The sequence below is a fragment of the Streptomyces sp. NEAU-174 genome (assembly GCF_052665095.1).
Map to the genome: position 1 here is coordinate 1 of NZ_JBQTCE010000036.1, position 57671 is coordinate 57671.

Annotated in this window: 57 protein-coding genes and 3 pseudogenes (1 of these 60 running past the window's edge); 37 read left to right on the plus strand and 23 right to left on the minus strand. The window is 66.7% G+C overall.

All coding sequences use genetic code 11. The features are described 5' to 3' along the window. Positions 1-786: ISAs1 family transposase (locus ACT2CW_RS49075; protein ID WP_445521294.1), on the plus strand; the 786-nt coding region annotated here is incomplete at its 5' end. A 180-nt stretch (positions 787-966) separates the two neighbouring features. Here ACT2CW_RS49075 and ACT2CW_RS49080 read toward each other — a convergent pair. Continuing rightward, complete coding sequence (locus tag ACT2CW_RS49080) at positions 967-1722, minus strand: helix-turn-helix transcriptional regulator (protein WP_182470154.1); 756 nt, start codon at positions 1720-1722, stop codon at positions 967-969. Between the two features lie 213 nt (positions 1723-1935). Between ACT2CW_RS49080 and ACT2CW_RS49085 the strand changes: the two genes are divergently transcribed. The 6 genes from ACT2CW_RS49085 to ACT2CW_RS49110 all read left to right on the plus strand — a co-directional run bounded on the left by ACT2CW_RS49085 (position 1936) and on the right by ACT2CW_RS49110 (position 7749). Continuing rightward, complete coding sequence (locus tag ACT2CW_RS49085; RefSeq protein WP_445518578.1) at positions 1936-2733, plus strand: siderophore-interacting protein; 798 nt, start codon at positions 1936-1938, stop codon at positions 2731-2733. A 217-nt stretch (positions 2734-2950) separates the two neighbouring features. Continuing rightward, positions 2951-4108, plus strand: coding sequence for an FAD-dependent oxidoreductase (locus ACT2CW_RS49090; protein ID WP_445518577.1), 1158 nt, complete (start codon positions 2951-2953; stop codon positions 4106-4108). A 715-nt stretch (positions 4109-4823) separates the two neighbouring features. Then, positions 4824-5195: a hypothetical protein gene (locus tag ACT2CW_RS49095; protein WP_138911615.1), complete on the plus strand. Its 372-nt coding sequence runs from the start codon at positions 4824-4826 to the stop codon at positions 5193-5195. 691 nt (positions 5196-5886) lie between these two features. Continuing rightward, a complete protein-coding gene (locus ACT2CW_RS49100) occupies positions 5887-6048 on the plus strand; it encodes a hypothetical protein (RefSeq protein ID WP_171072377.1) in 162 nt (53 codons plus the stop codon). A gap of 207 nt (positions 6049-6255) precedes the next feature. Further along, complete coding sequence (locus ACT2CW_RS49105; RefSeq protein WP_138911616.1) at positions 6256-6744, plus strand: hypothetical protein; 489 nt, start codon at positions 6256-6258, stop codon at positions 6742-6744. Between the two features lie 216 nt (positions 6745-6960). After that, on the plus strand, positions 6961-7749 hold the full coding sequence (locus ACT2CW_RS49110; protein ID WP_276616832.1) for an SAM-dependent methyltransferase: 789 nt from the start codon (positions 6961-6963) through the stop codon (positions 7747-7749). A 6-nt stretch (positions 7750-7755) separates the two neighbouring features. Here the strand turns inward: ACT2CW_RS49110 and ACT2CW_RS49115 are convergent, their stop codons facing one another. The 7 genes and pseudogenes from ACT2CW_RS49115 to ACT2CW_RS49145 form a co-directional block, all read right to left on the minus strand. Continuing rightward, positions 7756-8706, minus strand: coding sequence for a helix-turn-helix domain-containing protein (locus ACT2CW_RS49115; protein WP_138911618.1), 951 nt, complete (start codon positions 8704-8706; stop codon positions 7756-7758). 88 nt (positions 8707-8794) lie between these two features. Next, on the minus strand, positions 8795-9031 hold the full coding sequence (locus ACT2CW_RS49120) for a DUF397 domain-containing protein (RefSeq protein WP_138911619.1): 237 nt from the start codon (positions 9029-9031) through the stop codon (positions 8795-8797). Between the two features lie 452 nt (positions 9032-9483). Then, entirely contained in the window at positions 9484-9765 is a 282-nt protein-coding gene (locus ACT2CW_RS49125) for a DUF317 domain-containing protein (protein ID WP_240812856.1), read from the minus strand. 146 nt (positions 9766-9911) lie between these two features. Continuing rightward, a pseudogene (locus ACT2CW_RS49130) lies at positions 9912-10124 on the minus strand (hypothetical protein); the annotation flags it as partial. A gap of 27 nt (positions 10125-10151) precedes the next feature. Beyond that, positions 10152-11288 (minus strand): hypothetical protein, encoded by a 1137-nt coding sequence (locus tag ACT2CW_RS49135; RefSeq protein ID WP_445521295.1) that lies wholly within the window; start codon positions 11286-11288, stop codon positions 10152-10154. Next, the gene (locus tag ACT2CW_RS49140) at positions 11285-12061 is read right to left on the minus strand and encodes a lactate/malate family dehydrogenase (RefSeq protein ID WP_445521296.1); all 777 of its coding nucleotides are present in this window, start codon (positions 12059-12061) and stop codon (positions 11285-11287) included. Before ACT2CW_RS49140 ends, ACT2CW_RS49135 begins: the two co-directional genes overlap by 4 nt. Before the next feature lie 160 nt (positions 12062-12221). Next, positions 12222-13430 (minus strand): phosphotransferase, encoded by a 1209-nt coding sequence (locus tag ACT2CW_RS49145; RefSeq protein ID WP_445521297.1) that lies wholly within the window; start codon positions 13428-13430, stop codon positions 12222-12224. 216 nt (positions 13431-13646) lie between these two features. Between ACT2CW_RS49145 and ACT2CW_RS49150 the strand changes: the two genes are divergently transcribed. Beyond that, entirely contained in the window at positions 13647-14918 is a 1272-nt protein-coding gene (locus ACT2CW_RS49150) for a hypothetical protein (protein WP_445521298.1), read from the plus strand. A gap of 172 nt (positions 14919-15090) precedes the next feature. On the opposite strand, the gene ACT2CW_RS49155 is transcribed toward ACT2CW_RS49150, so the two are convergent. From ACT2CW_RS49155 to ACT2CW_RS49165, 3 genes are read right to left on the minus strand one after another with little or no spacing between them, the layout of a single operon-like run. Next, a complete protein-coding gene (locus ACT2CW_RS49155) occupies positions 15091-15279 on the minus strand; it encodes a hypothetical protein (protein ID WP_164426399.1) in 189 nt (62 codons plus the stop codon). 52 nt (positions 15280-15331) lie between these two features. Further along, on the minus strand, positions 15332-15892 hold the full coding sequence (locus ACT2CW_RS49160) for a GNAT family N-acetyltransferase (protein WP_445521299.1): 561 nt from the start codon (positions 15890-15892) through the stop codon (positions 15332-15334). Beyond that, positions 15892-17193, minus strand: coding sequence for a hypothetical protein (locus ACT2CW_RS49165; RefSeq protein ID WP_445521300.1), 1302 nt, complete (start codon positions 17191-17193; stop codon positions 15892-15894). Before ACT2CW_RS49165 ends, ACT2CW_RS49160 begins: the two co-directional genes overlap by 1 nt. A gap of 898 nt (positions 17194-18091) precedes the next feature. Here ACT2CW_RS49165 and ACT2CW_RS49170 point away from each other — a divergent pair. Continuing rightward, positions 18092-18664, plus strand: coding sequence for an integrase core domain-containing protein (locus ACT2CW_RS49170; RefSeq protein WP_445521301.1), 573 nt, complete (start codon positions 18092-18094; stop codon positions 18662-18664). Between the two features lie 222 nt (positions 18665-18886). Here ACT2CW_RS49170 and ACT2CW_RS49175 read toward each other — a convergent pair. Together ACT2CW_RS49175 and ACT2CW_RS49180 are read right to left on the minus strand one after the other, a co-directional pair. Next, positions 18887-19701, minus strand: a protein-coding gene (locus ACT2CW_RS49175) for an IS5 family transposase (protein ID WP_445521335.1) whose coding sequence is annotated in 2 segments (ribosomal slippage) — positions 18887-19359 and positions 19359-19701 — 816 coding nt in all. Because the reading frame shifts where the segments join, the coding sequence is not laid out codon by codon here. Positions 19702-20166: 465 nt separating this feature from the next. After that, a complete protein-coding gene (locus ACT2CW_RS49180; protein WP_445521302.1) occupies positions 20167-23226 on the minus strand; it encodes a tetratricopeptide repeat protein in 3060 nt (1019 codons plus the stop codon). A 349-nt stretch (positions 23227-23575) separates the two neighbouring features. Between ACT2CW_RS49180 and ACT2CW_RS49185 the strand changes: the two genes are divergently transcribed. Then, positions 23576-24829, plus strand: a complete 1254-nt coding sequence (locus ACT2CW_RS49185) for a hypothetical protein (RefSeq protein ID WP_445521303.1) — start codon at positions 23576-23578, stop codon at positions 24827-24829. Between the two features lie 418 nt (positions 24830-25247). Here ACT2CW_RS49185 and ACT2CW_RS49190 read toward each other — a convergent pair whose 3' ends face one another. Then, positions 25248-27386, minus strand: a complete 2139-nt coding sequence (locus tag ACT2CW_RS49190; RefSeq protein ID WP_445521304.1) for an ATP-binding protein — start codon at positions 27384-27386, stop codon at positions 25248-25250. A gap of 694 nt (positions 27387-28080) precedes the next feature. Then, a pseudogene (locus ACT2CW_RS49195) lies at positions 28081-29081 on the minus strand (integrase core domain-containing protein); the annotation flags it as partial. Positions 29082-29288: 207 nt separating this feature from the next. Here ACT2CW_RS49195 and ACT2CW_RS49200 point away from each other — a divergent pair. Both ACT2CW_RS49200 and ACT2CW_RS49205 read left to right on the plus strand, forming a co-directional pair. Then, positions 29289-29567, plus strand: coding sequence for a hypothetical protein (locus ACT2CW_RS49200; protein ID WP_445521305.1), 279 nt, complete (start codon positions 29289-29291; stop codon positions 29565-29567). 34 nt (positions 29568-29601) lie between these two features. Continuing rightward, positions 29602-29778 carry a hypothetical protein gene (locus ACT2CW_RS49205; protein WP_445521306.1) on the plus strand — a complete coding sequence of 59 codons (177 nt, stop codon included), beginning with the start codon at positions 29602-29604 and terminating at the stop codon, positions 29776-29778. Positions 29779-29904: 126 nt separating this feature from the next. On the opposite strand, the gene ACT2CW_RS49210 is transcribed toward ACT2CW_RS49205, so the two are convergent. From ACT2CW_RS49210 to ACT2CW_RS49225, 4 genes are read right to left on the minus strand one after another with little or no spacing between them, the layout of a single operon-like run. Further along, entirely contained in the window at positions 29905-30366 is a 462-nt protein-coding gene (locus ACT2CW_RS49210; RefSeq protein ID WP_445521307.1) for a hypothetical protein, read from the minus strand. A 44-nt stretch (positions 30367-30410) separates the two neighbouring features. Continuing rightward, positions 30411-30671, minus strand: coding sequence for a hypothetical protein (locus ACT2CW_RS49215; RefSeq protein ID WP_445521308.1), 261 nt, complete (start codon positions 30669-30671; stop codon positions 30411-30413). Further along, complete coding sequence (locus tag ACT2CW_RS49220) at positions 30664-30837, minus strand: hypothetical protein (protein ID WP_445521309.1); 174 nt, start codon at positions 30835-30837, stop codon at positions 30664-30666. Before ACT2CW_RS49220 ends, ACT2CW_RS49215 begins: the two co-directional genes overlap by 8 nt. Beyond that, positions 30834-31115, minus strand: coding sequence for a hypothetical protein (locus tag ACT2CW_RS49225; RefSeq protein WP_445521310.1), 282 nt, complete (start codon positions 31113-31115; stop codon positions 30834-30836). The genes ACT2CW_RS49220 and ACT2CW_RS49225 overlap by 4 nt, the downstream gene beginning before the upstream one ends. Positions 31116-31350: 235 nt before the next feature. Between ACT2CW_RS49225 and ACT2CW_RS49230 the strand changes: the two genes are divergently transcribed. Then, the gene (locus ACT2CW_RS49230; protein ID WP_445521336.1) at positions 31351-32436 is read left to right on the plus strand and encodes an integrase core domain-containing protein; all 1086 of its coding nucleotides are present in this window, start codon (positions 31351-31353) and stop codon (positions 32434-32436) included. 169 nt (positions 32437-32605) lie between these two features. Here ACT2CW_RS49230 and ACT2CW_RS49235 read toward each other — a convergent pair whose 3' ends face one another. From ACT2CW_RS49235 to ACT2CW_RS49245, 3 genes are all read right to left on the minus strand, one after another. Further along, positions 32606-32947 carry a transposase gene (locus ACT2CW_RS49235; RefSeq protein ID WP_445521311.1) on the minus strand — a complete coding sequence of 114 codons (342 nt, stop codon included), beginning with the start codon at positions 32945-32947 and terminating at the stop codon, positions 32606-32608. A 55-nt stretch (positions 32948-33002) separates the two neighbouring features. Further along, positions 33003-33869, minus strand: coding sequence for a transposase family protein (locus tag ACT2CW_RS49240; RefSeq protein WP_445521312.1), 867 nt, complete (start codon positions 33867-33869; stop codon positions 33003-33005). Positions 33870-34156: 287 nt separating this feature from the next. Beyond that, positions 34157-35122, minus strand: coding sequence for a trypsin-like serine protease (locus tag ACT2CW_RS49245; protein WP_445521313.1), 966 nt, complete (start codon positions 35120-35122; stop codon positions 34157-34159). A gap of 512 nt (positions 35123-35634) precedes the next feature. On the opposite strand from ACT2CW_RS49245, the gene ACT2CW_RS49250 reads away from it, so the two are divergent. From ACT2CW_RS49250 to ACT2CW_RS49305, 12 genes and pseudogenes are all read left to right on the plus strand, one after another. After that, positions 35635-36870: a helix-turn-helix domain-containing protein gene (locus ACT2CW_RS49250; protein ID WP_445521314.1), complete on the plus strand. Its 1236-nt coding sequence runs from the start codon at positions 35635-35637 to the stop codon at positions 36868-36870. A gap of 72 nt (positions 36871-36942) precedes the next feature. Further along, positions 36943-37530, plus strand: a complete 588-nt coding sequence (locus tag ACT2CW_RS49255; protein ID WP_445521315.1) for an ATP-binding protein — start codon at positions 36943-36945, stop codon at positions 37528-37530. A gap of 89 nt (positions 37531-37619) precedes the next feature. Next, complete coding sequence (locus ACT2CW_RS49260) at positions 37620-38393, plus strand: helix-turn-helix domain-containing protein (protein WP_445521316.1); 774 nt, start codon at positions 37620-37622, stop codon at positions 38391-38393. Beyond that, positions 38390-39265 (plus strand): Scr1 family TA system antitoxin-like transcriptional regulator, encoded by an 876-nt coding sequence (locus tag ACT2CW_RS49265; protein ID WP_445521317.1) that lies wholly within the window; start codon positions 38390-38392, stop codon positions 39263-39265. Before ACT2CW_RS49260 ends, ACT2CW_RS49265 begins: the two co-directional genes overlap by 4 nt. A gap of 50 nt (positions 39266-39315) precedes the next feature. After that, on the plus strand, positions 39316-39909 hold the full coding sequence (locus ACT2CW_RS49270) for a hypothetical protein (RefSeq protein ID WP_445521318.1): 594 nt from the start codon (positions 39316-39318) through the stop codon (positions 39907-39909). A gap of 564 nt (positions 39910-40473) precedes the next feature. Beyond that, the gene (locus ACT2CW_RS49275; protein ID WP_445521319.1) at positions 40474-41046 is read left to right on the plus strand and encodes a hypothetical protein; all 573 of its coding nucleotides are present in this window, start codon (positions 40474-40476) and stop codon (positions 41044-41046) included. Between the two features lie 206 nt (positions 41047-41252). Continuing rightward, positions 41253-41624, plus strand: a complete 372-nt coding sequence (locus ACT2CW_RS49280; protein ID WP_445521320.1) for a hypothetical protein — start codon at positions 41253-41255, stop codon at positions 41622-41624. A gap of 137 nt (positions 41625-41761) precedes the next feature. Continuing rightward, the gene (locus ACT2CW_RS49285; protein WP_445521321.1) at positions 41762-42805 is read left to right on the plus strand and encodes a radical SAM/SPASM domain-containing protein; all 1044 of its coding nucleotides are present in this window, start codon (positions 41762-41764) and stop codon (positions 42803-42805) included. Then, the gene (gene tmk, locus ACT2CW_RS49290; RefSeq protein ID WP_445521322.1) at positions 42802-43302 is read left to right on the plus strand and encodes a dTMP kinase; all 501 of its coding nucleotides are present in this window, start codon (positions 42802-42804) and stop codon (positions 43300-43302) included. Before ACT2CW_RS49285 ends, tmk begins: the two co-directional genes overlap by 4 nt. 109 nt (positions 43303-43411) lie before the next feature. Beyond that, entirely contained in the window at positions 43412-44185 is a 774-nt protein-coding gene (locus tag ACT2CW_RS49295; RefSeq protein WP_445521323.1) for an endonuclease/exonuclease/phosphatase, read from the plus strand. A gap of 74 nt (positions 44186-44259) precedes the next feature. Further along, the gene (locus tag ACT2CW_RS49300) at positions 44260-44577 is read left to right on the plus strand and encodes a MazG-like family protein (RefSeq protein ID WP_445521324.1); all 318 of its coding nucleotides are present in this window, start codon (positions 44260-44262) and stop codon (positions 44575-44577) included. 277 nt (positions 44578-44854) lie between these two features. Further along, positions 44855-45869 (plus strand): annotated as a pseudogene (locus ACT2CW_RS49305) (IS30 family transposase); the annotation flags it as partial. A 356-nt stretch (positions 45870-46225) separates the two neighbouring features. Here ACT2CW_RS49305 and ACT2CW_RS49310 read toward each other — a convergent pair. Further along, a complete protein-coding gene (locus ACT2CW_RS49310) occupies positions 46226-46558 on the minus strand; it encodes an IPT/TIG domain-containing protein (protein WP_445521325.1) in 333 nt (110 codons plus the stop codon). 257 nt (positions 46559-46815) lie between these two features. Between ACT2CW_RS49310 and ACT2CW_RS49315 the strand changes: the two genes are divergently transcribed. The 12 genes from ACT2CW_RS49315 to ACT2CW_RS49370 form a co-directional block, all read left to right on the plus strand. Continuing rightward, entirely contained in the window at positions 46816-47292 is a 477-nt protein-coding gene (locus tag ACT2CW_RS49315; RefSeq protein ID WP_445521337.1) for an ATP-binding protein, read from the plus strand. A 598-nt stretch (positions 47293-47890) separates the two neighbouring features. Then, on the plus strand, positions 47891-48274 hold the full coding sequence (locus tag ACT2CW_RS49320) for a hypothetical protein (protein WP_445521326.1): 384 nt from the start codon (positions 47891-47893) through the stop codon (positions 48272-48274). A gap of 1063 nt (positions 48275-49337) precedes the next feature. Continuing rightward, positions 49338-49892, plus strand: coding sequence for an SAF domain-containing protein (locus tag ACT2CW_RS49325; RefSeq protein ID WP_445521338.1), 555 nt, complete (start codon positions 49338-49340; stop codon positions 49890-49892). After that, complete coding sequence (locus ACT2CW_RS49330) at positions 49889-50734, plus strand: MinD/ParA family ATP-binding protein (RefSeq protein ID WP_445521327.1); 846 nt, start codon at positions 49889-49891, stop codon at positions 50732-50734. Before ACT2CW_RS49325 ends, ACT2CW_RS49330 begins: the two co-directional genes overlap by 4 nt. Further along, positions 50731-52077, plus strand: coding sequence for a CpaF family protein (locus ACT2CW_RS49335; protein ID WP_445521328.1), 1347 nt, complete (start codon positions 50731-50733; stop codon positions 52075-52077). Before ACT2CW_RS49330 ends, ACT2CW_RS49335 begins: the two co-directional genes overlap by 4 nt. Positions 52078-52313: 236 nt before the next feature. Then, entirely contained in the window at positions 52314-52988 is a 675-nt protein-coding gene (locus ACT2CW_RS49340) for a type II secretion system F family protein (RefSeq protein WP_445521329.1), read from the plus strand. Then, a complete protein-coding gene (locus tag ACT2CW_RS49345) occupies positions 52985-53881 on the plus strand; it encodes a type II secretion system F family protein (protein WP_445521330.1) in 897 nt (298 codons plus the stop codon). The genes ACT2CW_RS49340 and ACT2CW_RS49345 overlap by 4 nt, the downstream gene beginning before the upstream one ends. 46 nt (positions 53882-53927) lie before the next feature. Then, positions 53928-54128: a hypothetical protein gene (locus tag ACT2CW_RS49350; protein WP_445521331.1), complete on the plus strand. Its 201-nt coding sequence runs from the start codon at positions 53928-53930 to the stop codon at positions 54126-54128. 13 nt (positions 54129-54141) lie between these two features. Then, a complete protein-coding gene (locus ACT2CW_RS49355; protein ID WP_445521339.1) occupies positions 54142-54549 on the plus strand; it encodes a TadE/TadG family type IV pilus assembly protein in 408 nt (135 codons plus the stop codon). A 50-nt stretch (positions 54550-54599) separates the two neighbouring features. Further along, complete coding sequence (locus tag ACT2CW_RS49360) at positions 54600-54980, plus strand: TadE/TadG family type IV pilus assembly protein (RefSeq protein WP_445521332.1); 381 nt, start codon at positions 54600-54602, stop codon at positions 54978-54980. Further along, a complete protein-coding gene (locus ACT2CW_RS49365; RefSeq protein ID WP_445521333.1) occupies positions 54977-55396 on the plus strand; it encodes a pilus assembly protein TadG-related protein in 420 nt (139 codons plus the stop codon). The genes ACT2CW_RS49360 and ACT2CW_RS49365 overlap by 4 nt, the downstream gene beginning before the upstream one ends. A gap of 158 nt (positions 55397-55554) precedes the next feature. Further along, positions 55555-57671, plus strand: partial view of a BTAD domain-containing putative transcriptional regulator gene (locus ACT2CW_RS49370; protein WP_445521334.1) — the 5' portion only. Its footprint extends 574 nt past the window's final position; the window shows 2117 of its 2691 coding nt (coding positions 1-2117); it begins with the start codon at positions 55555-55557; its stop codon lies off the right edge, out of view.

Consider the following 57671-nt stretch of genomic DNA (forward strand, 5'->3'; position numbering starts at 1 on the left):
CTGTGCGCGATCGCCGTCGACGGCAAGAGCCTGCGCGGATCGCGCACTGCGGCGACGAAGGCGGTGCATTTACTGGCAGCCGTCACCCACGGCGAACGCGCGACGCTGAACCAGCGGCAGGTCGCCGGGAAGAAGGGCGAGAACAGCGAGTTCAAGCCTCTTCTCGCTCCGCTCGACCTGGTCGGCCGCACCGTCACGTTCGACGCCCTGCACACCCAGCACGCTCACGCGCAGTTCCTCGTCGAGGAGAAGAAGGCCGACTACATCGCGATCGTGAAGGACAACCATCCCAAGCTGCACGACTTCCTCAAGTCGCTGCCCTGGAACCAGGTCCCCCTCGGCCACGCCACCCGGGAGAAGGGGCACGGCCGTGATGAGATCCGCCGCCTCAAAGCCGTCCGGGTCTCGCGCCGGCTGCGGCTCCCGCACGCCGCCCAGGCGATCAAGGTAACCCGCCGCCGACGCGACCTGCACAGCGGGAAGATCCAGATCGAGCACGTCTATGCCGTCACCAGCCACGACGCGTTCTCCGCGACCGACGCTCAGCTCGCCCGAGCGGTGCGCGAGCACTGGCACGTCGAAGCCCATCACCACGTCCGGGACACCACCCTCGCCGAGGACGCCTCCAAGATCCGGACCGGGAACACGCCCCGCGCAATGCCCACTTTCCGTAACATCGCGATCGCCCTGGCCCGCCTCACCGGCTGGACCAACACCGCCCACGCCACCGACTACTACACGTCACACCCCGACCATGCACTCGACCTCATCCAACCCGGCAGGTGAGCACGCAGGCGCCTTGGGCCCACACCTGGACTTGATCCCGTTTGGCGGACATCGAAGATCAGTGGCTGCCGCTCCAGAAGGATGATGTCCGTCAAAGGGGACCAAGCCCAGCACAGCTGACAACCCGCTCAACCCGAGCGTCACATCATGTGACACCAAACCGCACTCGCTGCATGGCTCCTACTCGCCCCCGTAGGTACCGGGCGTCTGCCCAGTCACGCGCTGAAAGGCGGCGATGAAGGCGCTGGGCTTTCGGTATCCCACGGCCCGCGCGGTGGCCTTGACGGACGCGCCGGTCGCCAGATGGCCTACTGCGGCGCGGACACGGACCCGAGTCCTCCACTGCGAGAAGGTCAGCCCCGTCTCGGCGAGGAAGAGCCGTGACAGAGTACGCACCCCGCTGTGCACCTCCGCCGCCCACATCGCCAGTTCTCGCTGATCTCCGGGCGAGTCAATGAGTCGCTCGGTGATCGTACGCAAGCGCGGTTCGGCGGGAATGGGCACCTGGATCGAGTGGGTCGGCAGCGGCATGAGGACCTCGAAGAGGAGAGCTTCGGCATGCCGGCGGCTCGCCGCGTCCGGCTCGGCCCGCAGGTATCGGATGAGCTCACGAAGCAGCGGCCCGACGGCGACGCCGGTGGGCTGCGTCCAGTCGATGGGGCAGTGCGTGGCCATGAACCGGATGACGCACAGTTCACCGGCGTGCCGTGTCGTCCCCGTGTGCTCGACACGGCCGGGAATCCACAGGCCGTGCCCCGGAGGCACCAGCCAGTCGTGCGAGAGCGTGCGCAGGGTGACGGAAGTGGTCGACGCCCACAGCAGCATCGGCTCCGAATGGGTATGGGGTGCCACCTGGAGGGGCGGATGCGCATGCTGGTGATCGATGCTCAGGATCGGAGAGGCGGCTCCCTCGTCCAGAGCTGTCGCCTGGGCCATGACGCTCATCTCTCCATCCGCCGATCCGTCCCGTCCCAGCCCAGCAGTCCCGTTCGCCCCGTGCTCCGATCACGGTCTGGCCGTTCCGGGGTATCGCATGGCCACCATGCGCACAAGCGTCATTCTACGGTTAGGCATGCCTGACTTGATGCCCGGGCGTGGTGCGTACCCATCTCCCGTTGCGGCGTCGATGCATGGGAAGAGGACGTCACCATGAACCGGATTAAGCCCGTCAGCCGTCGGATGCTGTCGGTCGAAGTCGTGCGCAAGGAGTGGAGGCCGGGAAACTTCCTGCTGGTGACCGTGGGCGGAGAGGACCTCAAGGACTTCCGGCCGATCGGAGTCGACCAGGCCTTCAGGCTCCTGTTCCGGCGGCCCGGCCAGGGCCGGCTCTGGCTGCCCTCCCGGTCCGACGCCACATGGATGGCGCAATACATGATGACGGGCAAGGCGGTACGCCCCTACGTCCGTTTCTACACGGCCCGGCACTTCTGGCCCGACCGCACCGAACTGGACATCGAGTTCGTGCTCCACGAAGGGGACAGTCCGGCCTCCACCTGGGCGCGGGGCGCCCGCTCCGGCGAACCGGTCGGCATCCTCGACGAGGGAGCCACCTACAGTCCGCCCCATGGCGTGGAATGGCAACTGCTCGTAGGGGACGAGACCGCGGTGCCGGCCATCCTGTCCATCCTGGACTCCGACGAGGGCGCGTTGCCCAGCGAAGTGTTCCTCGAGGTACCCAGCAGCGCGGACATCCAGCAGTTGAACACGCCACAGAACGTCAGCGTGCACTGGCTTCCGCGCGACGGCCGCCCCGGACTTCCGGGGCGCTACGCTCTCGACACCGTGATGAAGGCCGCCCTGCCGGCCGGGCGCTTCGCCACCTTCGTGGCGGGTGAGAATCACCTGCCCACGACACTGCGGCGGCACCTCGTCCATGAGCGTGGCGTCGACAAGTCCGACATCACTTTCGTCGGTTACTGGCGGCACGGCAGGGCGACTCCGGGATGACGGCCGGTGCGTTCGGTCGAGGCCGCCCGCGTGGACCGCCCTTTTCACCCCACTCCGGTGGCAGATCTCGCTCTGTCGCCCATCGTCGCCCAGCGACGTGCCCTCCGCGGGTTGGTTTTGTTCACGAGGCACCTCCATGACCGAGGCGACCTCTGAGTGCCGCCGCCCCGCCCTGTTCGCCCGGTGACTCCATCTTCTCCGACAGAAAGGAACTTCCATGAAGTCCCCAGAACCCGCTAACGCCAGGATCAGCATCATCGGCGCCGGACCCGGCGGACTGACCTGCGCACGCATCCTCCAGCAGCGCGGCATCGCGGCCACCGTCTACGACCGCGACCCGGGCCGCGACTCCCGCAACCAAGGCGGCACCCTCGACCTGCATGCTGACAACGCCCAGGTCGCCCTGCGCGAAGCCGGCCTGCTCGACGAGTTCTTCGCTCTCGCCCGTCCCGAAGGGCAGGAAATGCGACAGATGGACCCGACCGGCGCGATCACGTCCCACCAAGTCCCGGCGGCCGACGAACTCTTAAAGCCGGAAATCGACCGCGGTGAGCTGCGCAACCTGCTGCTCGACTCCCTGGAGACGGGAACTGTGCGCTGGGGCCGCTCCCTCGACACGATCAGCGGACCCACCGATGGGCCGCGGCAATTGCACTTCGCCGACGGCACGAGCGTCGAGACCGATCTGGTCATCGGCGCCGACGGCGCCTTCTCCCGGGTACGTCCGGCCGTGTCCACCGCCATCCCCGAGTACACCGGGATCAGCTTCCTGGAAGCATGGTTCTCCGACGTCGACGACCGACACCCCGAGATCGCCGAGCTGGTCGGCTTGGGCATCGCCCACGCAGCCGATGGCGAACGTAGCCTGGTCGCCCAGCGCAACAGCGGAAACCAGATCCGCGTCTACATCATCCAACGCCTTCCGGTCGACTGGATCAGCGCCAAGGGGCTGACCGCCGAGGACACCGATGGCATCCGCGCCGTGCTGCGCGACGAGTACGCGCACTGGTCGCCCCGCATGCGCCAGATGATCAGCGAAAACGACGGCCTCTACATCCACCGCCCGATCTTCGTGCTCCCTGTCCCGCACACCTGGGACCACAACCCGACGGTGACCCTGCTCGGCGACGCCGCCCACCTCATGCCCCCGCTCGGCACCGGCGTCAACCTCGCCATGCTTGACGCCGGCGAACTCGCCCTCGCCCTCGCGAACGCGGCCACTGTCGACGACGCCATCCGCGTCTACGAGAAGACCATGCTCCCCCGCTCCATCGAGACGGCCCAGGCCATCGAACATGGCACCGAACAGCTGCTGTCCGCCGATTCCTCCGCACGGAAACTGGCCACCATTGTGGCCAACTCACTCGCCAAGTAAAACGCTAAGAGGGCGGTGTGAGAGGGCGTTTGGTCGCTGGGGTGGGCGGTGTTGGTCCAGCCGGTGAGGCGGGCCACAGCGCTGGGCGGCCGAGCCGGTAACGGCGGCCCTGTCGACGGCGCGGATCGGGCAGCATGTCGAGGACGTCGGCAAGGTCTAGCAGGCGGTCGGGGTCGTCGGGGAGCCCGCATCGTGGTCGAGGTGGCGGGACACAGCGGTAATCAGCGAGGATGGCATCCGGAAGCGGTTCGTTGTGATGAGGCGTCAGACACCTCCGTCATCACACGAACCGCTTCCTTCAGTTGATCACCTACCCCCACCCCGACAACCCGCCCTCACCGGGCAGCGGCATCTCACCGCTCGAGAACGCACGAGCCCTGCGGAGGCAGGGACGACCTGCACGGGGTCAGCGGTCTACGCGTACTCAAAGCCCGCCATGGCAGGCTCGACCTTGGACTCCATGGAACAACTGCGAGGCTGCGACTGGCCGGTGTGCCTGACCGTGCCTGGGCAAGGGCGGAGGAAATGCGGCTCTGGAGCGCGGCTGAGCATGGAGAGTCGTCGCCGTGTAGGTACCGCGGCCTGACGCCTGGTGAGCAGGCCTTCGCGCGTGAGCACAGCTGGTTCGAAGAAGCCTGGCGGGAGGCGGCGGCCTTCGGAAGCGCTCTGCTGCGCCGACTGCTGAATCTTTCGTTCTGGAGCCGACTGGCTGGACATGGCGGGCTTCACCAAATACACCGACACTTTTGGGTTTCGACTGACCTTCGCCGAATCCTGCTGGACGGACCACGATCTGCTCATCGAGCACCTGACGCATCCACGCTGCGGCATCGCGCTCAAGGAGCGCATGAGCACCTGTACTTGCTCGATGGGTGAACGAGGGTGCCGGCTTTGGTTCGACGGTCCCGAGCAGATACCCGGACGACTCGACCTGCAGATGCACGAGGATGACGCGGACTGCGAGATCGCCGAGTACAACCAGGCGCTCACCTTCACGGGGCAGCCCGAGCGAAAGGATCACACAAGTAACCGGCAACCCGCCGGGCATGACCGCCGAGTGTGCCCCGAAATACCACGGTCACCATGACACCGTCGCCTATCTTCGCCGGGCAGCCGAGGCTCGCCGGAAGGAGTACGACCGTCTCCGGCGAAAGGCTCTTTGAGATCTACGGAAGCTCCGCATGCGGGGTGGGCAACCCGGAGCGGTGATGCGGAGCCCTCGGGCTTCAGCCAGGCGCGTGAGCGGGAATTGCGGCGAGTGTGGCCCTCAAGAGGGCTGCCCGTGGAGGGAACACGATTTCCGGTGGTGGATCTGCTGTTTGCAGGGCTCGAAGTGGCTGAGGTCGTCACTTCACCCGAAAGGGTGGTGCGGCTCGGGCGATGCACGAGGGATTTTCATAACCGCCTGACCATTTTCGATCGCAATCGTCAGATGTGGTGCGCTTATTGTTCGCTTGAGCGGGTTGTTGGGTCGAAAAGTGGTCAACGTCAGCTGTGTGCTACCACTCTATGGGGAGTGCCCGGTTCCGTTTTCATGTGGATCACAGGACCACCGCAAGCGGGTAATGCGACTAGCGTCCGACTGGGCACGGAAAAGGGTCCCGAGGCGACGTCAACCAACTCGGGACCCCCTCCCTCGTGCCATCTCAACTACGCACCGAGGAGCGCGAACATTGATTCAGCACGTCCGCCGGAAGCTCGCAAGCGTCCTCCCGGCAGCGCCAGAGATTAGCATTCCGCTGTCGGTCCTCCGGCAAACCGCTGGTTTGAGCGTCTTGATGCTCACGCTGCGCCTCAGCTCTCTGCTCTTGATCGGCGTCCTCGCGGCAGCGGCTGTCCGCAAGGAGCCCTTCCCGGTGGAAGTGCTGGCGGGCATGACGGCTGCCTCCGTGTCCGACCGCAGTTGTGTCAGCTACCTGAAGGTCCGCCGTACCGTCTGACGATGCGGCCCTGCGTGAAGGAGCCCTCGCCCCCTAGCGGGCGAGGGCGGCACCGCCGCCACGATGGCGAAGCGGCCGAGCGAGCAGGCCTTGAACCCCTCCGCGTGTCCTGGCAGCCGAGATGCCCTCTTAGCCCACTGCGGCTTCTCACTTGCGAGCCGGGTTCCGCTCCGTCCTGCCCTGCACCCTCTTGTGAGGTGAAACGTCATGCTGATGCGCTCCAGCCCGTCGGGGCTGCGCGCTGATTCCGAATTCGACGACCGGCACCTCGCCGCGTGGATGGACCCATTGGCCATCCAGCGATTCCCGGTCTCCTACGCCGTTTTCTGCTGCGACCGCTGGATGGTCTATCAGCGCTTCGGCACGGCTGTCGCGGGCTCCATCCACAGCGGTACGCGTATAGCCCGGGCCGCCCTGCGTGATCTCGGCGAGCAGTGGGAGAGGGCGCTTCGTAGCTCCTCGCCAGCTGCACATGCCTGGGGCTTGCTCTCCCGCAGAGCTTCGGAGCGCCGGACCGCGTCGTTGCGGGGGCTTCATCATCTGCTCGGCCGTAATGAGGCGGACGCGCTGGTCCTGCGTTACAAGCTCGGCCTGTCGCCCTGCCAGGCCGGCTATGCGATGGGCCTGTCCGAGGCCGACTTCGAGCTGCTGCGTCACCGGGCTCTGCGGGATCTGCTTCCTGCCCGAGCGTTTTGAAATATGCCTGTGTCGTATTCCTGATGAGACGGCTGGTGTGCGCCGGAGTGTGATGGTCAAGTCGGCGGCTGAAATGCCATCAAAATAGGTGCTGTATTGAGGGGTGCGGGTAGCCCTGTCCCGGCGTGTCCTCCTAGCATGGGACCTCTGCCTTCGGGTACCGGCAACGTCTCAGGGGGGACGTATGCCTTCCGAGAGTGTGGGGAGCGGGTCATCATTGATGTCAGCAGGCCAAGTGTTGCCAGAATGTACGACCACCTCCTGGGCGGCACGGACAATTATCAGGTTGATCGGGAAGCGTGCGAAAAATTACTCCGCCTGGCTCCTAGTAGCCGTGAATTAGCGCTGGTCAACCGGGCTTTCCTTGGCAGGGCTGTGCGTTACCTCGCCCGGGAGCAGGGTGTCCGCAGATTTCTCGACCACGGGTCCGGACTTCCGACACGGCCCAACGTGCATCAGGTCGCCCAGGAAGTCGATCCGGCGAGTGAAGTCGTCTACATCGACAATGATCCCGTAGTCCTCGCGCATGGGGAGATCATGCTGGCCGAGGACCCGAGGACTACCGCCGTCCTCAACGCCGACATCCGCGACACCATGAAGATCTTCGAGAGCGGCGCGGTACGACGGCTGCTGCGCGACGACCAGCCGGTCGCCGCGCTGTTCGTCTCCGTTCTTCACTGCATTCCCGACGATGACGACCCCTGGGAGTTGGTCCGCCGGGTCTGTCAACAGTTGCCGCGCGGCAGCTGTCTGGTGATCTCGCAGCTGGCCAGTGGTGATCCGGAACTCCGTCGGAGCATCACCGATTTCATGCAGGAGATCACCGACAACTCCTGGGGAAGGGTTCGCTCCTACAGCGAGGTCGACCGGTTCTTCGAGGGCCACGAGGTGCTGGTGACCCCTGAGCCGGTCGAGGTCTCGCGTTGGCTGCCGGACAGTGAACTCGTTCCGCGGCAGCGGAGTAAGGAGTGGATCGAGTACGGCGGGGTCGCGCGCATCGTGTGACGGGGGCTACTGGAGGGTGTCGTCGGTGAGCCGGTTGATGTAGTACTGGAGGCGATCCATGGTCTCCGTCTTCGACAGGGCGTGTCGCCACCAGTCGTCCATCGACGCCATGAAGGTCTCGATCTGCGCGCTGTCGGTGAGGAGCTGACCGCCGACGTTCTTGTCCTCCAGGTAGACGGCTCGGCCGGCGGTCCCTTCGTGGGGCTTGCACAGGGTTATGGCGGGGTGCAGCGGGGAGCCCTGTCGCATGGCCGACCCGGGCAGGATCCGCAGGTGTACGTTGGGTTTGTTCTCCGCGATGGTGAACAAGTGGCGCAGTTGCTCCCGCATGACCGGTACTCCGCCCAGTTCCTTGTCCAGCACGGATTCCGCGATGACGGCCCTGAACATGGGAGCGTTGGGCTGGTCGAGCAGATGCTGTCGCCGGAGCCGCATCTCCAGGCGGCGTTCGATGGCCGCGAGGTACTTGCGCCGTGTCTCGGGGTCGTACTGGGCCCGGGCGAAGTCCGCCATCAAGGCGCGGGCGTAGCCGGCGGTCTGGAGCATCCCGGGGACGTTGTTCTCCTGGTATACCTGGACCACCTTCGAGGTGGACTCCAGGGCGTACAGCGACATGAGCGTGGAGTTCGCGACATCCTCGAAGGAGGACCACCAGGTCCGCTCATGCGGCCACTGCAGGAGCATCTCCGCTTCCCTGACGCAGTCCTCCGGCGCCCGGTAGAAGCGCAGCAGCGCGAAGACGTGTTCCGCCTTGAGTTTGACGACGGCGTTCTCGTAGCGGCTGAGTGTGGGTCCGGACCCGACCTCGGGGACGGCCTGCACGACCTCGCTCTGGATCATCCCGCGCTCTTGGCGCAGATACTGCAGCAGAGCGCCGATGAGCTTCTCCGCTGCTTTCGGTGTGGCCGGCGGTGGCTCTCCCTGCCGCCCGACCAAGGCCAGAATCCGACCCGACATGTGCACTCCTTGGCGCGGGCGGGACTTTCCCGCCCGCGCCAAGAATGAACAGCTCTCTGCCTCACGGGCAACCTATGGCCGACGCGTTTTAGACAGTCATGGAGGTGAACTCCCCGTGACTCGCGCCGTCGAGGAAGGCGATGATCTCCGCTCGGGTGAATACCAGCGCGGGGCCGTCAGGGAATCGTGAGTTACGAACCGCGACTTCGGTTTCATTCACGCGTGCAAGCTCGACACAGTCGCCGATTCCATCGCTCGCCGACGCCTTCTTCCACCGTGCGCCGGTGATCTCGCTGGCCGGTGTGCCGTTGATGATCGTGATCATTTTCGCACCTGTCCTTTGTGTCTGACCAGCACCGCACCCTCACCGGTACCGGCCGCTTCCCACTTCCCCGCAGCCCCGCTTGCAGCCGCCTCTGAAATTTTCACGGGGCGGTGAAACATGACGGAAGTTTAGCGCTGTCGATCTCCTCGTGGTGTCACTCGAATGGGCGCTCCCGTCGAGCTGGAAAACTGCTTATACGACGAACGGTGGGGGTTTGAGGTCTTGATTTAAGGCGGAGAATGGCTGGAGATGAACCGGTGGCGGAGGGGGTGTGTGGGGTGGCGATTCCCTGGACGTTGCATTCAGGAAGAATTCGCCGAAGCAGTGCAGCTCCAACGCTGAGTCGCCGCCAGCCTCCGCTGCTCGACGCGGGTGCTGGCGTTGCGGGTCAGAGTGCTCGCGCTGGGCCCGACCGCAGAACGACAACGGAGCCACGGTGCTGTCCGCGATGGTCACAGGCTCCGGCCGGACGACTGTGCGAGGGCAGTGGGCATGGGGGTGGTAATCCGCCGCGCGGTGCGCTGAGCTGCTCTCCGATGGTTGCTGATGCTGTTGTGGGCGAGTTCGTGGGCCAGGTCGTTGATCACCGGGGCAGGGATGCTGGGCGAGGCGTGGAGGGTCCAGGTGACCCGGTCGATGCTGGGACCGGCCCAGATGGTCCAGGTGGCGAAGGCATCGAGTTGAACCCTCGCGTCTTCGGACGGGTTCGTCCAGCGGGTCCAGCGTCCGTCGATTCGGTGTGCTTCCGACCGGCCTCTGAGAGGGGCTTGGTGTTGGCGGTGACGTTCTTTTCGTCGGTGGGGCTACCGATGGGGATGTCCCAGCCGTCGCCGTCGGGGAGAAGAGCCAGCAGGGCCTGGAGCACAGGGGGCGGGGTGGAACCGGTCGCGGTGAGATGCCACAGGCGGTCGGAGACGGGTGTCTCGTACGCGGCCACGGTCCAGGCCGGTCGTGGGGGTGGGCCGGTGCAGCAGCGCCACCAGGAATGCCCGATCGCTGGGCGTGAACCAGCTCGCCCGGACAGGCTGTCAGTGACGGAGACCTTCAGACCTGTGGCTGGGGAGTAAACGCGAGGCCCCCGCGCCTGGCTCACGGTAAAGGCGCGGGGGCGTCGCAGTCTTCAGGCGTTCTCCAAGAGAGTGGAGAGGAATGCCGTGTTGGCGGTTGTGCAGTGGCCGAGGACGAGTGCGTGATGCGGGAGCTTGGCCAGGCGCTCGGCGACCGCGCGGCGAGCAGACTCGCTGCCGCCGCCGTCGATCCCCTCGGCCAGGCCGAAGACGTCGGGGTAGCGGTCTTCGGTGCTCCCGCTCATGAAGTCGGACTCAGTCACCTGACGCACCTCGTGCGTGAGAGCGGGGTCCGCACCGGGGGTGATGCGGGGGAACAGCAGCGCGACAGCGCTGCCTTCGGTCGCCAGGCGCATACGGAACCAGGCCACGAACTGGTCGGGGAAGAGCTGGGCCTTCCGCTCCCGCTTGCCGTCACCGGGCGCCCACAGCGGCTCTCGCTGCCCGGCCAGGAGCGCGTCGGTCACCACCTGGTGCTGGGTGGGGTGGAGCTCCTCCCCGCCCTGGAGCCGTTGGCGCACCACGTCGTACAGACCGAGGGCGTCGAGAAGGCCCAGGCCGAGAGCGGCGGCGGACGGCCACGGCAGCACCCGCAGCCGCTCACCTTCGGGGCGTACGAGCACCCGGTCATTTGCGAGCAGGTCGTGCCCCCAAGAGGCCAGCAGCATGGCCACGGTGGTCTTCCCGGCACCCTTGGAACCGAAGGTCAGAACGGTGCGGCCGTCACGATCGGCGGCTGAAGCGTGCAGCACCGTCCAGCCGTCGTGCAGCAGCTGCGCGCGAACCATCTCCCGGGCCAGGCGCGCGGCCGCGACGGCGACCGGCTGCTCCGCGCGGCCAGCGATCGTCAGGCGCTGGCGTTCCGGCTGGAACCGGTAGGCCAGTTGCTCGTCGGGGGAGAACGCCACGACAGCGTCGTCCCGGTCGTGGGCGACCAGCATTTTGGCCTTCGCGTAGGTGATTTCATCGTGCTGCAAGGTGTCGACCAGCAACGACATGTCGTCCACGAGTTCCGGGTCGACGTCGGCGAAGACCGCCGGAAACCCGCCGCTGGCCTCAGCGGGAGAAATGGTGGAGGCGTTCCACCAGGCGCCGAAGTAGCGGTCGGCCCAGCTGGTGATGGCGGGGGTGTGGCTGATGATGGTCACGCCCGCGTCGGCGGCGGTGATGCGGGTAGCGGTAGCGGTCACGGGAGATTCCTTTCAGGAGTGGACGGGATGGGCTGGAGCGCCGGGGCGAGGGCCTCGTATGCGGTGCGGAGCTTGGCGTCGGCGGCCTGGAAGCGAGTGGCCTCGCTGGGAGTCGGCTGTGGGAGGCACGGTATGGGCTGGCCTGTGGTGAATCGCAACGGAATTCCCAGCCAGCCGCCTTGGTAGGCCGTGGAGAGCTGCGTGGTGCCGTCGGCCAGGCCGAGGGCCAGGTGCACGGTTTCGAGCACGGCACCGGCAGGTCCGTAGCGGGTGCGGCCGATACCGGCGCTGATCCGGCCGGGCCTCGAGCACAGTTCGTTGAAGATCACCGGAACGGGCACGTCCGCTGGCTCATCGTTGACGGTGGTCGATGATGCGCACACCACCAGGTGGTCACCGTGCTCGCCGATCACCTGCCCGTTCACTGCCGCCAGCGGTGCCCCGAGGTGGGTGGCGAGCGCGGTTCGGTAGCGTGCGGTGTCCAGGGCCGAGCCGATCCCATAGACCCGGCGGCAGCCGGAGGCTTCGGCGAACAGCCGCGACATCAGGTCGACCGGATTGGTCACCATCAGCACGGTGCCGCCATAGCCGCGCAGCTTCCCCGCGAGCGCGGCGACCAGCACGCCGTTCGCCGAGGCACCGGCCATACGGACGTCAGCGGCGCTGGTGTTGGTGAACGAGGCCCGCAATGCGACCACCACGGCCTCACAGTCCATCAGGTCGGCAGGGTGGCAGGTCAGCGGGCGGGTTGCCCCGCGCAGCGCGGTACGCATGTCGTCCAGGTCCGCTACCAGTGCGCCGCGCGTGAGGATGTGCGCGAGGTGACCAGCAGGCGGGCAGCCAGACCGGAGGTGACAAGCGCCGCGGCCGTGGCTTGTCCGACCGCGCCCGCGCCGACCACGCCGACCGCCCCGATCGGAGCCGCATCCTTGCTCATGATGCCGCTGCCCTGATCAGGGTCAGCGCGTGTTCCAACACGGCATCGGTCTCAAGGCCGCAGGCGAGGCCGCCGGTGAGCTGGTCGAGAAGAGTACAGACCACGGCCGCGCGCTGGAGGACCGCTTCACCTTGGGCGGGGAGGGGAAGGGCGGCGGGGGCGGAGAGATAGCTGGTGACGATGTTGACGGTGTCCATCAGCCACAGCACCAGCAACTCCCGCAGGCCGGCCTCCCTCACCCGGCTGGAGAGGCGGGCCAGCTGAGCGTGGAGGACCGCGTCGATGCCGCCGGTGATCTGCCGACCGGCCTGGTCTCCGGGCCGGGCAGCGACCAGCAGCAAAGCGGTGCGGCTGATCAGCTTGGCCGTGTCCACACAGGCTCTGCCGGGCTGAAGGCCGGGGTCGATGAACACCGGCTGCTCGCCCGGTCCGGGGAAGTAGACGTGTTCAGGCTTGAGGTCGCCGAACGTCACCACGTGGTTGGAGGGCAGAGTGGGGGACCGGAAGCGGCGCAGCCGGGCGACGGTCTGCCGCAGCAGTTCGACCAGGCGGTCTCGCTCTTCGGGAGCGCAACGCTGTTCGCCGAGCTGGTCGAGGAACGCCTGTCCGCTGGGGCCGTGGAACTTCCGCTTGAAGGTGCCGGCGATGCTGCGCTCTCGGATCGGGGCCGGGGCGCCAGGGCCGTACTGGGCAGCCGGAAGGTGGAGCCGGTGCAGCTCGCGCAAGGGCGCGGCCAGCAGCTCGGCCGAGTCCTGGGGTCGTTGCAGCAGCAGCTCTGCCAGGCTCGGGCCCGGTACAGCCTCGGTGAACAGAACACCCCTCGATGAGCCGAGGGCGCGGCATGCCTTGGGCCGGCCGAGCGTTGCCAGGAATCGCAGCTGCGCGGTCTCCCGCTTCGTCAGCGAGTCCTGTCGCCGGACGTACACTGCCTGGTCTCGGCGGATCTGGTCCCAGTCACCGCAGGCACCGCGCAGCAGGGACACCAGCGACACACCCAGCAGCGAGTACTTCGGGTACCGCTCTACGCCATCGACCCTCATGCGGAGGACGTAGGCCGTGACGCTGGGCACGTGAACGCCTGCCTCGATGACCGCATGCGGCCACAGCTCGGTAGCGGCCTGCTTTATCTCCTCGTCCGCGAAGGCGAAGACGTCACCGCGATCAGGAACGCTGGGTGCTGCCGCAGGCAGTGCAGAGGTGTTCACGTACGCCTCCAAGAGGGGAATGTGGGGCCGCCGTGGCCCGCCTGGTACGCGTGAACGCCCGCTCAATGAAGCCATCTACGCAACGGGCCATAACCCCACGAAGGGACCCCCACGGTGGGTACTGTCCTCCCTGACAGGTCGTCACCACATCCGGGGGTCGCCGTGTCCTTCCCGCCGTCACCTGCCGAGGTCCCTCGCAGGCTACTGTCCGACCCGGTGTTCATCCGGGCGCTGAAAGGCCGGGACCTCAGCGTGGTTTTCGCCATGGCCCGTGACTCGGGAATCAGCTTCAACCGGATGGCTGAAGCCTGCGGCATAAAGGCGGAGCGGGTCAGCAAGGTCGCCAGAGGGGAAGCGAAAGTCTCCAGCCTCGACGCGATCGAGCGCATCACGGACGGACTTCGCATTCCCGGTGCGCTCCTCGGCCTCGCTGCGCGACTCTGGGAGCAAGACCAGACGCACGGTACCGAGCCCCACCATGGAGATGACCCGATGAAGCGCCGCCAGATGCTGCGCAGCGCGGTCGCCGCCGGTCTCACCGGCACCGCGCTCGCCGCCCTGACCGACACCCGCCAGTCGTTCGATCGCGCCTTGGCGGCCGATACCCCTGCCGAGCTGTCCGACTTGGAGGCTGCTGCGGAGAGCTACGGATACGGCTACCACGGCCAGGACCCCGCCAAGGTCCTGGCTGACCTCGTTGTCGACTTCGACGGGCTCCGCCCGCTCCTCAACACGCCGCAGCCTGTCGCCGTTCGAGCGCGGCTTTGCCGGACAGGCGCCCAATTGGCGGGCATGACGGCCATCGTGCTGCACGACCTGGGGGCCCGCCGAGAATCCCGGTCGTGGTTCGGCACCGCCGCGCGGCCGGCTGAGGAATCCGGCGACCGGCAACTGCACGCGTGGACGGCCGCGCGGGAGGCGATGGTGCCGCTGAACTACGGCGCCCCCAAGGCGGCAGCCGCCCAGGCCGAGCACGCCCGCCGCATCGCCGGCACAGCGCCGTCGGCAGCCGCTGCTCTGGCGGCAGCGGTCGCCGCCCGCGCACACGCCCTGTGTGGTCAGGCTGAGCAGGCCCGACTTGCCCTCGCGGACTCCGAGCGGCTGATGGGACAGCTCGACGGCGGGCAGAGAGCGGATACCTGGTTCGGATATCCGGAGCAGAAGCACCACGTCCACATGAGCCACGCCCTGACTGTGCTGGGCGAAACCAGGCGCGCCCGCGAGAGCCAGCAGCGCGCATTGGAGCTATCCGCGCCGACCAGCACCATGACCCGCACCCTGCTGTCGTTGGACGCGGCCACCTGCGCCCACCGAGACGGCGATACCGAGCTGGGGTGCCGCCAGGCGACCGCCGCATTCACGGCCCTGCCGCCTGCGTACCGGACGGGATTGACGCGGACCCGCGCGATGGATCTTTACCACAGCATCCCGGCGGCCAGCCACCGCGAACCCGCCGTGCTGGCTTTCAAGGAGGCCCTCGCAGCCTGAAGCCGAGCCGCTGATGCTCACTGCCCGACCTTGGGCCAGCCCCATGTCGGTGGTGCGGCTACGGTTACGGCGTCCTATCAACCGTGCTGGTGGCTGCTTGCACGGATAGCGCCCCGCTGTGGAATCCAGGCGGGGCGCTGTTGCGTCAACCGGCCACCACTAGCACGCGGGGTCAGGCTGCCTTGCCCCAGTCGGAGCCGTTCGCAGCAGCGGCCGACGCCCACAGCACCAGCAGCCGCTTGTACTCCTCGGCCCGCTGCTTGGTGGCAGGCTCGTCCATGAGGAGCCGGATACGGGCGTTGATCTCGTCCCGAGCAGCGGTCATCGCACGGCCGTGCGGCCGGAAGACGGGGATGGGCATGTGCCCCACCGTACGGTGGGGCACCGACACCCCAGCGTCCATGGGGGTGCAGTTACCCGGGAGTTCGGGGAAGTTCGAGGAGCATGGCATCGTAGAACGGCGCCTCGTCCCACGGGTGGGAGACGCCGATCTTGCGGTATCCCCACGATGCGTATGCGCACTGTGCTGGGGCGGCTTCCGGCTCGGGTCGCATCGTGAGCGTGACTCGTTCGACGCTCAGCCCCTCGAGGAGCCGGGCATGGAGGCGAGTAGCGATGCCTTGCCGTCGCCACGGCTTACGGACTGCGAGTTCGATGATCGCATAGGTGCGAGTCCCGTCTTCGCGCGTGAAGTCGGCCGGTAGGGGCTCCTGGAGGCCCTGCCACCATCCTGTATCGGCAGGGAGGAGGAATCCGAAGGCGAACCCCACGATCCCGTCGTCTCCGCTGCGGGCGAGCACTAGGCGCATGCCGGGACGCTGGGCCTGCACCTGGTAGCGGTCGATGAACTCTGCCACATCGCGGGGGCCCTCGCTGTACGGCGGCTCGGCGTACACCTCCTCGTAGGCGGCGAGGAAAGCGTCGAGTTGGGCTGCGGCTTCCTCATCTTGGAATAGCTCGAACGTCACATCCATCACGCCGCCCCCTTTGCGTGGGCGTACTCCGTGAGCTGTTCAACGGCCTGCCGGGTGCTGGTGGCGTCCACCTTGCTGAGGAGGTCTTTCACTTCGATCAGCCGTTTCATCACGCGCCCTGACTCGACCTCTTCCAGGTGCTCCAGGCTTTCCACGGCATGCGCCGCGGCCTCATCTGCCTCACCGGCTTTCACCAGTGCGCTGGTAAGCGTGAGTCTGTAGAGCGCCCTGTTGCGGCCATACGCACTGTCCTGTCGCGCGAGTGCGGTCCGCATGAAGGCCACCGCCGCCGGGTAGTGGCCGATCTCCATGTAGTGAAGCCCCTGGCAATAGTCCAGTTCGGCGGGCCCGTGGAACGCCGCCCACTCCGGTCGTGGACGGCCGTCCCGCTCGACAAGGCGCATCGACTCCGAGAGCGCTCTGGTCGCTGCCTTCCGGTCACGCATGAGTGAGAGGGCACGGACCTCACGGACGCCGATGAGGGACTGAAGCGTGGGCGAGCCGTAGCGGGTTGCGCGGTCTTGGGCGGCGCGCGCGAGGTTGTACCCGTCTCGCGGGCGCCCCTCGTAGGAGGCTTGCAGGGACAGGCCCGCCAGGACAAGGATTTCGAGGCTGTCATCCCGAAGCATTGTGGCGGTGGTCAGTGCCTCTCCCCAGTACTGGCGGGCGGAGTCCTGCTCGTCGGCGTCGTAAGCCAGCCAGGCGCAGTGCTCGGCGGTCTCGCCTTCGAGGAGCTGAAGCTGACGTCCGAGTGCTTCCGGGTAGCGGGCGGTGTTGATGACTCGGCGGACTCGGCGCAGGTGCCTGATAGCGAGGGACAGCACGTCGCCTCCGCCGTAGCTGTCGTCGAGTTGGTACAGCGAGCGGAGACCCTCGCGGAGTTCGAGGAGATGGGCAGTGCCAATCGCGCCATCGCGCCCTGCTGGCGTCAGCCTCTTCACCGGCCTGGGCAGCCCCGCAGCGGCTGCCACGCCGATCGAGTCGTTGAGGAACTCCCGTCGGTCCACGTTCGTGCCTTCCTCTCCGGGGAGATGTGCATTCCCCACGGTGGCACCCGGTGGTGGTCCGGGGAAACCCAGCTCTGTGGGGTGCACGCCGAACATGACCTGCAACACACGCCAGGCACGGAGGCGCGGAGCAGGGGGTAACGGCTGTCGCCAGCGCCGGAACTGGCGATCCGTCACCGTAGCGGTTTCGCCCAGCAGACTGGCCGTCGCCTCGAAGGCCCGCAGAAAGTCCGCTGGCTTCTGCCATCCATGCTCGATACACGCGCACTCGAAGGGCGTCAGGTCATCGGCCACTTCGTACCTCCGGTGATCCGGTCGTGCACCGAGAGTAGCGACTAGGAAGGCCGTGGAAAGTCCGTCGTGGTGAAAAGTCCGTAGAAAAGTCCGCCCGTACGTCCGGCCGCAGCCGTTCTCTCGGAGTTGGCTCATATGTGGGGGAGCCACCGAGGGGAGCCCGAACAGTGAATGTTACGCAGACCAAGACTGTCACGACGAGCACCAGGCAGCCGCGCCCGTTGGAGCGCGCGGTTCTCGACTTCATAATGCGCCACCCTGCCCTCCACCGCTGGGGCGCAGAGGAGTGGAAGATCTACCTAGGATTGGGTGGAGCGTCGTGACCGCCACCGCTCGGCCCTCCGCCGTCGGACGTCCGGCCTACAGCCAGTCTCTCCCCCGTGAGCCGCAGTCCGCCGCTCTCGCCCGGCGGATGGTGCGGACCGTGCTGGAGACCTGGCAACGCCGAGATCCTTGCCCTTCGTCATGAGGTCGCTGTGCTTCGCCGCCAGGTCCAGCGGCCGCGGCTCTCATGGGCTGATCGTGCCGTGCTCACCGCTCTCGCCAAGCACCTGCCACCCGTCTTACGTCGCCATCGGCTGGTCACCCCGGGCACGCTGCTGATCTGGCACCGCCGTCTCGTGCGCTGGAAGTGGCGCCAGACGGCGGTCAGATCCGGTCGGCCACCGTTACCGGAAGAGACAGTCGCGCTCATCCAGCGCCTGGCGAGAGAGAACCCCACCTGGGGATACGTCAGAATCCAAGGCGAACTGCGACGGCTTGGCCATCGGGTCGCCGCCGTGACGATCCGGCGCGTTCTGCGCCGCCCCGGCCTGCCGCCCGCACCGCAACGCGCATCCCAGCAGACCTGGCGCTCCTTCCTTCACTCCAGGCCCACACGCTGCTGGCCTGCGACTTCATGCACGTGGAGACCGTCTTCCTCAAGCGCCTCTATGTCTTCTTCGTCATGGAGATCGCCACCCGGCGCGTCCATGTCCTAGGCGTCACCGCCCACCCGACCGGCACATGGGTCACTCAACTCGCCCGCAACCTGCTCGTGGACCTCGGCGACAGGGCTGGGTGCTTCCGGTTCCTCATCCGTGACCGGGACAGCAAGTTCACCGCCGCATTCAACGCCGTCTTCGCCGGCAACTGCATAACCGTCATCCCGACTCCGCCACAAAGCCCACGGTCCAACGCGTTCGCCGAACGTTGGATACGCACAGCCCGCGCCGAATGCACCGACCGACTCCTCATCACGGGTGAACGACACCTGCGGACCGTCCTCGACCAGTACGCCGAGCACTACAACGCCGGACGAGCCCACCGCGGCCTGGACCTACGTGCCCCAGACGACGACCCGAACGTCATCCCCCTGCCCGCAGCCACGGTCAGGCGTCGCCAAGTGCTCGGCGGACTGCTCAACGAGTACCACCCGACGCTACCCCGACCGCCTTACCGTCCGCAGGAAACGCCCAGCTCAGCGGCCTGATAGGAATATTGACACCCTTCAGGTTCGAGCAGGCAAGATGGCACCGCGGCCACCGGTCCTTTGCGTGATCACTGAGCGTAGAGAACTCCACGATCACGCTAGCCCGTGGCTGTTTCATGTCCTGCACCTTCCGTCGACAAGCGGCCCCAACCATTTGCCGGTTGGTCTTAGGCTGGCGCTGCAGCACCGGTGGTCGCGGTTTTCTTCGTGTAACACCGTGTCCTACATGGTCAGTTTGAGGAGGCGTTTGTAGCAGCATAGGGCTGCGGCCAGACCGAGAAGTGCCAGGTAGTTGCGAGGATCGTGCTCGTAGCGCGGTGACAGGCGGCGGTAGCCGGTCAACCAGGAAATCGTGCGCTCGATGACCCACCTTCGGCGGCCCAGTCGTTCGCTTGAGTCGATTCCCTTGCGGGCGATGCGGACGCCGATGTGCTGACTGTGCAACCATTTCCGCAGGTCAGGGAGGTCGTAGGCTTTGTCGGCGTGCAGCCGCTGGGGTTTGGAATGGCCGCTGTGGGATTCGTGTCCTATGTGGAAATGGGCGACCATTGGCTTCAGTCCGAGGCTGTCGTGGGTGTTCGCCGCGGAGAGGCCGACGCGTAACGGCAGTCCGTTCGCATCCGACAGGACGTGCATCTTCGAACCCGGCTTGCCCCGGTCCACGGGCGACGGACCTGTGTGTTCGCCCCCTTTTTGGCGCGGACGTGAGCGGAGTCGAGTACCGCCCGGGACAGGTCGACCAGGCCCTGGCCGGCGAGCATCTCAAGCACCCTCTGGTGCAGCCGTCCCCAGACACCCGCCCGCGACCAGATCAGAAACCGGCGGTGCACCGTCGACTTCGACGCGCCGAAGCAGGGCGGCATAGCCCGCCAAGCACAGCCGCTGACCAGCACGTAGACGATAGCCGCGAACACCGCCTCGTCGTCGATGTTGGCCACCCCGCCGCCCTGCGGCCGCACTCGCGCCGGCGGCAGCAAAGGCCTGGCGATCTCCCACAGCCCCTCCGGCACGATCCATCCCCACCGCCCACTCCCCATGACCCAGCCAACGACCAACTGACCATGTAGGACACGGTGTAAGTGAGCCTGCTGCGCGGAGCGCGCTGTTCCCCGGGCTTGGCAGCACGGTGCTGGCTTGTGCTACCGGAGTGCGGTCAGGCGCTATATATCACCTTGATCGGCGAACGACAAGTGTACCCGAACATCGTTGCGCAGGGTGTACTGTTGATCACCCCTGGGCTGCATATATGCTCTGGTTCTCAACCTATTACCGGATTCGAGGTCTTGGTGCGTCGCACGTTGAACAAAATCGCCGCTGCCGCTGCCGTTGCTGCGTTTGCCGTATGTGTCATCGCGTCGAGCGTGGACGGCGTGAGCTCGTCCAGTCAGTCGACGACGGTGCAGGCTAGCGCGGCGCAGTGGATGTGGTGACGCTGGTAGCACCGTAATCGCGTGATTGGCTGACCCGGTCTCTCGGCATAGGCATACCGGCTCCTGCGAGGCTCAGGAGCCGGTCAATCCCTGGCCTGCAAGGAGAGATTGAACCCCCTCTGCCTCCGCGTCCGCTTCAAGGTTTCTATAGACAGTGATTGCCTGCTCGCCGTAGTGACGTGCCATTTCGAGATTGTTAGAAGATAGGGCGGTTTGTGCGAGTCCCGCGAGTGCCTGCGCGGAGCCGAGAGGGAAGCCAGCGTCCTGGGCCACATGCAATGCTTGCCTGAAAACTGTCAGCGCGCTGCCAAGCTGTCCCGATTCGCGCTGAATATTAGCTATACCTATCAGCGCCCGCTGTCTCTCGTAGGAGTTGTCGATGCTGCGGGCGACTTCTTCCGCCATGCTGAAGTGCAGTAGGGCCTCGCGCTTTCGTCCAGTTTCCGCGTAAGCCGTGCCCATGCTAATTAGTACATTTGCTTCTCCCAGAGAGTCACTGCCAGCCCGGTGGCTGTCGAGAGCTCGTTGCAAGCAGGCAAGTGCTCGAACCGTCTGACCAGTTGCTTGATAGACAGCGCCCAAATTTGTGTCCAAGATGGCGAGTTCCTGGCGGCCGCCACAGCGCTGAGCGAGTGAAAGGGACCGTTCGTAGTAGTCACGGGCGTCCTCGTAGCGTCCTTGGCGATAGTAGAGCTCGCCCATATTATTTAGGGCCCGTACCTGGCCGGACTCATCCTGGAGTTCCTCATGAATGCTAAGCATGGCCCGGACCTTATGGGCTGCTTCCTTATAGCGGCCAGCGTAATGCAGTGCTGCTCCTTGAACATTAAGGCATTCTCCTTCTCCTAACCGATCACCAACCGTCTGGTACAGATCCAGTGCCTGGTCGAGTGCGCTCAAGGCCATATCGCCATAGCCCCCCGCCAGGTGGGCGCGGCCTGACTGCAGGAGAGCGTCGGCGCAGCCGCTTGGATCGTTGAGCGCCTGAAAGAGAGCTAGGGCCTCGGTCGTGCAGCTCCGGGCCTCCTGGTGCTTTCTTTGGGCCAGAACCTCCGCGCGTTCCACCAGGGTTCGGGCCAGAGCTGCCTTGTCGCCCTCTACGCGGAGGGCGGGCATTGCTGCGTCATAGAGTTCGGCCGCGATGCTCCAGGTGCCCCACAACTTGAGTGACATGGCAAGTACGTGGGGGAAGAGTGCTGCGAATCTCGGAGCCTCAGCAGCTGATGTGCGGGCGGCGGCTAGGAGATTGGCGCGTTCCAAGGCGAGCCATACTGTCGCTTCGTCTGCGTTGCCGAATTGGGGCGCGTATGAGGATTCCCGCTCCGACCCTAAGGGCAGGGTGCGACGGTGTGGGTGAGCGAGCTGATCGGCACGGTGTGCGGCGGTGAGATAGTAGCGGAGGAGCCGGTCGACCGCTTGCCGGCGAGTGGACTCTGGTTCCGCCTGGGAACAGATCTGGAAGGCAAAGGCGCGGGTGAGGTCATGGAACCTGTAGCGGTCTCGTATGGGCTCGTCGAGCATGTGGCTGTCCAATAGCTCCTCCAAGTTCTTACGCAACTGCACACCCTTCAGTCCTGTGAGTGCGATTGCTGCATGAAGGGTGATATCAGGGCCTGAGTGCAGCGCAAGGAAGCGGAACAGTTGTTGCGCTGGACCGCTCAGCTCTGTGTAGGAGAACCGGAAAGCCGATGCGACGGCATCGTCGAACTCGTCCAGCGGGTCGGCCGCCTGGGTGAGTCGATCGAGGAGATGGTTAAGGTCCCAGGAGTCGCGATGCCGGAAGCGGCTAGCGAGCAGCTGGATGGCGAGGGGATGACAAGCGCATGCAGCTACGACACGTCCCAAGGCTGCGGCGTCGACGGACAACCGAGCGCGACCTGCGATCCGGGTGAAGAGCGCGGCTGCCTCTGCCTCGGACAGCACGTCCAGGAAGAGGGATGAGGCACCGTCCAGTCCTGCGAGTCGGTTCCGGGAGGTTACGATCACACGGCAGGTGGGGGCACCGGGCAGTAGAGGGATGATTTGAGCAGCATCACGGGCGTTGTCCAGGATCACCAGCACACGACGCCGAGCCGTCCACTGCCGCCATTTGGTCGCGCGCTCGTCGAGCGAATTGGGCAGGTCCCCTGATAATCCGGTTGCCTGGAGTAGGACCCCGAGTGCTTCTGCGGGGTCGTAGGAAGTCTGGCTACTGTAGGCGTGTAAGTTCACGTAGAACTGGCCGTCAGGATAGGACGTAAGTAGCCCGTGCGCTGCACGAATAGCCAGGGCGGTCTTGCCAATGCCTGGCATACCGTGGACGACGGTGAGCGGCAGGGGCGTTATCGTGCTGTCCCCTGAAGCCGGCTCTGCAAGCAAGATGCGGAGTTCGCTGGTACGTCCAGTGAAGTCTCGGGTTGCGCGAGGAAGGCTGTTAGGGGGCAGCGCGGTATCGGATTGGATATCCACCAGTGTATGGTCTTGTGCGAGGATGCGCTGATGGAGTTCTCGAAGATCGGGTCCGGGCTCGATCCCTTGTCTGTCCCGGAGGTGTTGGCGTGTGGTCCGGTAGAAGGCAAGTGCCTCGTCGGGCCGTCCGGAGCGATGGAGCGCTAACATAAGGAAATAAATCAGCTTCTGAGCAAGCGGATTCTGCGAGGCGAGCTCATGCAGCTCACCTATGAGATCTGCGTGATGTCCTAACTCGAGCTCTACCCGGATCCGTTCTTCCCGAACACGACGGTATTCCTCGATCAGCCGGGTGCGCGTCGACATGGCCCAAGCACTGGAAAACTCTGCTAATGGTTCGCCTCGCCAGAGAGATTCAGCAGTACGCAGCAGATCAACGGCCAGATCCGTCTGACCGCACGCAGTTGCTGCGCCCGCGTCCGTGCGGAGCCGTTGAAAGCGCAGCAGGTCGATATCCTCCGGGTCAACCCGGAGCTGATACAGCCCGGGGGAGGGCCGTTCCACCTGAACCAGGTCTCCGGCTGCCCTCCGTAGCCGTCTGCGTAGCCGGGACAGGTAGCTGTGCAGAGTGTCCAAGGCTGTCCGGGGCGGCTCGCCGTCCCAGAGGCGGTCCATCAGGGTCTCAACGCTGACCGGCTCGCCCCGGGCGTGGACCAGAACGGCTAGCACGCAGCGTTCTTTCACCGATCCGAGCTTGCATCGCTGATCGTGATGCCATAGTTCAAGGGATCCAAGAGCAAGAAGTTCCACCATCGCCCCCGATGGGTGTTCTACTTCCTGCCGCCTCCGGCAGCGTCCGCACATACGCGCGGCATCAATTTACTGTCGCTGCCTATCTGGGGTAGCGGGCAGAGGCGCATGGGAGCGCGACGGGCGCACATCTCGCCATGGTCATTTCCATCAGGTGGAGTGCAGGATTCCTGCAAGTCATCCATCCACCCCTGGGGGCACCTCTGTGTCAGTGACAGCAAACCGGCGCTGTCGACTGGACCGAGTGACCGGTCCGGAGGAAGGAACCGGGGGATTGACTTTGATGAGCGTGGTAACGCAAGAAGCACACGGGCCTCATGTGCCGGTGCGTCTGGATGTCGAGCGCTGGGCCACATGCCGGATCCGTAGAAGGGTCTTGGCTGTGGTGCACACTGTGACCGCCGGGCAGCGGCTGCTCGAGGCGGTTCGTCTCCTGGAGGGCGACTGCCGCGTACAACTGTTCTTCACGTCGGCGCCTGACGTGTTCAGTAACGGTGTAGCTGCCTTCCTGGAGGAGCTCAATGGGCTGGTGCTGCCGTGGAGCCAGGCCATACGGACACAGTTCGACCTTGCGCTGGCGGCGGGCCACGGAAGCCTCCACGAACTGCACGCTCCCGTGATCGTGCTCCCGCACGGCGCTGGGCATAACAAGATCGTGCGTGGTGCGCGCCGGGGACACCAAGTGGCGGATCGAGGCGTGTATGGCCTCAGTAGGCAGCGGCTCATTCGGGACGGTGTACTGGTACCCGAGACGATCGTTCTGGCGCATCAGGAGGAGCTCACCCGGCTCGGTCGCGAATGCCCCGAGGCTCTGCGTGCCGCGGAGGTGGTGGGCGACCCCTGCTTCGACCGCATCACCGCCAGTCTGCCCTCGCGGGCGCTGTACCGGGAGGCTCTGCACACCAGGACCCACCAGCGACTGGTACTGGCCTGCTCCACCTGGGGACCTCAATCTCTGCTGGGACAGAGGTGGGAGCTACTGGAGCGGCTGGTCAGCGAACTGCCTCAGGAAGAGTATCGCGTTGCTGTGCTCCTGCATCCGCACGTATGGAACGCCCACGGCGAATGGCAGATTCGTAGTTGGCTGGCTGAGCTTGCCCGCTGGGGGCTCGCGGTGGTCAGCCAGTACACCGACTGGGTCGGGGCGCTTGTCGCTGCAGACTACATAGTGGGTGACCATGGCTCCGTCACGCTCTATGGGGCAATGACCGGTGCTCCTGTGTTGATGGCAAGTCTCCCCGACGCTGATGTGGATTCGGCTTCGCCAATGGCTGAGTTGAGCTCCTTCGCGCCTCGACTGCTGGACGACCGCCCGCTTCGTCGGCAGCTCAACCGCAGCTCCGCAGCATACCCGTCGCATCGCTATGAGCGAGTCGCCGCTCGGATCAGCTCGGAGCCGGGCCAGTTTGCTCGCAAGATGCGTGCGCTGATGTACCGGAAGCTGCGGCTGCGGGCACCCGCCGTCCGGCCGACCACGGAGCCTGCGCGATTGCCGTCTATGGTGCGTTACGACGAGCCTGGCAGCGTTGTGTCATGACGGCGCTGACCGTTCTCCTGTCCGAGGAAGTCGTTGGGCAAGGGCCAGCGCGCCGTATTCGGGTCGTGCTGGAGCACCCGACCTCAGGTGCCATGGTCGTGGACGAGCATCTGCGTGTTGAGCTTCCCGCCCCGGACACATGGTCACTGCTCGCCGATGTGCTGTTGGCCAGTGACGAGGGGCAACAGGACATCGCCAAGCTGCGTGCACGCAATCCGGGAGCGTTGGTGATTGCGGTACATCGCGGCCCCAGGTGTTGGATGCGGCTTGGATCTGACGGCCTCACACTAACCCTCCGAGCACGATCGTTATCGTCGGTTCCGTCATGGGGTATCTGGGCCTCGTTGGCCCACACCTGGCTGGTGGCCGGGCTACCGGCCAAAGCTATGGAATTGGCGGTGGTACGGCTACTGCGGCTTCAATCCACAGCATGGCCCTCCAACCGTGTGAGCTGGGCCCGCACCGCCTCGGCATCCGCCGATCCGGAACGGCTTACCGAGGAATGCAGCTCAAGCGCTTCCCGGTAGTAGTCCCGGGCAAGGTCCTGCTGTCCGCGCCGCTCGGCGAGTACGGCCAGGCTCTCCAGGGTGCGGGCTGTTTCATAGTCGGCGGCCATGCCGCGCAACGTGCTCAGCGCCGTGGAGAGCAGGTCCTCCACCGGATCGAGGAGGTCCCGCGCGAGGTACGCGCGGCCAAGCAAAGTGGCCGCGCGCGCGGCGTTGTACATGTCACCCGCTTCCCGGAGCGTGGTGTAGGCGGCATCGGCGTCCGTGGTCGCCTGCTCGAGGAGGCCCCTCGCGAGTGCGACATCGGCGAGATTCAGCCGAGCCAGTCCGCCGGCCCGTCGGTCGCCGCATGTGGGTAACTCTGTGGCGGCACGAGTGAAGAGCTCGGCCGCCTTATCCAGCTGGCCGAGTCTTTGGTGTGCCAGTCCCTGATAGTTGAGCGTGCGGGCGTAGCCGAGGGCGTTTCCGCTGGTGTGAAACGTGCGTGCCGCGCGCTCGAACATCTCAAGGGCGCGCTCGTGGCTTCCCAAACCGAGTTCACCCACACCGCCGGAGGTGAGCATCCGGCACTGGGCAGCCGTGTCCCCTAACTCCTCCGCTGCCGTCAGTCCTTCCTTGTGCACGGCGCGCCACTGGTCGTAGAACTTGCGCCGCAGGAAAAGGGGCCACAGGGCGTCTGCAAGCTGCCAGGCGACGGCCGGGAAACCTGCGGGGCGTGCGTGATGTATCACGGCCATCAGGTTGGGTAGCTCAAGCTCCAGCCAGTCCAGTGCACCCTCGGCATCGTCACCGAGGTCCGCCATGATCACCGGTTCAGCACCGTAGCTGCGCGGCATCGTACGATGCTGAGGATCGACGATCTCCTCGGCGCGCGTGGCAGTGGCGAGGTAGTGGTCGACCATGCGGCGCAATGCCGCGACGCGCTCCTGGGGTAATTCCTCCTCCTCGGCCTTCGATGCGGCATGCAGCCGTACGAGATCATGGAATCGGTAGCGTTCCTCCCCAGCATCGATGAGCAGATTCGCGTCGTGGAGCAGGTCGAGTACGTCTGCCGCATCACTTGCCAGTGTTGCTCTGACCACCGGAGTTCCGAATTCCGATCCCGGGTGCAAGCCCATGAGACGGTAAAGGCGAGCAGCCTCGGGTGGCAGCCCTTGGTACGACAGGTCCAATGCCGCCCGTACATTGTGGTCGCCTTCGATGGCCAATGCCTCCAAACGGCCGCGCTCCTCGGTCAGCGCGCGCACCATGGTAGTGATCTCACGCCGCGGGCGCGCCGCAAGTCGAGCACCGGCGACACGTACCGCCAGTGGCAGCCCTGCGCACAGCTTGACCAAGGCGCGAGCTTCGTCGGGCTCGGCGGCCACGCGGCCATCGGCGAGGGTGATCTCTAGTAGCTCGACCGCCGCATCCGTGGCGAGGGGTTCAAGATGCAGCGCGTAGCAGCCGTCTACGATCAGGCCCGGCATCCGCCAGCGGCTGGTCACGGCGGTCACGTTCTGACCGCCTGGCAGTAGCGGCCGGACCTGGGCTGCAGTAGCAGCGTCATCGAGCAGCACCACAAGCCGCCTGCTCGCCGTCAACGAACGGTACAGTGCTGCTCGATCAGCAAGGGCCGAAGGCATCTGCTTGGCCGAAACGCCCAGGGTACGTAGAAAACGGCCAACCACCTCGTCGGGAGCTGCCGGTCCGTTTGGAGACTGTGCGCCCAGGTCTGCGTAGAGTTGGCCACCGGGAAAGTGAGGGCTCAGTGCGTGCAGCCAGGTCAGCGCGACTGCCGTCTTGCCAACCCCACCCAGACCGCTGACCGCGGCCAGCGCGGGATAGCCTTCATGGGCGGTGCGGGCGCGATGCCGCTCCAGTGCGTCCAACTCCACTGTGCGGTCGGTGATGCGAACCAACGGCGGTAACTGCCATGGAATTTGCGGAATCTGCTCTTCGGCCCCAGTCTCGATGCGGTAGTGGATGCCGCCGTACACCGTTCCAGCCTGTACAGCAGACCCGTGCACCGTGCCGCTCAACTCGTTGTGACCGTGCCCTTGCCCCCGCACTGGTTCCCCCTCCGAAGGCGTAAGTGACGGTTCCCGTAGGACATTCTTTCCTTATATACAACCGATATCCGTCGCTCTGGGACGATCTATCTCTTCGGCTCGACCCATGGGGCGCCAGGTGCTAGGTGTCAAAAGACGGTTGGCGTTCGATGAGGGGAGCGATTCAGCGGGAAAATAGTATGCCAAGCAGTGGAATCCGTCAGGGATCATCCCTGGTAAGGGTCTGTACGGGAGCAATGCTCATGACCTGTGGATCGAGGCTCGGGGAGCACACGAAGGGCGTGCCTTCCCGAGCGGTCGGTTGAAGGTCACGGAGTAGGCCCGCGTTCACAGCGCGGGTCGGGAGGGCAGGCCCGGCTCTTCGACAAGCTGGCCGCCGGAACGCACGCGACCGGCTCGGCGACCACGCGCCGCTCGGTGCATGTGCGTCCGGTCGGCCCGTTCGGGGAGGTACCAGCCATTGCGTAGGCGGGTCTTGGCGGGATCGACTGCGCGGACGGAGCTGAGGCTGGGCGCCGGGCCGCGTTGCGGTGACCGGTCGGCGGCGGCCTGCGCGAGACGACTGCGACGCGTCGCTCGTGCGGGGCCGGACGGGGTGTGGCGGGCTGCCAGAGGCAGCGGGATCGAGGGCGAGGTCGGTGTGCACGGCGTAGGTCCTGCACGGCTTGGCGGCTGCGGCGCGGGCCGTCGCCCTCGGGGTCGGTGAATCGGAACAGGCCCGGCTGTTCGCGATGCTCTGGTGCGGTCGATGGGAGTCGTAGAACTCCTCGAACTCCCGTAGGGCGTGGCGGAGGTGGCGTTGGTTCCAGATCAAGGTCCGGTCCAGGAGTTCGTGTCTTCAGGTCTGCACCCACCTTTCCATGATCGAGTTCATTCTCGTCATGTGGATGCCGGTGAGGACGACCTCGATGCCCGTGTCTTTGAGGAGAGCGTCGAACAGGGCGGGGAACTTCCCGTCCCTGTCTCTGATCATGAATTGTGCCCGGCATCCGACATCCTCGAGGTCCATGACCAGGTTCTTCGCTGCTTGTGTTACCCGGGATGTGGTCGCGTGTGCGGTGGCGCCCAGGATCCGGATGCGGCGGCTGCTGTGTTCGATCACCGCGAGTGCGTACATCCGCGTGCCGGACAGGGTGACCGTCTCAAGGAAGTCACAGGCCAGGAGGCCGTCGGCTTGGGAACGCAGGAAGTCGGTCCACGTGCTGGAGCTCCGGTCGGGCGCCGGATCGACGCCGGCATCCTTGAGGATCTTCCAGACGGTCGAGGCGGCCACCTTCACTCCCAGCACGAGCAGCTCGGGTGCCTGTAGCCCCAGCTTGGATTCTCCCTCGCCAGGCGCAGTACCAGAATCCGGATGGAGCGCACGGTACGGGGCCGACCGGGTCGCTTGGGCCGAGATGAAGCGGCATGACGGCGCTTGATGAGGTCGCGATGCCAGCGCAGCACCGTGTCAGGACGCACGAGCAATCGCACACGCCGCAGGGCGGGCAACGGCAGCCGGTGCAGCAGCGCCGCCAGGAATGCCCGATCGCTCGGCGTGAACCGTGTTCGATCACTACCGAGTTGGCGTTCGAGCACTGTGATCTGATGACGGAGGGCCAGGATCTCCGCATCTTTGTCCCGGTCGCTCATCGACAGCAGACGCAGCAGCGCGAACGCGTTGGTCACTCCCAGGTAGGCCAGTCGCAGCCGCACGGTCGATCATCATGACGCGTCGACTGCCGGCTGCGCGAGAGCGCCGACTAGAGCGACGAGGCCGACCACCGCCAGCCCGGGTGCAGGCGTCCGACCAGGGCGGATGACATTCTCGGCAAGCGCAGGGTTGAACAGGCCGAGGCCGCCATCGCCCGCGTACGCGCCGAGTGCGACGCCATCGCCCGCGACGTCCACGGCAAGACCCCCGTGGCCCTCGCCGGGTATCGCGAGGCCAACGCCCGTATCCGCGCCGCCCTCAACGGCCCGGCCGCCGAGCAGCCCGCTCCGCCCACCACATACACCGAAGCACAAGCCCGGCACCGCGAGATCCTCCACCGTCGCCGCGCCGCCATCGAAGGCGTCACCGCCGAATGGGACCGGAAGGAACTCGGCGCTGTCCGCGACCTCGTACGCCTCAGTAGCACCGAGTCCACCACCAATCAGGAGCAATCGGGAACCAACCTCCCGCCCCTGACGTCGAGCTGAGCACCACCCCCCTCACACCGACCCAAGGGACGCCGTGAACAACGAACAGCAGGACACCAGAGAGCAGGCGAAGCAGGCGATCTACGCAGCGATCGCCGAACAGGCCGCCGGCCTCAAGACGAGCAAGGGGCAGGTGGGAGCGGCCGAGGCATTGAAGCACCTTGCCGAGGCGTACGCATGGGTGACCTACCCCAACCAGACGCACGGATGACATGACGGAGGGGCGTTCCCGGGCCAGGGGCCGACCGGGAACGCCCCTCACAGAGCCCATCCATCAACACGCCTAGCGCCCCAGGGTGCCGGCGCGGTGCGCTGGCCGGATCCCGCAGGCGCTGGACTACAGCGTCAGACCACGTCGAGGGCGCGGCGGCACACGTACGGGATACGGCTCATCCTGCCCATCCCACCGAACCAAGAGCGCCGTAGGCCGCTGAGCCCCCCACGCCTCCAGGATCTTGAAGTCATGCGCCGCCTCCGGCGCCAACGTCACGTTCTCCGGCAGACCGGTGACCAACGACAGTCCCTCGCGCGACACCGTGACGCCCGTGGCCGTCGCGTCGCCGACGTTGCGGAGGCAGTAGCGGAGCTTATGCACATGCTCCACCACGAACTTGACCTTCGGGACCGCTGCGGCTGCCGCCGCGGCCCTGCGCTCGTCGAACTCCGTCTGCTGAATGTTGAGCGATGCCTGGGCTATGTCGGCGGAACGGCGGCTGTCTCCGCGTGCCAGGCGGGCATAGGCCAAAGCGGCGAGTGACACAGCAATTGCTACCCAAGTTGGCGGATCTCCCCAGTCCATGGGCGGACCGTAGTGGCATCTCGGGTGCCGCGTCAGCCGTTTGATCAGGCGCGTTCATCACCGACCGGCGGGCGCAGGAAGGCCACCAGCCGGTCGGCCACGATCTCCGGCGCATCCGGCGCGCCACGCACGTCGTCCATCGCCCGCACCCGCTGCGCCAGCTCCTGTGCGTACAGCGGCAGCACCCGGTCCAGCACCCGCGCTATCGCAGCCTCGGGCGTGTGGCCGTCGGCGAGGGCCTGTTCGTAGACCGCGACGGCGCCGGTGGTGAGCTGGGGGACGCGGGCGAAGATGTGGTCACTCATCGGTGGATCCCGGCTCCGGCTGCTCCTCGCCGCGGCCGGGATCTTGCAGATCGGGGTGCATGTCGAACATCAGCGCCGCCCGGACATCGTTCACAGCGTTGGTGAGGCCGCGGGTATCTGCGGTGATCTCGGCCTTACGGGGCGGGGTGGCGCCGGGCCGGATCATGCGCTCTTCTCCTCGCTGTTCCCCGGCCCCCACGTGAGTTCGCCATTCTCGGTATGCACGGTGGTGGTCGCCCCCGCCCGCTCGGCACGGGTGCGGGAGTCCCCATTGATGCGGATGGCGATGGTCCGAGCCCGCTCGTGGTTCACTCCGGCCCAGCCGCCGATCTCGCGGAATGAGTGGCCGTCGAGGCGGGCGGCCGCGATGTCCTGGTCCATCGCTTCCTTGGCGCGTTCGACGGCGGCGGCTCGTCGGCGCAGTTGCTTCTCCCAGTCGGTCATGGGGCCATGCTCCCACGCGTACCCGTCTATTTTCTAGTCGCGAGTTCCGTCTACTCGATAGACAGAAGTGGTGAAGGTATGTCATTCTCTGGATGTCTAGAAAATAGACGGTTGAATCGAGGGGGAGACTATGAACGCCAAGGCCCGCGCAGCCCGCCGCACCATCCTGTGGGGCTCGGAAAGTCGTCGCTGCAGGTGGCGTCAGGTATTCGGTCTCGGCTGGCAGCATGTCCACGTGACTGTCTCGCTGGTGTACAAGGTCGTTCGCAAACTGCTGTCCATACCCCGGGTACTGCTTCGCCGGGAAGCGACGAAGGACGCGGAGTTGCTCGTGCTGCGGCACGAGAACGCGGTGCTACGTCGCCAGATCAGCGGCCGGGTCCGGCATGAGCCCTTTGATCGGTTCTGGCTGGCTGCGCTGTCGGGGCTGATACCCCGCCACCGGTGGCGTGAAGTCTTCCCGGTCACGCCCGGCACCCTGCTGGCCTGGCATCGCAGGTTCATCGCGGCGAAATGGGACTACAGCGTGCGACGCGCTCGGACCGGGCGACCACCGACCAGGGCGGCGCTCAGGGAGCTGATTCTGCGCCTCGCCCGGGAAAACGCAGGGTGGGGCCACAGACGGATCCAGGGCGAGTTAATCGGCCTCGGGCATCCGATCGCCGCATCCACCGTATGGGAGATCCTGAACGCTGCGGGTATCGGTCCGGCCCCACGCCGCGCCGGCCCAACCTGGCGCGAGTTCCTCACGAACCAAGCCGAGGGCATCATCGCTGCAGATTTCTTTCATCTTGACACCGTGGTCGGACGCAGACTCTACGCGCTGGCCTTCCTCGAACACGGCACCCGGCGCCTCCACATCTCAGGCGTCACGGCACATCCCTCCCGGGACTGGGCCGTGCAGCAGGCCCGGAACGTAGCCGCTGACTTGGACACACGTATGGAATCGCTGCGGTTCCTGCTCCGTGACCGCGATGGCAAGTACGGCCAGTCCTTCGACGCCATCTTCCAGGCCGACGGCATAGACGTGTTCAAGAGCGCGCCACGAGCGCCGAGGATGAACGCCCACTGTGAACGGGTTATCGGCAGCATCCGGCGCGAGGCCCTCGACCATATCCTGATCACGAACGAGTCACACGCCCGACATGTCCTTGCCGCCTACCAACTGCACTACAACACACACCGTCCTCATCGAAGCCGAGGCCAGCTACCTCCTGACGCCCACCAACAGCCCACCACCCCGCACGACCGCGACGCACGCAGACTCCTGCGTACACGCGTCCTCGGCGGCGTCATCAACGAGTACCGCTATGCCGCCTGATCAGCAGCGATGACTTTTCGAGCCCGACAGGCGTCGGCCGCCGCGCGTTCGGCGCGGGCCGCAGCCGACGCCCGCCATTTGTAGAAGCTGGAGCGGGCCACCTCCAGCACGTGGCACAGCCGCTTGACCGGGTAGGTCTCGCAGTGATCCTCAATGAACTGGAAGCGGCCTACCAGTGCATCTCCGAGGCGAAAAACTTCGTCGCCTTGCGCAGGATGTCCCGTTCGGAAGCCAGCGTCGCATTCTCCTTGCGCACGGCCTTCAACTGCTCGCGCAACGCTTCGATCTCGGCTTCGAGCTCCTCCGTGGTCCGCTCGTTCACCGGCTCATCCTTCGTGCTCCTTCTCGCCGTCGTGCCGTGGTGCGCTTCGGCGGCGTCGATCCACCGGCGCAGGGTATCGCGCCGAATCCCCAGGTCACGGGCCACCTGGGCGATCGTGAGGTCCGGGTCCGAGTGGTACAAGGCCACAGCATCGACCTTGAACTCGGGCGAGTACACCTTCATGACCATAAGTGGTCCCTCCTCCCCGTCCCCCACCGGGGCCGGGATCAGAGGTGTCCACCACTCAGGGGGAGCGGCCCTGGCCGTGGAAGAGGTCCTCCGGCCTGGCGGCGTCGGCGAGGCGTTTGACGGTGCGAGTGGTCATGCGAAGCTGGCGTTCGATCGCGCGGCGGCTGTTGCCGGCGGCCAGCAGCGCGTGGACGGCGGCATGGTTGGCCCGGGTGCGGTCAGCGAACCGGTGGCCGGTGGGCCACGGCGAGCCGGAGGAGTCCTTGGGCTCATCGTCGCGCGGTGCGGGACGCGAGGGCGGTTCGGGCCGCTCGGCCAGCCATGCGGCCAGGCTGGATGCCTCCCGGTTGGGCAGCAGGTCTACCGGCCGACGGGTCTCGACATCGACCAGCACGGTGCCGTAGGCGTGGCCCTTGCGGGTGGCGTACTCATCGACGCCGACCACCCGCGGGGCCGGTATGTCGGGCTCGGGGAGGGCGTCGACCAGCCGGAGCACGGTGCTGCGGCTGACAGACACCCCGAAGACGCGGGCCAGCCGGGCGCCAGCCCGACCGGCGAGCGCGAGGCCGACCGCGGCCAGTGTCGAGCGCAGGCGCTCGGTCCACCGGCTGGGTCTCCGGGGCACCCCCGGCACCTGCTCGACGAAGGTCCGCCGTGGGCATGCGGCCTCCGGGCAGGCGAACCGGCGGACGCGCAAGCTCAGTACCACCCGCCGCCCCGCCGTCGGCACGTCGGCGGGAAACCGCAGGTAGGAGCTATGAATTCGGTTCGACCACCTGCCGCAGTCCGGGCACACCGAGCCGTCGGCTGTCCTGTGGGCCTGGATGTGTACCGTCTCGTTGTTCACGTCCACTGACAGCACCGCCAGGTCCGCGATCGACGGGAACAACAGCTCCTCCAGCCGGAGCACCTTCTCTTCCACGCCGCCGAACTGTCGGCCAGGCCAAGATCAGCACTGAGCAGTTTCGGGCAACTTTCCGGAAGCCCTCCGAGCGTCAGCCGTCACTCACCGTGCGCGGTTCACGGAAGTTGAGCCAGAACCCAAAAAATGACGGCAGTGCCGTGTCGTCCAGGTAAACGGAGCGACCGACATCTGTGACGGGGCTCTGCCACTCGAGTCCGGATACCCGTGATCTGGACGAAGGTGCGATGAGGTGAAGGACGGTGGCCCCGTGAGGGGGCCGCCGTCTTGGGTTGCGGCGGGTGTACTCAGGCGGCCTGGCGGGTCTTGCGGCGGCGTACGGCGAGGGCGGTGCTGCCACCGGCGGCGATCAGAGTGGCGGCCACGCCGGCAATCGCCGCGGTGTTGTCGTTCGTGCCGGTCTCGGCGAGGTCGGAGCCCTTGACCACAGTCGACGGAGCGCTGTTGGTCTTCATGGTCTTGACGATCCAGCCTGCGTAGGCGGGCGCGCTGGTGTAGAGGCCGGGGCCCTGCGAGCACGGCACTTTCGGGGCGCCGGGCCCCGAGGTGACGCCGATCAGCTCCCACCGGCCGTCCCGGCCCTTTTGGACCTGCGGTCCGCCTGAGTCCCCGAAGCACGCCATGGCCTTGGGCACGGTGGTGATCGTGCACAGCCGGGTCCGGTCCGCGTACCCGGGCGCGCACTCGGACTCGGCGCCCCTGCGGGTGTTCAGCTCCTGTAGCCGGTCCGGGAACTTGAACTCGGTGTCGACGGTGGTGCCGAAGCCCAGGAGCCGGGTCGGCGTGCCGGGCCGCCCTGCCTGCTCGGCGATCTTGATCGGTTGCTGGGCGACCGGGCGGTCCAGGCGTATCAGCGCGATGTCGTTCTTATTGGCGGCCTTGTTGTCGCCGTTCACATAGCCGGGATGGACGAAGGTCCGGTCGATCTTCCGGACGGTGCCGCCGGACTTGCGGTGGTCGCTGCCGACCCGCACGATGCCGTCCAGCTTGAGCCCCTCGACCTTCAGGCAGTGAGCCGCCGTCAGCACCCACTGCTGATCGATCAGCGACGCTCCACAGTTCCCGTCGATCAGACCCTGGTCCGGGGCCGACTCGGGGACGGTCGCCATGAACGGGTACCTCTCGGTGGAGTCCGACCCGTTGACGATGGCTCCTGCGCTGCCGGCCATGACGGTGACGCAGGCCGCAGCAGCGAGAGCGCCGACGGCAGCGGTGCGGGCGGTACGGCGATGCAGCGGCTTGAAGCTGAACACAGAGGGTTCCCTTTTTGCTTGGTGGATCCGTATGCATTCAGCCTCGTCGTCCGATGCCTGCCGGACCATCCCGGCAGCGGGTCGGTCGATGGTGGGGCCAGCCCCCCTCTGCACTGGGGAAAACCCGGCGCCCGGAGTGTGGCTTGCCCGGCGCGCGACTTCGCAGAGCGCCGGAGAAGCCCCCGGAGGGAGTCACCGGCTCTGGAGCCAAGACACAGACGTACGCCCTACTCTCCTCGTGCACGCTGTATTGGAAACCGGCTGCGACGCGGAACGGCCGAAGCTTCGACATCTGCGGCATGAACAGCCCCTTTCACCAGGAGCATCTCGATTCTGTCGGGAATTTCCACGCGTCAGATCATAAGTGCGGTACATCAGGCGCCCGCGTGATCCCTCCCGCTTCCTGGGCTCCGGAAACACGTCGGCCCTCGCAGAAGCGAGGGCCGATCGTCGCGCGCCCGGCGGGGCCGGGAGTACCGTCTGAGTGTCTACGTCAGAACGGAGCACACAGTATGCCCCATCAGACCGACATGCCGGAGGGCGCACAGACGAACGGGCAGAGGCTCAAGCGTCTGCGTATGCGCCGTCGCTGGGATCAGCGCAAACTCAGTGAAGTAAGTGGGTACTCTCTTTCAGCCGTGAGGAAATTCGAACAGGGCCAGCGCAGTCTGGACCGCGCCGACGTGATCCTCGCCTTCTCTAAGGCGTTGGACTGCCACCCGACCGAGATCACTGGGCAGCCCTACGCGCCGCCCGACTCCGACCTTGACGGCCAGGCTGCCCTCGCCTCTGTCGGGGCTGTACGTCGGGCTCTGTTGCGTCATGGGCGCCCGTGTCGGCCTACCGACCAAGAGGCAGCTGAGGTGGACCTGGGCAAGCTTCGCGAGCGCGTTGCTAAGGCGAACGGGCATCGGCAGCGCGCCGCCCTGGCCAAGCTCAGTGACGTCCTCCCCGCCCTCCTGCGGGACCTCCAGGTCGCGGCAGAGGTGAGTACCGGGGATGGACAGCGTGAGGCGTATGACCTGCTCGCCTCGGCGTACGAGTGCGCCATGCAGTACTTGTACAAGTTGGGTCGGAGCTCTGACGCGACTCTCGCAACGGAGCGTGTGTTGTGGTCGGCAGAGAAGACCGAGGACCCGCTTCGCGTCCTCGCCGCGTGCTGGTACGACGCGGGCGAATTCCTGGCCATCGGGGAGCATGACGAGGCCGGCCGCCTCATCGATGAGGCACTGACATCGCTCGGCACCATGGGCGCTGACAGCCCGGAGAAAGTGTCACTGGCCGGTGCCTTTCACCTGAAGGCGAGCCTCAACCACGCCAGGGCCACCGACAGCAAAGCGGCAGAACAGCACCTGCAAAGGGCCCAGGAACAGGCGAAGTTGCTGGGCGAAGACCGCAACGACTTCCAGTTGCAGTTCGGTCCCACCAATGCCGCGATCTGGTCGGTCTCGCTGCCGGTGGAGATGGGCAAAGGCCAGGAAGCGGTACGCCGCGCGGAACGCGTCACCCGCTCGCTGCCCAAGCAGTACGCCCCCGAACGGCGCAGTCATCACTACATCGACGTCGGCCGGGCGTACTACTACAACGGGCAGCATGAGCAAGCCCTGGAAGCGTTCGTCAAGGCAGAGCGTCTGGCCCCGCAGGCAACACGCATGAATGCAGGCGTGCGGGAGACCACACACACCATGTTGAATTCGGCCCGTCGAACGGCCCTGTTCGAGTTCGGGATGCGGCTCGGCGTGGTGTAACAGCCGAGTGACACATTTTGTGTCACTGCCCCACACAGCGAGACCCTACGGTCAGTCATCACCTGATCACTGATGACGTCCGGGGGTCAACGTGCCATCGAATCTCGAACTCCTACCGTGGACACCGCCGCACACCCAAGGCGTCGAGACTTTACTCGTCGGCAAACGGTGGGACGCGGTGTCCACGTCGGTCGCCGTTGGAAACCGCGTCCCCGAGCTGGGCGGAGCGTCGTGACCGCCACCGCTCGGCCCTCCGCCGTCGGACGTCCGGCCTACAGCCAGTCTCTCCCCCGTGAGCCGCAGTCCGCCGCTCTCGCCCGGCGGATGGTGCGGACCGTGCTGGAGACCTGGCACCTGCCCCAGCTCGTCGGCGAGGCGGAGCACGTTGTGTCTGAGCTGGTCTCCAATGCCGTCGACCACGCTCGTGGCCGATGTCTGCGGGTCACGGTGACCCGCATCGGCGAATGCTGCGTGCGTCTCGCGGTCATCGACAGGAGTCACGACAAGCCAGAGTTGAAGGTCGCCCTGCCTACTGATGAGCACGGGCGCGGCCTGGCTGTGATCGACGCTTTCGCGCAGGGATGGGGCGTCGACACGCTGCAATGGGGGAAGCGGGTATGGGCCGTCTTGGGGGACGGCGCGGGGGAGGACGAGCAGTGACTGGCCCGACCGTGCCCCCGCAACGGACCTCCAGCCCTCTGGACGCTCCCCGTTGGGCCGCCCCTGAGACGGCCGGCCATAGCGTTGGCGTGCTTGAGAAGGTGAGCGCCATACTCGACGTCATCGAGCGGGGTCCAGCCTCTTCGGCCGAGATCGCCCAGGCCACCGGAATCTCACGCGGTACCGTCTTCCGGCTGGTCCGAGACATGGCCCGCCTGGGACTGGTCGCCAGGGACGGAGACCGGATCACCCTCGGACCGCGTATCCCCCAGCTGGCGGCCGCGGGCGACAGCGTGCCCGCGGCGCACTCATGGGCCGAAAGGCTCGCCGCCTTGCGCGATCGGACAGGCGCATTCGCCGTCCGCCTCCACCAGCTCCACAGTCCCGCCACACGGGTCTGTATCGCCGAGGTTCTAGACCTTCACGCACCGCAGCGCTCGCAACTCGGCATGCCAGAGCCGCTGAGAGCCGACCCTGTCACACTGACGTTCCTCACCTGGCAGTCGGACCGGCCCGGTGCACGAGTCCCCGCTGCCGTCCCTTACAGGGACGACACGCTGACCCGGACCCGGCGCCGGGGCTGGGCACAGGGCTTCAGCGGTCCTGATCACTGTGTCGCCATCGTTGCCGCCCCTGTCCTGGACCGGCGTAAGCGAGTTGTGGCCGTCCTGGAGATCTCTGGCCCGGTCGCGGCCCTCACCACTACCCCGGGGCGGACGCATGGCAGGTCGCTGATCGCCGTTGCCTCGGAGAGCGACGTGATCAGTGAATGCCTCTACCGCAAAGGCGTAGCAGTGCCCGGCGCGCCGGCGCAGACGGTGAGCATCCTGCACCTGTTGACCACCACGCGGAGGACCGGATGAAATCACCAGCTCCAAGCACGATCCGGCCGCCACGTGAGGGCGAAGCGCCCGCTGCCGCAGCGTTGGTCATCGGGGCCTACCTACGGGCCATGCGGTTCGCACGCGGCCTGAGCGGCGACGATGCCGCGTGGACGATCGGCTGCTCAGCCGCCACGCTTTCGCGACTGGAGACCGGCCGCCTGCACCGGATCGCGGATGCGACCTCGCTCCTGGAACGCTACGGCGCCGATGACCGCGGCCTCACCGCGGTGGAATACCTCCTCCAGGAGCCGCACCGGCACATTCTGTCGGACCACGCGCCGGGATGGTTGGACCGGCTCCACGCCTGCCTGCGGCAGGCAGAGGCCATGGTTATCTACAGCTCGGTTTCCATCCCCCACGTCGTGCGGGTCCCGACGTACCCGACAGACATCCTGACGCAACGGCTCCGGGGCGGCGAACCGAACCGCGTCCACCGCGCATCAGTGACCGCTGACAACGGCAAGGGCGTGACGCTGCTGATGGATCAGCTGGTCCTGGAGAGACTGCGCAGCCAACCGTCCGTATGGTCGGCCCAGCTCTCCCACCTCCGGCAGCTAGCCACCTCGGCACAGGGCCCGCAGATCCTAGTCGTCCCCGTGGAGGCCGGGGTGATACCGCTCGCCAGCCTCATGTACCGGACGACGCTCCACGGGCACGACCTGGTCGTGCAGGAGGGGATCGGTTTCGTCCTCTACTACACCGGCGACGAAGCCGTGCAGGGGCGTCATTTTCTCCAGGTAGCCCTGGCAGCCGGAGTGCCTTTTGAACAGGCAGCGGTCTACCTGGACGAGGGGCGCGCCCGGTTCACAGAGGCAGCAGCCGGACTCGTCAGCAGCCGCGGGAGGGCGTGATGCACTCTGCGCCCCGCCGTCATCTACGCATCGCCGGTGAGAGGAAGGCAATGACCGCGGCCGTGCTGGCCACCCTCTTGCCTGACCAAGCCATCAACCTCATGCACGCTGACGAGTATTGGAACGCGCTCGCCATTGTGGGCTGGGGTCATCACGTCCTGGCTGCGCTGGGCGACCGTACGGGTGCGGTCTTCGAGGACCCGGTGCTGCAACACCTGACGTGGATCATCCCGCCGGGCGCGGCGGACGCCTGGCCGGTGGGCCCGCCGTTGAAGGAAACCCTGTTCGAGGCGCTGAGGATCACCGTCTATCAGCAGGGTGACGACATCTGCGTCCCCGGGCTGACCGGCGGCTCTCGCTGCGGCACTCGCTGGATCCGCCAGCCCTCGGAAGATCAGCTTTACACGGACGCGGACGCCCTGCGCGGGGCGGTGGAGGGCATCGTCGGACCGCTGAAGGAGGCTGCCGAGAAGGGGCCCGTGCGGCTGTGCCGCTTCTGCAACACCACGACGCGGGCGGTCGAAGTGGTCGATAACTGGGAGTCCAGCAACGGCTTGCGACGCACCGCCTACGCCTGCAAGCCGTGTTGGCGCAACACCGGTGGCAGCGACATACACCTCCTTGGCCCGAAGGAACCGCGGTGAACCCCGTCACTGAGCAGCCAGCGGTGCACCTGGACGAAAGGCCAGCCCGGTTCCTGGAGCACGCTGCCCAACTCGCGGCCGACCACGGGCGCCCACTGGCCTACGCGACAACGCCCCCGGAGGAGGGGAATCTCCCGTGAGCTCTCAACCAGGCCGCACAGACAACCGCCGGTGGGTCAGCCTCGGCATGGTGTTCGGCGGCCACTCCTGCGATATCCCCAGCCCGTTCGGTGCCCCTCAGTCAGGCAAGGGACTGGCCCCTGAGTGGGATCCGGCCGCGCAGCTCGATGAAGCGCTATGGGAAGCGGGGCCGGGCCGGATTCGACCCGGGCGAGGACTATCCCGGCGCACCCGACCGCCCATGGCGGCTCGTCTGCCGCGGATGCGGCACACCGTTGAGGGCGAGCCTCACCTCCCTGCGCGGCGGCACGCGGTGCGGCTGCGAATTCGCGGCCTCGCCCTGAAGCCGGGCGGGCAGCAGCCCGCCCCTCCCGTCACCCCCCACAACGGCATGCCGCTCGACGGGCGGACACCACAAGCACGCACCACCGGAGAGGAAGATCTATGAGCGGGCATGTGCTCGCCAGCCTCCTGCCCAAGCGGCCGCTCGACCTGATGTGCGCTGACCAGAACTGGAACGCCGTCGCGACTCCGGATGACTGGGGCCGTCACGTCCTGGACCCTTTTGGCGAGGACAGTACGGGTGCGGTCTTTGAGGACGCGGTGCTTCAGCAGCTGGTGTGGATCATTCCACCGGGCGGGGCAGACGGCTGGCCCGCGGCTCCGCCTCTGGGCATGACCCTCTATCGGGCAGGGGACAGACTCACGGTCCCCGGGCTGGACGGCGATCGCGGCGGCACCCGCTGGATCCATCCGCCGGCGGCTGATCGGCTGTTCACTGACGCGGATGCCCTGCGCCGGGCGGTGGAGGCCGTCGTCGGGCCGCTGGATGAGGCTGCCGATCTGCCTCCTGTGCGGGTGTGCCGCTTCTGTGCCACCACCACGCGGGAGCATGTCGTGGTCGACGTGTGGGAGTCCAGCAACGGCTTGAGACGCGTCTCCTGGGCCTGCCAGGCGTGTTGGCGCGACACCGGCGGCAGCGCCGGACACCTGCTTGACACAGGTAAGCCGCGATGAGGCCCGCCATCGGACAACTGCTGTACGTCCTGACCGTGGCCGCGCTGCTGGGCGTGCTCGGCTACGGCATCACCCATCCATGACCCCCACCCCGGCCAGGCGTGCTCGTGAGCCCCGGCCGGGGTGGTCCGGGGCTCCGGCCGCCGCTCCCTACTCCCCCGGGGGAGGGCAGCCGGAGCCATCACGGCAGGGAAAGGAGGTCGCTCGTGCGGCGACGCTGGACCATCGGCAACTGCTGGCTGTGGTGCGAGCGCACCGCGCTCCCGGTGCTGTGGCTCGGCCCGGTCCTCTGGGAAGGCGGCAACGCTCCCTTGCACGCATGCGAGGGGTGTATCCGACACCTGGAGAGGAAGGTCCGGGGCGTCCTCATCCGCGGCGCCACCCCGTCGCCGGCGCCCGAGCGGAGCCAACCAGTGCCGGGTGACTGCTGGCTGTGGTGCCAGCGCATTGCCCTGCCGACGCTGCTGCTCGGCACGGCGGAAAGCGCGGGGCACCAAGTGCCGCTCCACAGCTGCGAGCCCTGCATACATCGCCTGGAGGACAAGGTACGCGCCGCCCTCCCGTACGTCCCCGCCTGATGAGACTCCCGCCCCCCGGCCGCGCTCGCCTGAGCGTCGCCCGGCCGGGACGCGGGCACCACCGCCAACTGGAGGCTCGTATGACCCGTTCGATCATCACTGGGGCGCAAGCTGCGTCCTGCTACTTCCGAACATCTGTGGATCACCCCCACTGCAAAGCGCTCATCCAGGTGTGCGAGCCGTGCAATGAGAAGTGCGCCCACTGCTTCGTATCGGCGACCAAACGCGGGGAGTACATGCCGCTGCGCGGCATCTGCCAGCGGCTGATCCCGCAGCTCGCCGAGGCCCGCGTCAACCGGGTGACGATCACCGGGGGCGAGCCGTTCATGCACGCCGACCTCATCCCGATCGTGGCTGCGTTCCGCGACGCCGGCATGGGCGTCGGCGTCTGCACGAACGCCACGATGGTGACCGACGAGCAGATCACCGCGCTGGCCGAGTTGGACACTCATATGAACGTCTCCCTCGATGGGTTCTCGCCGGAGTCGCACGGGCGGTTCCGCGGCCGCCCGGAAGGGTTCGATGAAACCGTGGAGACGGTCAAGCGGTTCGCCCGCGCGGGCATCCTGCAAGGGCTGCTGTGCACCCCGAACAACCTCGCCGAGGACCAGGAGTACGCCGCGCTGTGCGCGTTCGCCCGGGACCAGGGCGCCAAGTACGTGCTGATGAACCCGCTCGGGGAAATGGGCCGCGGAGCGAACAGCTCCCGCAAGCTGCGCCGGCCGGACGACCACATGCGGCACATCCGCGACCTGACGATGCCGTTCGCGGACGATCTGGACCTGGTGCACATCCGGTTCCCCAACGAGGGCAAACCGCTCGCCGGGTGCGAGGCCAACACGATCATCTACGTGTTCACCCGCGGCGAAGTCGCCGTCTGCCCCTACCTGGTGTTCACCGCCCGGACCAAGGTGAGCCAGCACCCCGACACCGATTTCATCGTGGCCAACATGTGGACGGACGACGACGTCGCCGCCCAGCTCGACGCCTACAAGTTCCACGAGCGGTGGAAGGTGGGCGACAACCCCACCTGCGGCAGCTGCGCCCTCTCCCCGTCGTGCGGGAAAGGGTGCCCGGCCGCAGTCGTTGCCGCGGGGCACCGCATCGGGGCCGTGGACAGCGAGCTGTGCCCGGTCATCCCGGCGCAGTCCCGCGTGCTGCCCGTGGTGGGTGTCTCATGACCGGCATGTTCATAGCGATCGACGGACCCGGCGGCGTCGGCAAGAGCACGGTCACGAAGGCCGTCGTCGCCCAGGCGCGGGCCGCCGGGATCCCCGTCCACCAGACGCGGGAGCCCTCCGACACGACGTTAGGGCAGCTCGCCCGGCACGGCACGGATGAGTACCGCGACATGGCACTGGCATGCCTGATCGCCGCCGACCGGTACCAGCACCAAGAGCGGGAGATTCGCCCGGCCCTGGCGCGCGGCGACCTCGTGGTCTCCGACCGCCACGTCGCCTCATCTCTGGTGCTCCAGGTCCTGGACGGCGTCGGCCGCGATATCGTCTGGGAACTCAACCGGCACGCCGACATGCCAGACATCTCGGTCGTGCTCAACGCTCGTGCCGATGTGATCGCGCAGCGGCTCAGCACCGCGGCGCACACAGCCGCTACGAGCGGGAGGCAGGCGGGACCGAACGGGAATGCGCGCTGTTCCGCGAGGCGGCTAGGTTCCTGATGGCCAGCGGTGTCCGCGTGCTGCAACTGGACGCGTCGTTCGCCGGGTCAGAGGAAGTCGCCCGCACGATCGTGACGGCGATCAAAGAGATGTGGACGAGGGGCCGCTCATGACCGTGACCACGCTGGACGTGCTGACGTTCAACCTGAACAACCCGTCGAAGGAGCGGGCGGAGCGCCAGCTCGACTACCTCGCCGCGCGGCCGGAATCGGTGCTCGTGCTCACCGAGACCGCCGACAGCGCCGGATGCGCGCTGCTCGCCGACGAGTTCCGGTCGGCTGGGTACGACGTCGTGTTCCCTCTTCCGCCTGCGCGCGGCGAGCGCGGCGCGATGATCGTCAGCCGCCTTGCCACCCGGCCGGGACCGGCCGGGCTGTCCTATCTTCCGCACCGGGCGCCCTCGGTGACCGTGCAGACCGAGGAGGGCCCGGTTGACGTCATCGGCCTCTATGTGCCGTCACGGGATGCGTCGCCAGAGAAGACCGAGCGCAAGACCAGGTTCCTGGAAGCGTGCCACACGGACCTGCCCCTCGGCGCCGTGGGCGCCCGGGTGGTCCTCGGCGACTTCAACGTCCTGGAGCCCGACCACACCCCGCGCTACCGGTTCTTCAAGCCCTTCGAGTACCGGTTCTACCGCTGGTTCGCCGAGGTCGGGTACGTCGATGCGTTCCGCAGGGTGCACCCGGACGCGCTCGAATACTCGTGGGTCGGGCGCACCGGCGACGGCTACCGGTACGACCACGCCCACGTCTCCACGCGCCTCGCGACATCCGTGCACAGCTGCTCCTACATCCACGACGTGCGCACTGGCCCGGACCGGCTCACTGACCACTTAGCCCTGTCCCTGTCCCTCGCGCTGTGCCCGCCGCACCCCTGGCCGTGACCGTAACGGCCCGGGCCGCTGATGCGACGACGGCACTGTTCTGATCCCCTGTGACGCCATAAGAGAGGACGCCCATGGACGCCACTACCTGGAGCCAGGTCGAGCGGTTGCGCAGCTGGCTGGACGAGCATGCCGACCAAACGACTGGGGACGTGAAGCTGCTGCGGGTGCTGAAGATCGGCGAAGAGTTCGGCGAAGTCGCCGAAGCGGTTCACGGCGCGATGGCAGCCAACCCCCGAAAGGGCGCCAGCCATACGTGGGACGACGTCCACAAGGAGTTGGCCGACGTGGCCGTAACGACCCTCATCGCGCTCGCTTCATGTACGCCGGACGCCGAGAAGCTGTTCAACGACCGGCTCCAGCACCTCGTAGATCGAGTTCTGCCGGAGTGAACAGTCGGGTCCCGAGGCGGTGGCCCACACACCACCGAAGGGCACGGGGCATTTTGCGATTACGGGACCTCCAGTCAGCGCCCGATATGGAGGGTAAGTGAGCCTTCCGGTGTCTCAGGCAAGCTCGGAGGCGCGTGGGCAGAGCTCGCCACTTCCAAGCGGGGGTGGTGAGGGAGGCTTCACCCCATGCTCCGTAAGCTAAGGCGGAGTCGCTGGTAGGCCCGGCAGGCATCTTAAGTTCTAGTGGTCGTCGCAACACCCCAGCTCAGGGGATGCGATGGACTTCGAGGTTCGGGTGGATCGGCGGCCGCAGGGGCCGAAGAAGTTGAGCCGCGAGCGGGAGACGTACCTTCTGCTCGTGGATCAAGGAATCTCTCACCTGGACGCTTGCCGGATCGTTGGCATCAACGACCGGACAGGCAGGCGATGGCGCAACGGCCGGCAGGCGTCCGGGAAGAACAAGGCAGCACCGCCCCTCGTGGAAACGGGGCCGTGGCAGTACACCGAGGACCTGGTGCCGGTGGCCGCCGCCCAGGAGCCGGAGAACGAAGCTCCTTCGCGATACCTGAACGAGACGGACCGGATCCCATAGCCGACCGGCTCCGGGAGAAGGCATCGATTCGCACGATCGCCGCCGAGCTCGGACGCAGCCCGTCCACGATCAGCCGGGAGATCCGCCGCAACCGCACCGTCCTGCCCAGCGGCCAGTGGCACTACCGGCCGCATGCGGCCCATCGGCGGGCGGCCCGGCGCCTCCCCCGGCCGAAGGTCGGGAAGATCGGCCGGAACCCGGAGCTTCGGGACTTCGTCCAGGATCACCTGGTCTTGCGGTGGAGTCCCGAACAGATCTGCCACGCTCTTTACAGGCGCTTCCCCGACCGGCCGGAGATGCACGTGGTTCACGAGACGATCTACCAGGCGCTCTACGTCCAGGGCCGCGGCGAGTTGAAGCGGGAGCTGACCCGCGCTCTGAGGACCGGACGCGCAGTGCGCCGGCCTCATCGCCACTCGGCACGCCGCAGGAAGCGGTTCCCCGCCCGATGGTCGTGATCAGCGAGCGGCCCGCAGAAGTCGCTGACCGAGTCGTCCCCGGGCACTGGGAGGGAGACCTCATCGTTGGCAGCAACTCCCGTTCCGCCATCGCCACACTGGTCGAACGCAGCACTCGCTACTTGATGCTGGTCCATCTTCCCAATGGGCATGGAGCTCCCGCTGTCCGCACGGCGCTGGTCAACACCATCCAGACGCTGCCACCCCATCTGAAACGGTCCTTGACCTGGGACCAGGGCGCTTGACTGGGAGACCCCAGCCGAGCGTCTGTCTAAACTGCTCGCCACCACACGTCAGTGATCACGTGTTGCAACGACCCCTGGGATTCGCCCATCTGCCGGGCCTACCGCTTGCGTGGGATGCGTACTCCCCGGGTGCGCCCCCGACGGGAGCGCGGCGCCGCGGTTATGCGGGCGGTCTGGGCCGATCCGGAGTCAGCGCCGCGGGTGAAAAATTATCAGGTCAGAGAGCCTTTCAGGACAGGTTTGCTGACAGGTTGAGGTCGAACCTCACCACGGTGGCACCGGCGAAACTGAAGCCGGTAATGGTGGCAGGGATCTCCCCACTGGAGCACCTTAGGCGGGGCCGACGCTGGTCACTATGAGGGCCATGATGCTCGGCGGCGACTGGCGATGAGCTGGGTGCTGTTGAGGGGTGTGAAGACGGCGATGGCGGTGAAGGTGACGGTGTCGACGTTGGCGAAGCCGGTTCCGATGATGGTGATCTGGTCACCGGCCGTGCCTGTTGCGGGAACCACCGAGGTGATGGTCGGGGCGAGGTAGTAGTTGATGAGAGGGTGCCCGAGGTCCTGGTGCCGTTGGCCGTGGTGATGGTCACGGGCTGGGTGGACACCGTTCCCCAAAGGGCGGACGGACGCTGGTGCTCCCATTGTGGAGGCCCGGTGCCGGGAAGGGGCACCGTGGAGCCACATGCCCACAGTGCGGGTGATTCACCCCAGGGAATGGTTCCGCTCTAGGCGAGCTCCACGGTGTCGTGGTCGCATTCCATCCGCGAATCCCCGGAGGCGCATGCCATGTCACCTGTTGTTTTCACAGTCGCACTCCTTCAGCCGTCTGCCATCGTCGCGGCACCGCACGTGTTCCATGAGCCTTACGGCGCGGCCTCGCTTGGGTCTAGCTGTTACCGACGCGTTCGACATGGCCGACACATGGCGCGAGGCGCATGGCGATGACTGGGGGCAGAGGTAGAGGAGACAGCGAAGCGCCAGTGTGGCGGTGGAACGACCGCACCCGAGCTGCTGCCGCATGTGCTCGCACCGCGCTACGGTGCGCACTAGAACGGCTAGGCCTACCGACTCAAGTAGTTGACGATGCGACGCGGGCGGCCTGGGAACTCATCGCCAACTCTATGGAACACGCGTGTGGTCCGTATGAGATGCGTCTGTGTCGGGAAAACTTCTCGCTTCTCTTCGAGATCGAAGACGGTGACCCGAGAATCCCACGGCTTCCGATCTCCTCTTCTGTTGTTTCAAGCGAGCCAGAGGCGCAAGACGGAGGAGGTAGCTACGACGCCTGGATTGGGTCGCTGTCCGAGCGGGGGCGAGGTCTGTGCATTGTAGACCAATTCACAGACGGCCGTTGGGGATTCCGCGCCTCGCGGAGTGGAACGAAGATTGCGTGGATGGTGATCAACGAACGGTCATAGACCGAAAGGCGATTCCTCTCTCCCGGTGATACCGGACCTCCCACCTGTTGATCGGCTGTTGGTGACTGGTGCTGTGAGGAGAAGCTGGTGCTGTTGAGGAGTGCTGATTGCTCCTCAACAGCACCAAGAATACTAGCTCCTGTGCCCCCACATGTGCCGTCAGATGCTGGGCAAGCTTTTGAATTCCCGTTGGGTCCGAGACGCCGACGCTCACAAGAACAGCATGTATAAGAGTGGGTTGTCGTATGCGCCACTCACTCGTTCAGGTAGCTGTGAGCTATTCGGGGCGCGATTCAGGTTGACCTTGTGGATCGCTTAATAGACCGGGGCGTTGTCCTGTGAGCGGTCGGGGTGTTTGGCGATATCGGTGCTTGGGCACATCAGGCCTGGCGGTGACGTATAGTGTCTGACCGCATGCCAAGAGTGATGGGAGTGGGCGGTGAAAACCTGCGAGAGGACGAAGGTGCCTGCGTCCTGGGTGTGTGCCCTGGTTGCGTGGATACTCCTGAGCGGCTGTTCGCAGCACTCCTCGGATGCTAAACCTCTACCGCAGTCAGTGTCTTCAAGCTCATCGCATCATGTGGAAGATCGGCGGCAGGTGAAGGCTCTGATCGCCTACCGGGCAATGTGGAACGATCTCGTCGCGGCGGCTACTACCTCAGATCCGAAACATCCACGCCTGGATGATCACGCTGCTGGAGGGGCGTTGGAACTGCTTCGCTACATGATGAGGCAGGACCGGAACAAGGGCGTTATCACGAAGGGGCAACTACGACTGGCTCCAGTGGGTAAGAACGGTGAAGCGTCGAAAGTTAGTGTGCGCGACTGTGTGGACGGTGCCGACTGGCTGCATTTCACTCGAGATGGTCGGCTTGAGGACAAAATTCCTGGTGGGCACCACCGGGTGAATGCGACCGCAATTGAGCGAGACGGTGTCTGGCGTGTTGAGCACCTCTTTATCGACGAGGTTGGGACATGCTGAGACGGAGCGCTGCCACATGGCCTGTGGGGGTGGCTCTGTTGTACGTGACACCACTGCTTACATCAGCTGAGGTTCTCGCAGACGACGGGCTGGGCACAGGAGCAGGAGTGAGCTGCGCCGCTGGTGGGTGCGAAGTACGCGCAGAAGTTCATCATGGACCTCCCAGAGGTGTTGGCGTGCGACGTAGTGCTCGTTCTGGAGGCGAACGCTCAAGCCGTAGCGAAGGTGTTGTCTCCGGCCCTCCAACGGTCACGTCGAACGGATGGGAGTACGGACTTGGGAATGGTCTGGGGATCCTGCCACGCTTCGACAGCAAGGAGACGAAGAAGCCCATGCCGAAGCGTGGGCAGAACGTGCCTGTGGAGGTCGTCGCGCGTCGGGCTGTGGAGAGATTGCGGTTGCCGAAGCCAGTGATTCATACGAGCCCTGACGAGGGCTTTGTTCAGGTCGTGGGTGTGCCGACGTGGATGTGGGTAGAGAACGGTGATTGGGGGCCGGTCACGGAGGCTGCTGTGGTGCCGGGGTTAAGGGTGACTGCGACGGCTCGGCCTCGTCAGGCGGTGTGGTCGATGGGCGATGGTGACTCGGTGACGTGTATGGGCCCTGGTACGGAGTATTCGGGGGCGTTTCGGCCGGAGCAGCCCTCACCTGACTGTGGCTACACCTATCGGAGGTCTTCTGCAGGCAAGCCGGGCCGGGCGTTCACGGTGTCGGTGCGGGTGATGTGGGATGTTGAGTGGCACGGTGGTGGACAGAGCGGCCGGGTGCCGGGGCTGGTGATAGCCGCTGATAGGCCGCTTGTGGTCGACGAGGTTCAGGCTGTCGTCGTGCAGTGATGACGCCGCGACGAGATGCGGTCCGCTGAGTACGGGCCTGTGCAATCAGCAGCGAGTTTTCCTTCCTTGTGGAGTGAATTGTGGGTACCTCCATGTCTCCTTTGCGCTCGAGGGGCGCGGGCATTGGTCTGCCAGGGGCGCGATCGTCGGATCCGCAGCAGCGGCCGTCGACTGCGTCTGGCGGGGTGCGGCGTCGGCCGGGATGGATCTGGGCCGGTGTGGGGACGGTGGTCGTCTCGGCAGTCGGCTTCGTGCTAGTCACATCGATGGTGGGGGAGCGGGAGAAGGTGCTGGTGCTCGCGCGGGATGTGCCAGCTGGGCATGTCTTTGATGTGGGTGATTTGCGGCAGGTGGAAGTGGCGTCTGAGACCGGCGTGGTCTCAGCAGCAGATCGTGGAAGGGTGCTGGGACGGCGGGCGAGGGTGCCGCTGGTGGCAGGGGCGCTGTTGGCGCCGGGGCAGTTCGGAGGCGCGCGGGCCTTTCCTCCGAAGGGGCAGTCCGAGGTGGCTTTCGCTATCGAGGCGGGCAGCGCGTCGCCTGGGGTGGTGCGTGGTGATCGGGTGGCTGTGTTGGAGGGGCCTGGTGGGACTGCCACCGGAGAGCGTGAGGAGGAGACCGCGGCTCCGGTAGTGGGGACGGTGATCGGAGCGAAGGCTGCTGAGTCTCCAGGTGGGGTGCGGGTGGTGACCGTGCTTGTGGAGACAGGGGCGGTGCGGCGGGCTGCGGGGATGGAGCATCCGCGTGTGGTGGTGCTTCCTGCTGATGGGCGGGAGGCACCGTGAGGCGGTTGATCGTGGTCGGGTCGATCAAGGGCGCCCCTGGGGTGACCACGGCGGTGCTGGCTCTGGCGGCTGCGTGGCCGGAGCGGGCGGATGGGGGAGTGCGGCCGGTGGTGGTCGAAGCTGATGTCTCGGGTGGTGATCTGGCGGTGCGGTTCGGGGTTCCGCATACCCCGGGTCTGCTGGATGTGGCTACCTCGGCCCGTAAGGAACGGCCCGGTTCACTCCTCGCGGCGACAACGGAATTGCCGTTCGGCGTCCGCGCGGTGGCCTCGCCAGCAGGCGGCAGGGCCTGCACAGAAGCGGTTCGTGTAGTAGCCGGGTCCGTGCAGCGGGTATTGCTGGGCGATCAGGGGGACCGAGGAACGGTCGTGCTGGACGTAGGCCGTATCGGTAAGGACGCCGAGGGCCTGCTCGAGGCGGCGGAGGCTGTGGTGCTGGTGGCCCGCGGCGGGGCGGATGCGTTGGCGCACGCGTATGCGTACCTGGCGGAGGCCGGGCCTCGAGCGGAGCGACACGTGTTGGCCGTGGTAGGGCCGTGCCCATATGCGGCTGGGGAGATTACCGCGACGCTCGGCGTCAGCCGGGTCGTTTTCCTGCCCTGGGACACCAAGGCAGCTGACGCTTTGGCCGGGAAGACTCATTCGGCGCTGCGGACCTCTGGTTGGAGGGCGCTGCGGTTGATGACGGCAGCTGGTGATTGGGCGCGTCAGTTGAACGGTACTGGCGAGGTGGCGGTGAAGGGGCTCAGCGGCGCTCTCGCGGGGCTGGGACCAGTGCCGGCTCCGGGCGGCCACCTTCGGCGTGGACTGGCAGGGCTTGCAACGAAGGAAAGCCAGTCATGAGCACGATGACGGACTACGGTCTGCGCGAGCAGAGCGAGCGACAGCTGGCTGCGGAGGTGCGCCAGCGTGTGGTCGGCCGCTTGGCGCACTACGCCGACGAACGAGAAGCCGCAGGGCTGCCGCCGGAAGGCGACTCCCAGCGCCGGGCCACGGTCCGGCGGTTGCTGGAAGAGGAACTGGCGGCCCGGGCCCGCGCCTCCTTGGCCCATGGCGGTAGCACCGTGGATGGGTCGGTGGAAGAACGCATCGCGCAGGCCGTCATGGACGCCTTGTTCGGCATCGGCAGCCTGGAGCGTCTGCTGGGGGATGAATCGATCGAGAACATCTGTGTCAATGGGTGTGATGGGGTCTGGATCCGCTCTGCGGACGGTGCCTGGCGGCGGGAGTCTCCGGTCGCCGCGTCGGATGACGAACTGATCGAGCTGGTGCGGACCCTGGCCGCCAGTGTGGACGGGGAGGAACGCCGATTCGATCGCGGCATGCCCCGGCTGAATCTCCAGCTCCCCGATGGCTCCCGGCTGTTCGCCGTGATGGCCGTCACCGGACGTGTTTCCCTGTGCGTACGCCGTCATCGGTATCCCGCCGCGTCCATGGACGACCTGGTCCGCCTGGGGGTGTGTGACCAGGCCATGGCGGCCTTCCTGGCGGCGTTGGTGCGGGCCCGGAAGAACATCGTCATCGGCGGTGGCACCAATGTTGGGAAGACCACGGTCCTGCGCGCCTTCGCGTCTCAGATTCCTCCGTCTGAGCGGCTGATTACTATCGAGGACACCTTCGAATTGGGCCTCGATACCGATGCGGCGGCGCATCCCAATGTGGTGGCGATGCAGGCACGGGAGCCCAATATCGAAGGCCAGGGCGCCATCGATCAGGCGGAGCTGGTGCGCTGGGGACTGCGCATGTCACCTGACCGTGTCATCGTCGGGGAGATCCGCGGCAGCGAGGTCATCCCGATGTGCAACGCGATGAGTCAGGGGAACGACGGTTCGCTGTCCACCATCCATGCCTCCACGTCCCGAGGGGTGTTCACCAAGCTCGCGGCCTACGCTGCCCAAGCTCCTGAGCGCCTGTCCTTGGAGGCGACCAACCTGCTGGTGGCCTCCGCCGTTCACTTCGTGGTGCACCTGGGGTGGGATACCGAGGGGAGGCGGGTGATCGATTCGGTGCGCGAGGTCGTCGACGCCGACGGGCCGCAGTTGGTCTCGAACGAGATCTACCGTCCCGGGCCGGACGGCCGGGCTGTCCCGGCCACACCCTTGCGCGCTGAAACACTCCAGGACCTGATCGGGGCCGGGCTGGACGCCGAAGCTGCGGGCTTCACCTGGTGGGGAGCAGACCGATGACCACGGAACGGCTGGGAGAGGCAACCAGCGTCCTCGCCGCGATCCTCGGTGCCGCCTTCGGCACCGGCCTCCTGCTGGTCATCATCGGTGCGCTACGCCGACCCGTCCTCCACGACGCAGCAGCAGACGGGTGGCGGCAGCGTATGGTCAGCCGCCTCCCAGCCGGGTGGAATAGGCGCCGTCTCACCATCGCCCTGACGGCTGGAGTGGCGGCGGGGGCGTTGACCAGGTGGCCGGTGGCCGCCGTGCTGACCACTGCGGCCATGCTCACCCTGCCGGGTCTCCTGGGACCAGACCGGGCCACGGCCCGGCGGACCGAGCGGATGGAAGCCCTGGCACTGTGGACAGAGATGCTGCGCGACACCCTCTCCGCCGCTGCCGGACTGGAACAGGCTGTCCTGACCACCGCCGCCATCGCCCCCGCCCCGCTGCAACGAGAGCTGCGTCGCTTGGCCGCATCGATCCGATCCTCACAGCCGCTGCCCGCCGTGTTGCGGACCTTCGCCGATGAGGTGGACGACCCGCTCGCCGACGTCGTGGTCGCTGCCTTGGTGACGGCCGCTGAACGGCAGGCCAGCCAACTTGCCGCGCTCCTGGGGGAACTGGCCGACTCGGTCCGCGAACAGGTGGCCATGCGCCAGCGCATCGATGCCGGCCGCGCCAGCATCCGCACCGGCGTCAGGGTCACCGTGACCGTCACTCTCGGCATGGCCGTCGGCCTGACTGTCTTCAACCGGCCCTACCTGGACCCCTTCAACACCCTCACGGGCCAGCTGCTCCTGGCCGTCGTCGGCGCCCTGTTCGCCGCCTCCTTCGCCTGGCTCACCGCTATCGGACGTCTCCACGAACCGGTACGTCTTATCGGCCACAGTCCGGCCCAAGCTCCAGTCACTGAAGGGAGGACACGGTGATCACCATTGTGCTGGGTGCCGCATTCGGCGCCGGGCTGGTCGCCCTTGCCTACGGGCTGCGTCCGCCGCGGCCTGCGCTCGCCGACGTGATCGCCTCTCTCGACACGACAGCACCCCCGGCCGCTACGGGCGCATCGGAGGAGGAGACGGAATGGACAACGCGCCTGGGCCGCAGAGCCGTGCCGCTGGTGCGGGCCCTCGGCTTTCCCACCGCGACCCTGCGCGCAGACCTCGCCGTCTGCGGGACCGACGTGGAAAAGCACCTGGCCGGCAAGGCAACCTGCGCCGTCGCGGGACTGCTGACGCCCTGGATCGCGCTCGCTCTGGTCCGCTTCGGCGCCGGCATCGACATCGGCTGGTGGATGCCGCTGTCCGGCTCCCTGGTCCTGGCAGCCGTGCTGTTCTTCCTCCCGGACATCACCGTGCGCAAGCAGGCAGCCGAACACCGACAACAGATGCGGCACACGCTCACCCTCATCCTCGACCTGACCGTGATCGCCCTGGCCGGCGGAGCCGGTATCCAGCAGGCCCTGACTGACGCCGTCCAGAGCCCCTGCGGCTGGGCCGCATCGAAACTCCGCCACGCCCTGCACGTCGCCCAGCTCACCCGGACCAGCCCCTGGCAGCACCTGGGAGATCTCGGACAGCACCTGGGCGTCAGCGACCTGACGGAACTCGCCGCCACACTCAACCTGGCCGGCACCGAGGGCGCCAAAGTACGTGCTTCACTCGCCGCAAAGGCCGGCGCCATGCGGCGCCGCCGCCTGGCAGAAGCCGACGGAGCAGCCCAAGCGGCCACCGAACAGATGTCCCTGCCCGTCGTCCTCCTCTTCACCGCCTTCCTCCTCCTCATCGGCTACCCAGCCCTCGCCCACGTTCTCGAAGTGACCTGACCAGCCGATACGACTACCGAAACACCGATACCGGAGAACGATTCCTATGCTCCACCCGCACCTGCGGACCATCGCCGTGGTCCTGCGTGACCATGCCGCCCGCGTAAGGGGGCGCGCTCACGGCGACGCCGGCTACACCACCGAAACCGTGGTTGTCACCGCCCTGCTGGCCGTCCTGGCCATCACCGTGGTCGGCATCATCGTCGGCAAGGTGCTCGGCAAGGCCCACTCCATCGACCTGGGATAAGTCGGTGGATCACCTGCTGCACAGACGGTGCCGAGCTCGCAGCGACCGGGGTTCCGCGACCACTCAGCTGGTCATCGTCGTCCCCGCGCTGCTGATGCTGGCCCTGCTGGTCGTGCAGTTCGCGCTGGCCTGGCACGCCCGGCACATCGCTCAATACGCAGCCGAACGCGCCCTGGCCGCGGCCCGAGTCCAGCACGGCAGCCCAGCCGACGGCCGCGGACGAGGCTTACGCGCCCTCGCCCTACTCGGCAACCGTGTCCTCACCTCGCCCTCCGTCACCGTTCACCGCACCTCTACACGGGCCACGGTGCGTGTCCAGGGGGCGGTGATGCCTGTGGTGCCCGGGCTGCACCTGACCGCGAGTGGCATCGCATCGGGAGCGGTCGAGCGCGTCACCACCCCAGCCGGAGACGCCCCGTGAACGCGAGAAGGAGCCCGGCCTCGACATCGGCGGATCACGGTTCGGCAGCCGTGGAGCTCGTCCTGATCACCCCGCTACTGGTGCTCGTCCTGATGACGGTCGTCGCCTTGGGACGTCTGGCCGACGCCCGGCTCATTGTCGCCGATGCCGCCCATCAGACCGCCCGGGCTGCCTCCCTCGCCCGCACCGAAACCGGGGCTCGCGCCACCGCCCGGGACACCGCGCACGCAGCACTGCACCAGGCAGGGGCCGCATGCTCCCGGTCCCAGGTGGCTCTCACCACGCGCGGGCTCCAGCCGGGCAGCGCCGTGACCGCGCACCTCACCTGCACCGTCGCGCTGGGAGACCTCACCCACACCGGCCTGCCGGGTCGGGTGACCCTCACCAGCACCGCCGTTTCTCCCATCGACGTGCACCGGAGCACCCCGTGAAACGCCCGACGACCGTGAAGAACGCCGACGGCGGTCAGGCCACCGCGTTCATGGTCGGTGTCGCTGCCGCGCTGTGGCTGTTCGCCGGAATCGTCGTCGACGGCGGACTGGCCCTGGCCGGCAAAGCCCGCGCGCTGGATGTCGCGCAGGAGGCCGCCCGTACCGGCGCCCAGCAACTCGACATCGCCCGCCTGCGCACCGCCGACGACGTCCGGCTCCTGCGCGGCAAGGCGACCCAGGCCGCCACCTCCTACATCACGGCGACCGGCGATACCGGCACAGCGACGGTGCACGGCGATGAGGTCACGGTGTATGTCACCCACCACCAGCGCGCCCAGATCCTGCAACTGGTCGGCGTCCGCACCCTGACCGTCACCGCTCACGCCACCGTGCGCGCCGAACGCACCACCGCATAGGGCAACCCTGCGACGCCGAAGAGGAGCGCACCCCGCATATGGCTCACCGATCCTCATCATGCGAGCGGCTGCGCGCCCTTCTCACCGCCACCGCGACGGCCACCGTCGTCATCACTCTGCTGGGCGGCATGCCGTACGTGCTCTGGCAGGCGACCGCCGTGCCCTGGCCCGACCGCATCGCCTCCTGGCGCGAACTCGGCGACCACCTCACGCAGCCCATCACCGACCCGGCGATGGTCGAACTCCTCGCGATGGTCGGATGGGTGTGCTGGGCAGCCTTCGCCCTCTCCCTCCTCACAGAAGCCGCCTGGTACGCGGCACACCTCCCGCAGTTGCTGCGTGACCGCACGGCTCACACAGCACACCTGCAGACACTGCCCGTACAGCGCGCACTGGCCGCCCTGTGCATCGGCACCCTCGCCCTCGCCCTGATCAGTCTCTGGCGACCTGCCACCGCGCACGCCCACCAGCACGCTCCCGCAGACGCACTGCGCTCCCATATCGCCGCGACTGCCCCCGCCCACCCTGGACCGGCTCAGGACAACCACCACCTGACGCACGCAGCAGAGAAGCCATCGTCGACGCGCTGTGTGGAGTACACGGTGATGGACGGCGACACCCTGTGGACCATTGCCGAGGCACATCTCGGTGATCCGCTGAAGTGGCCACGCATCTACACGCTGAACAAAACCCGCGTCCAGGCCGATGGCAAACGACTCACCGACCCGGACCTGATCACCCCCGGCTGGCGGCTGACCATCCCTCTCGCCTCCTCCGCCTCCACACCGCACCACCTCACCCCACCCACGCCCTCTGCCACGTCGGGGGACCGGTCCACTCCGCATGCGCACACCGACCCGTCGCTCAACGAACGGACAGTCGGGCGTAGCGGAGAACGAGTCGCTGACCACCGAGCCACCAGCGACCACGTGGCGAGCCACGCGCGGCCCGGGCCTGCTGCGATCAGCATCGGCACAGCGGGCATCATCGGGATCACCACTGCGGCCGGGCTCCTGGCCGCCTTGCGCTTCTACCGCTTCTACCAAAATCGCTCCCGCCGCCCCAGCCTCGATGTACAACCACCGCCGCTGAGCCCTGTAGTCGAACAAGCCGTGCTGACCGCCCGCGAAGCCGCCCTACCGAGTGCCACCACCACAGACCCGGGCCTGCTGGTTACCCGGCGTACCCCGCCCCAACGTGCCCAGCATGCCTCCACGGTGACCATCGGCACTGAAAACGCAGCCGAAGTCCCACTTGAAGTTCTCGCCCTGACCGGAGGCTGCGCATGGACCGGCCCCGGCAGTGAGGCAGCCGCTCGCGCACTGCTGATCGGGATTCTCACCGCAGCCGAACGCCTCCGCCCCGGGACACCCCATGTCAGGGGACTTCTCACCCAAGATCTGGCTGACCGGCTTCTGCCAGGCATGCCGACCGTCTTCAGCGCCCTGACGCTGGCCACGGACCTGGACCACGCACTATGCCGAGCGGAAGAGCATCTCCTCGCGCACGCCCATTACCGACAGCGCACGCAGGAAGCCGAATCCACACCGCACCAGGCAATGGACGAGGGCACGGAGGAGAACTCCGGACCCGGGATCCTCGTTCTTCTCGCCCAGCCGGACACCGCACATACCGAGCACCTCGCGGCACTGGCCAACCGGTCCACCCACAGCGCTCTCATCGTCCTCGCCCTCGGCGATCTGCCCGGTGCCGCCTCCTGGCACATCGCAGCAGACGGTGCCGTCGCCGAGGAACAGGAAAGCTGCCATCGCGTCCGGGACCTGCGCCTGTTCCACCTCACCGCCCAGGCCGGCCGCGATGTCCTGGACGTCCTCCTCACAGCGCACGGCAAGCGCCCCCAGCTCCGTGTCGTTCCCGGAGCCCGGGCAGCCGCCGACCCACCGCAAGATACGGCTGCGAACGCCGGCCAGGAGCCGGAAGACGAGGTACCCGACGCCCGATCAGAACCGGCAGAGCCCGGCACACCCGGCCAAGCGCGCCAGACCAAACCAGTCCGCCTGAACGTCCTGGGCCCCATCACCCTCTACGCAGCAGGGAACCCCGAACCCGTCGGCTCTGGACTACGCGACGAAGTACGGGAATTCCTCGCCCTCCTCGCCGCCCACCCACGAGGACTGATCGCCGACGACATCGCACGCCACCTCCGCCTGCACGAAGACCCCGAACAATCAGCGAAAGACCTCAAGAACCTCCGCCGCGCCGTCAGGCGCGCACTCCGCTCTGCCACCGGCCACAGCAATGCAGAATTCATCCA

Coding starts and splice junctions, on each gene's coding strand:
- ACT2CW_RS49080 (WP_182470154.1), bottom strand. CDS start 1,722: ATGGCCCAGGCGACAGCTCTGGACGAGGGAGCCGCCTCTCCGATCCTG.
- ACT2CW_RS49085 (WP_445518578.1), top strand. CDS start 1,936: ATGAACCGGATTAAGCCCGTCAGCCGTCGGATGCTGTCGGTCGAAGTC.
- ACT2CW_RS49090 (WP_445518577.1), top strand. CDS start 2,951: ATGAAGTCCCCAGAACCCGCTAACGCCAGGATCAGCATCATCGGCGCC.
- ACT2CW_RS49095 (WP_138911615.1), top strand. CDS start 4,824: ATGGCGGGCTTCACCAAATACACCGACACTTTTGGGTTTCGACTGACC.
- ACT2CW_RS49100 (WP_171072377.1), top strand. CDS start 5,887: ATGCTCACGCTGCGCCTCAGCTCTCTGCTCTTGATCGGCGTCCTCGCG.
- ACT2CW_RS49105 (WP_138911616.1), top strand. CDS start 6,256: ATGCTGATGCGCTCCAGCCCGTCGGGGCTGCGCGCTGATTCCGAATTC.
- ACT2CW_RS49115 (WP_138911618.1), bottom strand. CDS start 8,706: ATGTCGGGTCGGATTCTGGCCTTGGTCGGGCGGCAGGGAGAGCCACCG.
- ACT2CW_RS49120 (WP_138911619.1), bottom strand. CDS start 9,031: ATGATCACGATCATCAACGGCACACCGGCCAGCGAGATCACCGGCGCA.
- ACT2CW_RS49140 (WP_445521296.1), bottom strand. CDS start 12,061: ATGCGTACCGCGCTGCGCGGGGCAACCCGCCCGCTGACCTGCCACCCT.
- ACT2CW_RS49155 (WP_164426399.1), bottom strand. CDS start 15,279: ATGCCCATCCCCGTCTTCCGGCCGCACGGCCGTGCGATGACCGCTGCT.
- ACT2CW_RS49160 (WP_445521299.1), bottom strand. CDS start 15,892: ATGGATGTGACGTTCGAGCTATTCCAAGATGAGGAAGCCGCAGCCCAA.
- ACT2CW_RS49170 (WP_445521301.1), top strand. CDS start 18,092: ATGCACGTGGAGACCGTCTTCCTCAAGCGCCTCTATGTCTTCTTCGTC.
- ACT2CW_RS49185 (WP_445521303.1), top strand. CDS start 23,576: ATGAGCGTGGTAACGCAAGAAGCACACGGGCCTCATGTGCCGGTGCGT.
- ACT2CW_RS49210 (WP_445521307.1), bottom strand. CDS start 30,366: ATGGACTGGGGAGATCCGCCAACTTGGGTAGCAATTGCTGTGTCACTC.
- ACT2CW_RS49215 (WP_445521308.1), bottom strand. CDS start 30,671: ATGAGTGACCACATCTTCGCCCGCGTCCCCCAGCTCACCACCGGCGCC.
- ACT2CW_RS49220 (WP_445521309.1), bottom strand. CDS start 30,837: ATGATCCGGCCCGGCGCCACCCCGCCCCGTAAGGCCGAGATCACCGCA.
- ACT2CW_RS49225 (WP_445521310.1), bottom strand. CDS start 31,115: ATGACCGACTGGGAGAAGCAACTGCGCCGACGAGCCGCCGCCGTCGAA.
- ACT2CW_RS49235 (WP_445521311.1), bottom strand. CDS start 32,947: ATGGTCATGAAGGTGTACTCGCCCGAGTTCAAGGTCGATGCTGTGGCC.
- ACT2CW_RS49250 (WP_445521314.1), top strand. CDS start 35,635: ATGCCCCATCAGACCGACATGCCGGAGGGCGCACAGACGAACGGGCAG.
- ACT2CW_RS49255 (WP_445521315.1), top strand. CDS start 36,943: ATGACGTCCGGGGGTCAACGTGCCATCGAATCTCGAACTCCTACCGTG.
- ACT2CW_RS49265 (WP_445521317.1), top strand. CDS start 38,390: ATGAAATCACCAGCTCCAAGCACGATCCGGCCGCCACGTGAGGGCGAA.
- ACT2CW_RS49270 (WP_445521318.1), top strand. CDS start 39,316: ATGACCGCGGCCGTGCTGGCCACCCTCTTGCCTGACCAAGCCATCAAC.
- ACT2CW_RS49275 (WP_445521319.1), top strand. CDS start 40,474: ATGAGCGGGCATGTGCTCGCCAGCCTCCTGCCCAAGCGGCCGCTCGAC.
- tmk (WP_445521322.1), top strand. CDS start 42,802: ATGACCGGCATGTTCATAGCGATCGACGGACCCGGCGGCGTCGGCAAG.
- ACT2CW_RS49295 (WP_445521323.1), top strand. CDS start 43,412: ATGACCGTGACCACGCTGGACGTGCTGACGTTCAACCTGAACAACCCG.
- ACT2CW_RS49300 (WP_445521324.1), top strand. CDS start 44,260: ATGGACGCCACTACCTGGAGCCAGGTCGAGCGGTTGCGCAGCTGGCTG.
- ACT2CW_RS49310 (WP_445521325.1), bottom strand. CDS start 46,558: ATGTGGCTCCACGGTGCCCCTTCCCGGCACCGGGCCTCCACAATGGGA.
- ACT2CW_RS49315 (WP_445521337.1), top strand. CDS start 46,816: ATGACTGGGGGCAGAGGTAGAGGAGACAGCGAAGCGCCAGTGTGGCGG.
- ACT2CW_RS49335 (WP_445521328.1), top strand. CDS start 50,731: ATGAGCACGATGACGGACTACGGTCTGCGCGAGCAGAGCGAGCGACAG.
- ACT2CW_RS49350 (WP_445521331.1), top strand. CDS start 53,928: ATGCTCCACCCGCACCTGCGGACCATCGCCGTGGTCCTGCGTGACCAT.